39 protein-coding genes (2 of these 39 cut by a window edge) are annotated in these 57,671 nt (G+C 35.9%); 30 read left to right on the plus strand and 9 right to left on the minus strand.

The annotated features are described in order from the left end of the window. Positions 1 to 487, plus strand: the 3' portion of a protein-coding gene (locus V3Z67_RS13655; RefSeq protein WP_330443834.1) for an aminotransferase class V-fold PLP-dependent enzyme. Its footprint begins 1,010 nt before the window's first position; 487 of the gene's 1,497 nt are visible here — the last part of the coding sequence; its start codon lies beyond the left edge, outside the window; it ends in the stop codon at positions 485 to 487. Here V3Z67_RS13655 and V3Z67_RS13660 read toward each other — a convergent pair. Continuing rightward, positions 477 to 1,379: a lysophospholipid acyltransferase family protein gene (locus tag V3Z67_RS13660; RefSeq protein WP_330443835.1), complete on the minus strand. Its 903-nt coding sequence runs from the start codon at positions 1,377 to 1,379 to the stop codon at positions 477 to 479. The genes V3Z67_RS13655 and V3Z67_RS13660 overlap by 11 nt on opposite strands. A gap of 110 nt (positions 1,380 to 1,489) precedes the next feature. Between V3Z67_RS13660 and V3Z67_RS13665 the strand changes: the two genes are divergently transcribed. From V3Z67_RS13665 to V3Z67_RS13700, 8 genes are all read left to right on the plus strand, one after another. Then, positions 1,490 to 2,137 (plus strand): rhomboid family intramembrane serine protease, encoded by a 648-nt coding sequence (locus V3Z67_RS13665; protein ID WP_330443836.1) that lies wholly within the window; start codon positions 1,490 to 1,492, stop codon positions 2,135 to 2,137. Between the two features lie 55 nt (positions 2,138 to 2,192). Further along, entirely contained in the window at positions 2,193 to 2,615 is a 423-nt protein-coding gene (locus tag V3Z67_RS13670) for a hypothetical protein (protein ID WP_330443837.1), read from the plus strand. Positions 2,616 to 2,754: 139 nt separating this feature from the next. Continuing rightward, positions 2,755 to 3,444, plus strand: a complete 690-nt coding sequence (locus V3Z67_RS13675) for an SIMPL domain-containing protein (protein WP_330443838.1) — start codon at positions 2,755 to 2,757, stop codon at positions 3,442 to 3,444. A 494-nt stretch (positions 3,445 to 3,938) separates the two neighbouring features. Continuing rightward, on the plus strand, positions 3,939 to 6,293 hold the full coding sequence (locus V3Z67_RS13680) for an arylsulfatase (protein ID WP_330443839.1): 2,355 nt from the start codon (positions 3,939 to 3,941) through the stop codon (positions 6,291 to 6,293). A gap of 264 nt (positions 6,294 to 6,557) precedes the next feature. After that, positions 6,558 to 7,595, plus strand: a complete 1,038-nt coding sequence (locus V3Z67_RS13685) for an HAD family hydrolase (RefSeq protein WP_330443840.1) — start codon at positions 6,558 to 6,560, stop codon at positions 7,593 to 7,595. Between the two features lie 40 nt (positions 7,596 to 7,635). After that, positions 7,636 to 8,424: a hypothetical protein gene (locus V3Z67_RS13690; RefSeq protein ID WP_330443841.1), complete on the plus strand. Its 789-nt coding sequence runs from the start codon at positions 7,636 to 7,638 to the stop codon at positions 8,422 to 8,424. 329 nt (positions 8,425 to 8,753) lie between these two features. Further along, positions 8,754 to 11,186: an arylsulfatase gene (locus V3Z67_RS13695; RefSeq protein ID WP_330443842.1), complete on the plus strand. Its 2,433-nt coding sequence runs from the start codon at positions 8,754 to 8,756 to the stop codon at positions 11,184 to 11,186. A gap of 120 nt (positions 11,187 to 11,306) precedes the next feature. Continuing rightward, on the plus strand, positions 11,307 to 12,104 hold the full coding sequence (locus V3Z67_RS13700; RefSeq protein WP_330443843.1) for a DUF2490 domain-containing protein: 798 nt from the start codon (positions 11,307 to 11,309) through the stop codon (positions 12,102 to 12,104). On the opposite strand, the gene V3Z67_RS13705 is transcribed toward V3Z67_RS13700, so the two are convergent. Further along, positions 12,105 to 12,593, minus strand: coding sequence for a YqhA family protein (locus V3Z67_RS13705; protein WP_330443844.1), 489 nt, complete (start codon positions 12,591 to 12,593; stop codon positions 12,105 to 12,107). Positions 12,594 to 12,876: 283 nt separating this feature from the next. Between V3Z67_RS13705 and V3Z67_RS13710 the strand changes: the two genes are divergently transcribed. Continuing rightward, positions 12,877 to 13,908, plus strand: coding sequence for a CBS domain-containing protein (locus tag V3Z67_RS13710; RefSeq protein WP_330443845.1), 1,032 nt, complete (start codon positions 12,877 to 12,879; stop codon positions 13,906 to 13,908). Between the two features lie 156 nt (positions 13,909 to 14,064). Here V3Z67_RS13710 and V3Z67_RS13715 read toward each other — a convergent pair whose 3' ends face one another. The 3 genes from V3Z67_RS13715 to V3Z67_RS13725 form a co-directional block, all read right to left on the minus strand. Then, positions 14,065 to 14,241: a histone H1 gene (locus tag V3Z67_RS13715; RefSeq protein WP_035134746.1), complete on the minus strand. Its 177-nt coding sequence runs from the start codon at positions 14,239 to 14,241 to the stop codon at positions 14,065 to 14,067. Between the two features lie 106 nt (positions 14,242 to 14,347). After that, on the minus strand, positions 14,348 to 15,388 hold the full coding sequence (locus V3Z67_RS13720; protein ID WP_330443846.1) for a DUF4932 domain-containing protein: 1,041 nt from the start codon (positions 15,386 to 15,388) through the stop codon (positions 14,348 to 14,350). A gap of 211 nt (positions 15,389 to 15,599) precedes the next feature. Continuing rightward, positions 15,600 to 15,791 carry a cold-shock protein gene (locus V3Z67_RS13725; RefSeq protein ID WP_035134749.1) on the minus strand — a complete coding sequence of 64 codons (192 nt, stop codon included), beginning with the start codon at positions 15,789 to 15,791 and terminating at the stop codon, positions 15,600 to 15,602. A gap of 844 nt (positions 15,792 to 16,635) precedes the next feature. Here V3Z67_RS13725 and V3Z67_RS13730 point away from each other — a divergent pair. Further along, positions 16,636 to 17,556 carry a sterol desaturase family protein gene (locus V3Z67_RS13730; RefSeq protein WP_330443847.1) on the plus strand — a complete coding sequence of 307 codons (921 nt, stop codon included), beginning with the start codon at positions 16,636 to 16,638 and terminating at the stop codon, positions 17,554 to 17,556. A 599-nt stretch (positions 17,557 to 18,155) separates the two neighbouring features. On the opposite strand, the gene V3Z67_RS13735 is transcribed toward V3Z67_RS13730, so the two are convergent. Together V3Z67_RS13735 and V3Z67_RS13740 are read right to left on the minus strand one after the other, a co-directional pair. Then, positions 18,156 to 20,318, minus strand: a complete 2,163-nt coding sequence (locus V3Z67_RS13735) for a catalase (RefSeq protein WP_330443848.1) — start codon at positions 20,316 to 20,318, stop codon at positions 18,156 to 18,158. A 6-nt stretch (positions 20,319 to 20,324) separates the two neighbouring features. Continuing rightward, on the minus strand, positions 20,325 to 20,837 hold the full coding sequence (locus V3Z67_RS13740; RefSeq protein ID WP_330443849.1) for an ankyrin repeat domain-containing protein: 513 nt from the start codon (positions 20,835 to 20,837) through the stop codon (positions 20,325 to 20,327). Positions 20,838 to 21,308: 471 nt separating this feature from the next. On the opposite strand from V3Z67_RS13740, the gene V3Z67_RS13745 reads away from it, so the two are divergent. The 11 genes from V3Z67_RS13745 to V3Z67_RS13795 all read left to right on the plus strand — a co-directional run bounded on the left by V3Z67_RS13745 (position 21,309) and on the right by V3Z67_RS13795 (position 39,467). Beyond that, entirely contained in the window at positions 21,309 to 22,337 is a 1,029-nt protein-coding gene (locus tag V3Z67_RS13745; RefSeq protein WP_330443850.1) for a LacI family DNA-binding transcriptional regulator, read from the plus strand. A gap of 271 nt (positions 22,338 to 22,608) precedes the next feature. Further along, a complete protein-coding gene (locus V3Z67_RS13750) occupies positions 22,609 to 25,722 on the plus strand; it encodes a SusC/RagA family TonB-linked outer membrane protein (RefSeq protein WP_330443851.1) in 3,114 nt (1,037 codons plus the stop codon). Positions 25,723 to 25,732: 10 nt separating this feature from the next. Next, positions 25,733 to 27,358, plus strand: coding sequence for a RagB/SusD family nutrient uptake outer membrane protein (locus V3Z67_RS13755; RefSeq protein ID WP_330443852.1), 1,626 nt, complete (start codon positions 25,733 to 25,735; stop codon positions 27,356 to 27,358). 26 nt (positions 27,359 to 27,384) lie between these two features. Beyond that, positions 27,385 to 28,509 (plus strand): SusE domain-containing protein, encoded by a 1,125-nt coding sequence (locus V3Z67_RS13760; protein ID WP_330443853.1) that lies wholly within the window; start codon positions 27,385 to 27,387, stop codon positions 28,507 to 28,509. A gap of 51 nt (positions 28,510 to 28,560) precedes the next feature. Next, positions 28,561 to 29,742, plus strand: a complete 1,182-nt coding sequence (locus V3Z67_RS13765) for a glycoside hydrolase family 76 protein (protein ID WP_330443854.1) — start codon at positions 28,561 to 28,563, stop codon at positions 29,740 to 29,742. Between the two features lie 87 nt (positions 29,743 to 29,829). Further along, a complete protein-coding gene (locus tag V3Z67_RS13770; RefSeq protein ID WP_330443855.1) occupies positions 29,830 to 30,522 on the plus strand; it encodes an SGNH/GDSL hydrolase family protein in 693 nt (230 codons plus the stop codon). Between the two features lie 2 nt (positions 30,523 to 30,524). After that, positions 30,525 to 32,333, plus strand: coding sequence for a glycoside hydrolase family 2 protein (locus tag V3Z67_RS13775; protein ID WP_330443856.1), 1,809 nt, complete (start codon positions 30,525 to 30,527; stop codon positions 32,331 to 32,333). Between the two features lie 8 nt (positions 32,334 to 32,341). Continuing rightward, positions 32,342 to 34,645, plus strand: a complete 2,304-nt coding sequence (locus V3Z67_RS13780) for a GH92 family glycosyl hydrolase (protein ID WP_330443857.1) — start codon at positions 32,342 to 32,344, stop codon at positions 34,643 to 34,645. Positions 34,646 to 34,676: 31 nt separating this feature from the next. Further along, entirely contained in the window at positions 34,677 to 36,107 is a 1,431-nt protein-coding gene (locus tag V3Z67_RS13785) for a glycoside hydrolase family 125 protein (protein ID WP_330443858.1), read from the plus strand. A gap of 16 nt (positions 36,108 to 36,123) precedes the next feature. Beyond that, complete coding sequence (locus V3Z67_RS13790) at positions 36,124 to 38,298, plus strand: GH92 family glycosyl hydrolase (RefSeq protein ID WP_330443859.1); 2,175 nt, start codon at positions 36,124 to 36,126, stop codon at positions 38,296 to 38,298. Positions 38,299 to 38,357: 59 nt separating this feature from the next. After that, complete coding sequence (locus V3Z67_RS13795; RefSeq protein WP_330443860.1) at positions 38,358 to 39,467, plus strand: aldose epimerase family protein; 1,110 nt, start codon at positions 38,358 to 38,360, stop codon at positions 39,465 to 39,467. A 115-nt stretch (positions 39,468 to 39,582) separates the two neighbouring features. Here V3Z67_RS13795 and V3Z67_RS13800 read toward each other — a convergent pair whose 3' ends face one another. Beyond that, complete coding sequence (locus tag V3Z67_RS13800) at positions 39,583 to 40,314, minus strand: GntR family transcriptional regulator (RefSeq protein ID WP_330443861.1); 732 nt, start codon at positions 40,312 to 40,314, stop codon at positions 39,583 to 39,585. 233 nt (positions 40,315 to 40,547) lie between these two features. Between V3Z67_RS13800 and V3Z67_RS13805 the strand changes: the two genes are divergently transcribed. The 7 genes from V3Z67_RS13805 to V3Z67_RS13835 are packed head-to-tail and all read left to right on the plus strand — an operon-like array spanning position 40,548 to position 53,870. Further along, positions 40,548 to 43,229: an ROK family protein gene (locus tag V3Z67_RS13805; RefSeq protein WP_330443862.1), complete on the plus strand. Its 2,682-nt coding sequence runs from the start codon at positions 40,548 to 40,550 to the stop codon at positions 43,227 to 43,229. A 43-nt stretch (positions 43,230 to 43,272) separates the two neighbouring features. Continuing rightward, positions 43,273 to 46,335 (plus strand): SusC/RagA family TonB-linked outer membrane protein, encoded by a 3,063-nt coding sequence (locus tag V3Z67_RS13810; RefSeq protein ID WP_330443863.1) that lies wholly within the window; start codon positions 43,273 to 43,275, stop codon positions 46,333 to 46,335. Between the two features lie 11 nt (positions 46,336 to 46,346). Further along, the gene (locus V3Z67_RS13815; protein WP_330443864.1) at positions 46,347 to 47,924 is read left to right on the plus strand and encodes a RagB/SusD family nutrient uptake outer membrane protein; all 1,578 of its coding nucleotides are present in this window, start codon (positions 46,347 to 46,349) and stop codon (positions 47,922 to 47,924) included. 11 nt (positions 47,925 to 47,935) lie between these two features. Next, positions 47,936 to 49,123, plus strand: a complete 1,188-nt coding sequence (locus tag V3Z67_RS13820; protein ID WP_330443865.1) for a SusE domain-containing protein — start codon at positions 47,936 to 47,938, stop codon at positions 49,121 to 49,123. A gap of 10 nt (positions 49,124 to 49,133) precedes the next feature. Next, complete coding sequence (locus V3Z67_RS13825) at positions 49,134 to 50,324, plus strand: glycoside hydrolase family 76 protein (protein WP_330443866.1); 1,191 nt, start codon at positions 49,134 to 49,136, stop codon at positions 50,322 to 50,324. Positions 50,325 to 50,357: 33 nt separating this feature from the next. Then, positions 50,358 to 52,706, plus strand: a complete 2,349-nt coding sequence (locus V3Z67_RS13830) for a GH92 family glycosyl hydrolase (protein ID WP_330443867.1) — start codon at positions 50,358 to 50,360, stop codon at positions 52,704 to 52,706. An 18-nt stretch (positions 52,707 to 52,724) separates the two neighbouring features. Then, positions 52,725 to 53,870 carry an MFS transporter gene (locus V3Z67_RS13835; RefSeq protein WP_330443868.1) on the plus strand — a complete coding sequence of 382 codons (1,146 nt, stop codon included), beginning with the start codon at positions 52,725 to 52,727 and terminating at the stop codon, positions 53,868 to 53,870. Between the two features lie 62 nt (positions 53,871 to 53,932). On the opposite strand, the gene V3Z67_RS13840 is transcribed toward V3Z67_RS13835, so the two are convergent. Beyond that, positions 53,933 to 56,092 (minus strand): TIM-barrel domain-containing protein, encoded by a 2,160-nt coding sequence (locus V3Z67_RS13840; RefSeq protein ID WP_330443869.1) that lies wholly within the window; start codon positions 56,090 to 56,092, stop codon positions 53,933 to 53,935. Between the two features lie 576 nt (positions 56,093 to 56,668). Here V3Z67_RS13840 and V3Z67_RS13845 point away from each other — a divergent pair. Beyond that, positions 56,669 to 57,671, plus strand: partial view of a tetratricopeptide repeat protein gene (locus V3Z67_RS13845; RefSeq protein ID WP_330443870.1) — the 5' portion only. It continues 785 nt past the right edge of the window; only the first 1,003 of its 1,788 coding nucleotides appear in the window; it begins with the start codon at positions 56,669 to 56,671; its stop codon lies beyond the right edge, outside the window.

Raw genomic sequence — 57,671 nt, forward strand, 5'->3', positions numbered from 1 at the left:
GAAAAGGGAACATGAAATTATAGACTATATTTTCACTCAGTTTAATGAGGTAGAAAACATAAATATACTGGCTCCGCAACATCAGGAAAGGCTAGGGGTTATTTCGTTTTTTATAGATAACCTGCACTTTAACCTTGGTGTAAAAATACTTAACGACAGGTTTGGTATTCAAACCCGTGGCGGATGCAGTTGTGCCGGTACTTACGGTCATTACCTGCTACACGTTGACCAGGAGAAATCACATTACCTTACAAACAAGATTACCGAAGGCGACCTGATACAAAAACCGGGATGGATTAGAATGTCTATTCATCCAACTACTACCAATGCCGAGATTGAATATGTGTGTAAGAGTATTATAGAACTGGCTAAAAACCACGAAGAGTGGGGTAAAGAGTATGATTATAACAGGAGTAGCAACGAGTTTACACACGTAAAATCGCAGCCTGTGGTACAAAACATGGTGGATAATTGGTTTAAGCTTTAGGCGGATATCCCGGCGGATTGTTACGGCGGTTTTTAAATCGTTTATGCGTCCACAGGTAATAAGCAGGAGCTTTTCTAATCTGGTCTTCCAGCATACGAAGGAAAATATCAGTTAACCCGAAGTTAGGAACTTCTTTAGGGTTACCCTCATACGGAATAAACGTGGCTTTATAATGGCCGCGTTTTATTTTTTCACCCTTAACGTAAATTACGTTCATGTCCAGCTTTTTGGTAAGCAGTTCGGCACCACCGTGTACGGGTACTTCCATCCCGAAGAATTTCCCCCAGTAGGGAACGCGGTATATTTTAGGGCTTTGGTCACTAATAAAACCATAAATGCCCTGTATTCCCTGGCGGGCATTGTTTTTCATTACAGGTATACTTTCTTTGGTATCAATAAGTTCGGCACCAAGCCTTCCGCGCAGTTGTCTTACCATTTTGTCAAAATACGGGTTGGCAAGCTTTTTATAAATACCAAAACCTTTGTGGGTGGTAAAATGCCTGTTCATGGCTAGCAGCCATTCATAACTCCCGTAGTGACCTATAAATAAGGCAATGCTTTTGCCCTGTTTTTCATATTCGTTTACAAGTTCTATGTTTTCAAAAACAAAACGTTTTTCAATTTCCTTATCGCTAATGGTCATTGTTTTTGCCATTTCGAATATAGTATCACAAAAATGACGGTAAAACTCCTTTTCGGTTTTTTTACGTTGGGCTTCGGTTAGTTCCGGAAGGCACAGGGCAAGGTTAAGACGCACAGTTTTTTTACGGTACCCTACTACGTGGTATACCAGTACATAAGCGAAATCAGATAATAAATAAAGTAACCTGAAAGGTAGTATAGAAATTAGCCAGAGTATAGGATAGGCTATGATATAGGCTAAGAATTGCATTCCAAAATTTTTTACAAATATACTTTATTATGGTTTATTTAAGCTTTTCTTCTTCAAATGGTAAGAAAAGTTTCATCACTATTGGTTAAATTTACACTTTAAAATTGAATATGGATATAGAAAATATAGTTGTTTGGGTAATAATAGGTATTACCGCATTGATAAGCTTTAAGGGATTTGATAATGTTTATTTCTTTAGGAAATACGACTTTCATATAGGCAGTATAAGAGCAGGGGAACAATTTAGGATGTTTACCAGTGCGTTTTTACATGCTGATCCGATGCACCTTATTTTTAATATGTATACACTTTACATATTTGCACCAATGGTAGTTGATGAACTTGGAGTAATAAATTTCATTATTATTTACTTTGCCAGCCTTATATGTGGTAATCTGTTAACGCTTTCTATTCATAAAAACGATTTGCACTACAGGGCTATTGGGGCATCGGGGGCTGTAATGGGTGTTATATATTCGGCGGTATTGTTAGATCCTGATCAGAAAATTTACCTGTTTTTTGTTTTAAAAATGCCTCTATATATTTTTGGTTTAGGATACCTAATATATTCTATTTATGGTATGAAAGCCAAGGCCGATAACATAGGGCATACCGCTCACTTTGGCGGTGCCATAGGCGGACTCGTATTTACACTTTGTAAGAGACCTGAACTTTTCCAAACACAAACTCTTGTAATAGGCTTACTTGTAGTGCCTATTGTTGTTTTATTTTTTATGGCCCGGTCTGGGAAAATTTAGTACAAATACAAACCAAACTATTAACTATAAATAGAAATAAGTACTTCAGGGAAGTATGAAAAAATTTTTAATCCTGCTCTTAGGAATAGCTTACTTAATTTCCTCGTTGCTTTTTATTAAGTATCTAAGGGATATTTCTGTTTTAGATGAATGTGGCTTTACAGCTGCTGTAAAAAGGGTTAAGGTTTATAGTGGGGATAATCCAGATAACTATTATTTTAACTACTATTTTGTAAGTGAAAAAAATAAACTGATTTGGTTAACCCGCAATGTTGATAGCAAATCGTTATTGGCAGATAAGGTTAAGTATGAAAATAAAGAAGTGGTTTACTTTGTTAATGAACCACATATTTATATGACCGAAGATGAAATAAGGGAAAAGAAAGTGTTTTTCTATTTTATAACCCTGCCGCTTGTTTTTTTTGCAATAGGCTACATCATTAAAAGGCTTTTTATCTGGAAGACCAAAAAACACTAAAAAATTATCTTTTTCCACTCGTTTGATTATCATTTTCTTAACAGCCTGTGTGATGTGGTTTTGCTAATTTCGTAACACTTGCCCGCTTTTATGGCATGCAATTTGGAATTCATTAACCAAAACAGAAAATATAATCACTATGAAAAAATTTGCAATTGTATTAGTTATGATGATAGCAGGAGCTGCAAACGCACAACAGGCACCCATGCCACAGGTTACAGTACAGGGTGAGGGTGTAATAAAAGTAACGCCCGATATGGCTACCATTACCATTGGGGTAAATAACGAAGGTAACGATGCCAAAGAGGTAAAAAAGGAAAATGACAAAGCTACCGATGCTGTTATTAAATACCTTAAAAAAGCAGGGGTTGACGCAAACGATTATCAAACTGATCGTGTTTATCTTAACAGAAGCTATGATTACGACAAAAAGAAATACTACTACAGGGCTTCTCAAACCATATCGGTTAAGTTAAAAGATTTAAGTAAGTATGACGAACTTATTACAGGCCTTACCGATGCCGGAGTTAACAACATACAAGGAGTAAACTTTGAATCTTCTAAACAAAAAGAATATGAAGCACAGGCAAGGAGAGAAGCGATGCTTGATGCTAAGAAAAAAGCTGAAGAGTATGCATCGGCAATTGGTCAAAGTATAGGTGCTGCTATGATGATTACCGAAAATGGTTCGTCGTCTTATATGCCTTTGCGAATGAAATCAGTATCTTATGAAATGGCAGCTGATTCTGCAGGATCCAGAGAAACTATAGCTGTAGGTGAGATAGAAATAAAGGCAAATGTAACTGTTGGTTTTGCTTTAAAATTATAATAGCAGTTAGCTAACAAAAAATATTAAATAGAAATCCCCAAAGGCACTGCCTTTGGGGATTTTTTTTGTGTCAAGTATCTGTGAATGAGTTGCTAAAGTTTTGTTAAGTTATATAAGTGGTCTTTTAGTATTTGTTAATTTAAAGGTGTGAATTTAACACTTACCTTAATTGCACGTTCTGATTATAACATGAAAACCGCATCACAAATTATACGAGTTAAGAATTTAGTTGTCTACCTGAAATAGGTTGGACGTTGTTCCTGTCCCCGGGATAATGCGCCCCGGGGATTTTTTTCTGTTCTGTAAAAAAATAAGTTGATTAAATATTAGGTTAGTTATTGTGATTCCCCTGCAGTCCTCCTGCCAAAAACAGGAGGACTTTATTTAAAAGCGGTTATTTCTCTTAGTGTGTCAAGGGGATTTTTCATATGGATTAATACTACTCTTCAGGGAATACTGAAGTGTTTTTATATAGTAATTTAAACCAACCAGCAATGAAACATTTTTTTACTTTTTGTATTGTCATATCGTTTATGGCAGTATCCTGTAACAATTCTGGGAAGAAGGAGAATGATACTCAGAATGAAGATAGAGAAGGTAGTGTTTTACCACGCCCTAATCCTGAGTTTAAAGGTAAGATAGGAGAAACTTTTGAAACTTCTACGCCTGATTTTCCTCAGCCTTACAAGGCAAAAGAGGGGGCTCCAAACATAGTTATAATACTTTTGGACGATATAGGTTTTGGTCAGCCCAGCGTTAACGGAGGACTTATTAATACTCCGGTAATGGACAGTCTTAAAAATATAGGCCTTTACTATAACCGATTCCATACTACAGGTATATGTTCTCCTACAAGAGCTGCTCTTTTAACAGGTAGAAATCATCATCAAAGCGGTAATGGTACCATTACTGAGCTTAGTACGGGTTACCCGGGGTACAATAGTATGTGGGGTAAAGACCTTGCTGCAATACCAGAAGTACTAAGTCAGTATGGATATAGTACTTCGGCTTACGGAAAATGGCATAATACACCCGATTGGGAAACAAGCGCTATAGGCCCTTACGACCGTTGGCCCACAGGTATAGGGTTTGAACATTTTTACGGCTTTTTTGGTGGAGAAACCAGCCAGTGGGAACCGCAGTTAATATTAAACACTCAAGCTATAGAGCCACCATCATTGCCTGAAGAGGGTTATCATTTAGGTAAAGACATGACAGACCAGGCTATTACATGGATGAAAACCCAAAAATCAATAGCTCCTGAACAACCATTTTTCACCTATTATGCAACCGGCGCAGCACATGCTCCACATCATGCCCCTAAGGAATGGATAGATAAATACAAAGGAAAGTTTGATATGGGGTGGGACAAATACCGGGAAATAGTATATCAAAACCAGCTTGAACAGGGTATAATACCACAAGGCACCAAACTTACAGAGCGACCAAAAGAAATTCCGTCGTGGGACTCCCAATCTGCCGATGCAAAAAAATTGTTTGCCAGACAGATGGAAGTATTTGCAGGCTTTTTGGAATATACCGATTATCAGATAGGCAGGCTATTAAAAGCTATTAATGAGCTACCTGATGCTGATAATACTCTTGTATTTTTTATTGTAGGAGATAATGGATCTTCGGCAGAAGGAAGTATGTCGGGCACCAGTAACAACATGTATACCCAAAATGGTTTCCCAGATACTGTAGAAAGCCAGTTAGCTATTATGGATGAGCTTGGCGGGCCTAAACATGAAAATCATTTTGCTGTTCCGTGGAGCTGGGCAGGAGGTGCACCTTTTCAATGGATGAAACGTGTTCCGAGTCATTTTGGCGGAACCAGAAACAGTATGATAATCACATGGCCACAAGGAATTGCTGCCAATGGAGAAACACGCTCACAATTTCATCATGTTATTGATATTGCTCCTACAATTTATGATGTACTAGGCATTACATTCCCTACAAGTGTTAATGGTGTAGAGCAGGTTCCGCTAGCCGGGGTAAGCATGAAATATACTTTTGAAAATGGAAATGCAGAAGGCACAAGAAAGATACAGTATTTTGAAACAGGAGGGCATCGTGCTATTTACAATGATGGTTGGGTAGCAGCAAGTTTTCATGGTGCCCCTTGGATACTTACAGGTTCTAAAGGCTTTAAGGATAACCAATGGGAGCTATATAATATAAAAGATGACTTTTCTGAAGCGGTAGACCTGGCAGCTAAAAACCCTGAGAAACTTAAGGAGTTACAGCAGTTGTTTGATGAGGAAGCAAAAAAATATAATGTTTATCCGCTTGATGACCGCTTTGCCCAAAGGGCTCAAATACCAGACAGACCCAGTAATGTGAAAGGTAAAACTAAATTTGAATATTCGCAGGGTGTTGTAAGGATTCCTGAGGGATCTGCACCACCTATTTATGCCAGAAGTCATGATGTCACAGTAATTGGGCAAAATAAAGGTAATAATAGCGGAGTACTTGCAGCCGAGGGTGGAGGTGCCGGAGGATGGACACTTTATGTAAAAAACGGTAAAGTGTACTATGATTATAATTTCTTTGGAAAAGAAATATATTCTGTAGCTTCAAACACTACACTGCCTAAAGGTAATTTCAGCATAAAAATGGTTTATACCCAAACAGGTAAGGAATATGGCGATGGCGGTACGGCCGAGTTGTTTATAGATGGAAAACCGGTAGGTAAAGGAGATATACCAAAAGTGGTTCCGGTTAGGTTTAGCGCTACCGAAACACTTGATATAGGTACAGATTTAGGAGCCTTAGTTAGCGACTCATACGGACACAATAATTCGTTTAATGGAGTTATAGATAAAGTAATTATTGAATTGAAATAATCTGTAATTTTTGAAATTCTTCTGTTTTGACAGGACTTTATTTTACAACTTTAAACTACATACAAAATACTGCAGGCGGGAACTAGGCAGTAGTGCATATTCAGGTTAATTAATGTAATTGTAATCCCCGCAATATTTCCCCGCATGTAAATGCGGGGAAATTGATTTAGCATAGTATATCGGTTGTTTAATTATTCGATTTTAGCCCCCTCTTTTCACAAGATAAAACTTACTGATGCAATAATCAACCAAAACCACAATACAATGAATGTAAAATTAAGCGTAACAAGGCTATTTACCTTTTGTTTGCTACTTGCCTTTTTAATAGCATGTAAGCAGGAGCCTTCTAAAGAAACTGAGCTAACAACAGTACAAACTTCTGAAAACAGTGACCCACTGCCATCATGGAATGATGGGGTCAGTAAAAATGCCATTATCAGTTTTGTGAAAGATGTAACTACCGAAGGCAGTGCCAATTTTATTCCGGTAGTAGACCGTATTGCCACGTTTGATAACGATGGTACACTATGGAGCGAACAACCCGCTTATTTTCAGTTATTCTTCACTATGGATAGGGTAAAGCAGCTTTCGGCAAATCATCCTGAATGGAAAGACAAGCAACCCTATAAGGCCGCTATTGAGCACGACCTGAAAATGCTTATGCAGCAGAGTGATAAAGCTCTTTTTGACATGGTAACGGAAGTACACGGTAATGTAACTGTCGAAGAGTTTGATAAACTGGTAAAAGACTGGATTGCCACAGCAAAACATCCTACAAAAGATGTACTATTTACCGATTTGACCTATAAGCCTATGCAGGAACTTTTAGATTATTTAAAAGCGAATGATTTTAAACTATTTATTGTTTCGGGTGGGGGCATTGAGTTTATGCGTGCCTGGGCTGAAGGCGTTTATGGTATTCCGGATGACCAGATTGTAGGCAGCAGCAATAAAACAGAGTTTGACTACAATAACGGAAACCCGGTTATTAGACTATTACCTGAACTTGAATTTATGGATGATAAGGCTGGCAAACCTGTAGGTATTAATAAATTTATTGGGCGTAAACCTGTTTTTGCTGCCGGAAACTCTGATGGTGATTTACAAATGCTACAGTATACAGCATCAAACAAGTACAAAAACTTTGAGTTATATGTACATCATACCGATTCTATAAGGGAGTGGGCTTATGACAGGAAATCATCTATTGGTACTTTAAACAAAGGGCTTGACGAAGCTGACGAAAAAGGCTGGACAGTTGTTGATATGAAAAACGACTGGAAAACGGTTTATGGTAACTAACCATATCCCCATAAAATACTAACGTTAACACATATAAATTATGAAACATACTTTATTAATAACCTGTGGTTTACTGTTTTGTTTTATGGTAAACGCCCAAAGTGATGATGCCGAACTGGCAAAAAAACTTTCTAATCCTATAGCATCGCTTATTAGTGTGCCTTTTCAAAATAATAGTGATTATGGTATAGGCGAGCTTAACGGTTCGCGCAATACCATGAACATACAACCTGTAATCCCATTAAGTCTTAATGAAAACTGGAACTTAATAGGCAGGGTTATACTTCCTGTTATTACCCAGTATAACATTACAGGACCCGGTGAAAAACAAAACGGACTTAGTGATGCAGTAGTAAGCGGCTTTTTTAGTCCCAAAGCTTCTAAAAACGGTTTAACATGGGGCGTGGGACCGGTATTGCTGTTGCCCGTGGGTACAGATGATTATCTTACAACCAAAAAGTTTGGGGTAGGACCCACGGCAGTTGCACTAAAGCAAAGTAACGGATGGACCTATGGTGCACTGGTTAACCAAATTTGGAGTGTTGCCGGAGACAGTGACCGCCCTGATGTTAGCCAAATGTTCCTTCAGCCGTTTGTAACCTACAACTGGCAAAGTGGCGCCGGTCTTGGCTGTAATATGGAAATGACCCAAAACTGGCAAAGCAGCGATACCACCATTTGGCTTAATCCCACCGTTAGCGGACTAACAAGTGTTGGTGGTCAGAAAATATCGCTGGCAATAGGGCCAAGGCTTAACCTTGCTGCTCCCAATGGCAGTAAGACCGACTGGGGCTGGCGTGCCGTGGTAATATTTCTGTTCCCTAAATAAGCATATAGAATATAAATATTTTTAAAGCCCTTAATTTCAGGGTTTTTTTTATAAATAGTTATCATAAAATACTGTTAACTTATTGGTTTTAAGTGTTTTGTTTGATTAATTTTAATAGTAGATAATTTAATTTAACAACCCTAAATTATTTGGTCGTTACTATTATTAATGCCTCTTTTAATTCTCGTAAAAATCTATTTGTCAACCGTTCTTCCGGTGTGGCTTAGATCCTTCTACAATATGTATTTATTGATGGTAGTTAATTAATCACCAACCGGGCTTTACACCTTAGTACAGCTTTTTCAACCTAACCAATAAATAAGTTTATCATGAGAATTACTACGCTTAAAAAGAGCATATATTTTATGTTCTTCTTTCTTGCTATGGCAGGAACTACAAAAACTTTTTCGCAGTCTGATCCCCGTCAGGTAAGAAAAGAAAACTTTAAAGGAGTTATTGAACTTGATGTAAGGGATTCTAAACCCGACTGGGAACCTTACACACTTAAGTCGGCACCCGAAGGGGCTCCCAATGTATTGTTTGTGCTTTTTGACGATACTGGGCAGGCAGCCTGGTCGCCTTATGGCGGGGCTATTAATATGCCTACATTACAAAAACTGGCAGATAACGGACTTATTTACAGTCAGTGGCATACTACGGCCTTATGTTCTCCTACACGTTCTACGCTATTAACAGGGCGAAATCACCATTTAACCGGTAATGCATGTATTACCGAAGGAGCTAATGGTTTTCCGGGAGCACACGGACGTATCCCTAAGCAATGTGCTACTATTGCTCAGATATTACAGGATAACGGCTGGAGTACGTTTTGGATAGGTAAAAACCATAACGTGCCGGAGCAGGATGTTGCATCGGGAGGATCAAGGGCGCAATGGCCTACCCAAATGGGCTTTGATCGTTATTATGGTTTTTTAGGTGGAGAAACTAACCAATGGTATCCTGACCTTGTAGAGGATAATCATTTTACCGAACAGCCTTATGGTCCTGAAGAAGGCTACCACCTTTCTAAAGATCTTGCCGATAAGTCTATTGAATATATTAAGGACCAGAAGGCAACAAACCCATCCAAACCTTGGTATTTATGGTTTTGCCCAGGTGCTAACCATGCGCCGCACCATGCACCACAGGAGTTTATTGATAAGTACAAAGGCAAGTTTGATGCAGGTTATGATGCCTATCGTGATTGGGTAGTGCCACGTATGGTTGCAAAAGGGATTATACCAAAAGACACTAAGCTGACCGATTTTAATCCGTTACCTCCTACTATTTCAAATCCGGGAGATTATGTGCGTCCGTGGAATGAACTTAACGCCGATGAGAAACGTTTGTTCTCTAAACTTGCCGAAGTATATGCAGGCTTCTCTGAATATACCGATTATCAGGTGGGTAGGATAGTAGAGTATTTGGAAAGAACCGGTCAGCTTGAAAATACTGTTATTATTTATGCTGCAGATAATGGGGCTTCGGGAGAAGGTTCGCCTAACGGATCGGTAAATGAAAATAAATTCTTTAACGGTTATCCCGATGAACTTTCGGAAAACCTGAAATATCTGGATAAATTGGGAGGGCCAGATACTTACGAGCATTACCCTACAGGATGGGCAGCAGCATTTTCGGCTCCCTATAAAATGTTTAAACGATATAGCGAATATGCAGGGGGTACTTGTGACCCGCTTGTAATATCTTGGCCTAAAGGTATCAAAGCACGCGGGGAAGTAAGGAACCAATATCACCATAGTACTGACATAGTTCCTACCATACTTGATATTTGCGGACTTGAAATGCCGAAAACCTATAATGGAGTAGGGCAATATCCTTTATCAGGAGTTTCCATGCGTTATACTTTTGATGCAAAACCCGATGCTCCAACTCAAAAGCATGTACAGTATTATGCCATGTTAGGTAGTCGTGCTATTTGGAAAGACGGCTGGAAAGCTGTGGCATTGCACGCTCCGCTAATCGGTAAAGGAAATTTTGAGGAGGATGAATGGGAACTGTATAATGTTAATGAAGACAGAAGCGAATCGAACAATCTGGCAAAAAAATATCCGGATAAGCTAAAAGAAATGATTGACCTTTGGTTCGAGGAAGCTGATAAGAACCTGGTACTTCCGTTAGATGACCGTACAGCCGTTGAACTTTTAGGTATTGAGCGCCCCTCGCAGGAAAAACCAAGAACAAGGTATGTTTATTATCCGGGAACTGCTCCAGTGCCGGAGGGTGTTGCGGTTAGTATTCGGGGTCGTTCCTATAAAATTGTAGCCGATGTGGAGGTAAAAGATGCCAATGCTCAGGGAGTACTGTTTGCACACGGTTCACGCTTTGGCGGTCATTCGCTGTTCATTAAGGATAAAAAACTGTACTATGTATATAACTTCCTGGGTATTAAACCGGAACAGAAGTTTATATCATCGTCTAACATTACTACAGGTAAGCATACTTTTGGTGCCGAGTTTATACGTGAAAAAACAGGTGACAAAGGCGAACAGATAGGTAAGCTACTGCTATATATAGACGGTAAGAAAGTTGCCGAAGGTCCTATGAGAACACAACCGGGTAAGTTTACCCTTTCGGGTGACGGTCTGTGTGTGGGCTTTGACAGTGGTGATGCCGTTAGTGAAGAATACAAAACCCCGGGTACGTTTAAAGGCGGGACCATACTGGGGGTAGGTATAGATATTAGTGAAGAAAGCTTTGAAGACCTGGAGGCAGAAGCTGCCAGAATGATGAAGAGAGATTAATTCTCATATAAGCGATTTATTTTAGCCCCGAGCCTGAAAGAGTAAGGGGCTTTTTTTTGTATTTTTAAAACGCTTATAATTTGCTTACGGTTAGTTTTTTACTCCTTACTTTTTTATAAAATGAAAATTTTCTTTTTAAGAGATATAAAATGCAGGTTACTGTATTTAGTTTTCCTGCTAACTGTGAGTCAGTCCCTGTTTTCCCAAACCGAAGATTACGGTCAGTTTTGGAACGGGTATTCCTTTATAAGGGATATAAACCCGAAATGGGGTATTGATGTTGCCGGAGGCTTTCGTACCAGTAGCGTGCCGGGTAACAGCAGTTTTATGTCGCAGGTTACTCGTATTCATGGTAAGGCAGGGGCGAGGTGCTACATTTCTAAACGCTGGACACTGTTTGCTTCGTTTGGTTATTATCTTAACCGTCATGTACCCGAACTTTCACAAAGAAAAGCACCGGAACTCAGAACTTCCATACAGGCCAATTACCTTATGATAAAACAAAGATTCAGGCTTGGTATTAAAACGGGTTTGGAAGACCGTCATTTAAAAAATGTAGACAATTATTTTGAGTCGGTTTTCAGGTTACGGTTACAGCTTAAGGGAGTCTATCCTTTAAACGGCCCCGTAATAAAGGAAAAGGTACTGTATAGTTTCCTTTCGGATGAGGTTATGTTAAAAACCAAAAGCAGCGTAAGCGGATCTTCCGTTTTTGACAGGAATCGTTTTAATGCAGGTTTTGGCTATTCGTTTGTTAACGATTTGCAACTGGAAGTTTCTTATGTGCATGATTTATTGCCAAGGAATGACAGAACGGTATCGTACCATGTATTACAGGCCAACGTAATTTTTACTGATTTCCTTCCTAACTTCAAAAAGAAATATAAACGTGAAAAAACAGCTATAGAAGGGCAGTAGCTATTCTCCTTTTTTTAGGAAGTAAAGGCTTAGGGCCAGTATTAGTATGGCACCCGGCAATATAAGCTGTGCTGTGGAGAAAGGCTCGTTCTTAATAATTTTATGCAGTGCCAAATCGCCTATATAGGTAATAATGAAAGTAGTAAGTATGGCTTCCCAAAGTATTATTTTAAGCTCGGTTAGTGATTTTATCTGTAGCCATTTGGGAAGTTCGGTAAACAGTTTTGCTTTTTCTTCTGTTTCTTGTTTAAAGAGTAGTGTTATACCTATGGAAAAAATAAAGAATACTATGGACAGCAGTACAAAATCTACCGTTTGCAGCAGTCCTACAGCCATTTTAGCAGGCTTGTTTTCGGTTTGCTCAAAGGTAATCATTATGGTATGGATTAGGTCTACCACAGCGAGGGAAAGCATTATGAGTCCGCAAATAAATACCAGTGCCGATATTAACTTAGATATATTTCCCAGTAAATTAAAAAAGAGCCTCATAATTGGTTGGTTTTTAAAGTATTAATTTACTAATACCCTGTTAAAAACTAAAACCGATTATGTTTTCTTTAACATATTAAAAACCAATATGATGAGGTTAAAATTTCTCTGGTTCTTGGTTTTTTATTTTGATGGTAAGGTTACTTACACGTTTTAGATATAAGGGATAATTATAAGGTTTGTAAGAAAAGCGGTAGGTAAAAATACGGGGAAGTATAAAACAGGTGGTTTAGCGGGTATTATTTTAGTTGTAAAAGTATATTTTTAGTAAAATAAGTAAAATATGAGTAAAAAAAACTTTTTAGAGATATTAGAAGAAGTCAAAACTACGCGAAAACCTATTAAAACCTATCCAAGTGTGGCATTAAAACATTTGGGGGTTTCACGTAGAGGGATTAGAGTTAATGAAACAATTAATGAATTATTAGATTCTTATGAGGTTTATTCTTCACCAGATTTTGGTAATGTATGGTTCTATGATCCGATTGAAATTATCCCTAAGCCGAAAGTGAAAGCAGGTAATGAGGATTATGAAATTGATCCTGTTCCAAGGATAAGCAAATTGAAAGCGGCAAACTTAGATAGAGAGTTTGAAGAGGAAAAAGGTAAAGGTTTAATTTCTGTTACACGAGATACAACTATCCAAGAAGCAATTACTTTGATGATTTTAAATGATTTTTCTCAATTACCTATTTTTTCTCATCCTAAAGGAGAAGTTGACGGAATGATTAGTTGGAAATCTATAGGTAGAAATTTAGGGTTAGGAAAAACATGTGTTACAGTAAATGATTGTAAAGAGGATATAGCTATACTTAAATATGATACACCTCTTTTTGAAGCCGTAAAGGATGTTTTAGATAAAGAGGTTGTACTTGTAAGAAAAAAGGATAAAACAATATCCGGTATAATTACTACAACTGATATTGGAGAAGAGTTTATATCATTAGCAGAACCATTTTTATTTATTGAGCAAATTGAAAATCATTTAAGAAGACTGTTACATGAAAAATTTTCTCCAGATGAAATTCAATTTAATTCAAATTATGAGGAGAAGGTTAAAGAAATTAAAAAATTAAGTGATATGACTTTTGGTCAATATGTTAGAATATTGGAACATCCTGACCGTTTTCATAAATTGGGATTGAATATTGACAGGTCTTTATTTGTAAAACAATTAGAAGAAGTTCGATTAATCAGGAATGATATTATGCATTTTGATATAGCTAATAAAAATGACATTAGACATATTGAAGTATTAAAGCAGACTTTAAATTTCATGAATACTCTTGCAGCAGCAATAAAACAAAAAAAATAGAATGATTAAATAGCATCGTTAATTGATGGTGATAATGCACGGCTAAGTCTGTTAAAAGAGATTGACATAATCTTTTATTATCAACTTTAATTAAAAGTAACAAAAAAGCCTGCAAAATTTGCAGGCTTTTTTATGTATAACTATACAGTTATAGTCTTATTTTTTAGACTCTTCAACAGAAACTTTTCTGAAATCTTTCATTAGTTTGCTTACTTCAAGAGCTGCTTTACGGGCACGAGTACCTGCTGCTTTGTTACCTTTCTCGATGTGTTGCTCAGCTTCTGCTTTAAACGATTCAAACTGTGCGTTAATCTGGTCAAATAATTCTTTCATGTTATACTGTATAATATATTGGTTACTAATTGGTGTAAAGATAGTATTTACAGGGTATCACTCAAAATTGATAACTATTTTTTAACGCTTGGTTTCTTATGTTTCTTTATTGTTTGTAATTTTCTAAAAACTGTACTATCTCCAGGTAAAAGGTATCAATCTCCTTAAAAGAAGTCCTGTTAGATAAGTATGAATTAAAAAAATTATAAAGTGGTTTTGCCAGTTTGAAATGTTTTGCCTGATTGTTAATCTCCTCAATTCCCTTTTCGTTACCAAATTTTTGGGCTAAAATGTGTGCTGTACAAACCCTTACAAGTAGTTCATCAAGTTCGTTTTCCCATTCGGTTTCATTTAATACCTCTCCGCTACTTGTGGTGAGGAACAGGTGACGTATTTTATACAGACGCTGGCGGTATTTCGGGATAAACTCTTTAAGGAACAGGTGGCTTATTTCGTGTGTTACTACATTAATGTAGGGTGTAAACAGCACGGGAGATTCATCTGTAAGGTGTTTACTTTCATCATTTAAATATGCCAGCCTAAACATTCGGTCATTAATAAAGCCGGGATCATTGCTGTTAATAGCATTACTGCCCAAATTGTTTAGCAGGTCCAAATAAATAACAAACCTACTTTCAACAGTAGTACCGTAAAAAGATTGTATGTGGTTTATTATGCCCGAAGCTATTACAGCATCTTTAGCATTTTGACAAACTGACTCGTATAGCTTTTTGTGTTTATTGATAAAGCTATGCATATTTGTATCGGCATAAAATTTATTAAAATGGTAAAGAAATGTTTCCGGAGATGAGCTTCTTATGTAGTTAACTTCGGGATTAACAATAATAGTAAACGGATGTTTCTTTGAAAGGAAAAGCCCTAGTGAGGCCATATCATAACCGTCCCATGTGTCAAGATTTCTGTACCAGTTTAATGATTGGTGGTTTTTATAAGCCTCAAAATACAGTTTTACATCCCTGTAGTATGTTGACGGAGTAGGCTTAGTGTCTAAGGTATCTGCCGTTGCTAAGGTGTAAAAAATACTCAGGGCTTCCATCCTGTTATCTACTTTTATATCTAAATTGTACTGAGACCATAACAGGGTAGGGAGTAGTAAAAGGTAAAATTGTAAAAATTTAATAGTCATGCTAGTTGGTTTTCACCAAGCAAGGTAATTGTTTGAGGTGGTTAACTCAACTATATTTTACTTTTTTTAAAAGGAAGAATATTCTAATTTAAAGAGGCTGAACGAAATATAGAGTTTTGTTGCTTTTAGTATTATATTAAGCCTGTTAACAGTAAGGCAAAAAAAAAGCATCTGTAATTATCAGATGCTTTGTACCGGTCGTTGTAGAGTATTAAGCTACTACTACGTTTTTCGCGCTTGGGCCTCTTTGCCCTTCTTCAACGTCAAAACGAACTACATCGTTCTCACGAATGCTTTCTGTTAGACCTGAAACGTGAACAAAGATATCTTTACCTCCGTTACTTGGAGTAATGAATCCAAAACCTTTTTCTTCATTGAAGAATTTAACTGTACCTTCTTGCATTGTAAATAAATAAATTAATTTTGAGGTAAAGATAGTATTTTGAATTTAACTTATTGAAAAATAATAAATTATTTATTCAAATAAATTGTATTTAAGTTGCAATCACCTGCTTTTATGCATGTTTCGGGGTTTTATGATGTTTTTGAACATGCAGATTTCTCACCATTTTGCACAAAATTTCTATAAATTTACAGTGTAGGAAAATAAAAAAGCCTGCAAAAAAATGCAGGCTTTTAATTTTTGGTTTGGAGAGCAGGATTCGAACTTAGTCGCTCAAACCCGCGTCATTCCATTAAATGTAAATCTAGGAAATAAAATTTCCACGATTTTGCCACAGATTATATATTTGTAGTAAAAGGTTAACTTTCAGATCATAAGAACGCTAATTCTATATATGGAAAGGTATAAGACTATTCCTTTTATGGGCTGTATAAAATGTTTAACAAATAACTTTATATTTTGCATACTTTGTTAATTTCCGATGCAGAAATTAGCAAGCCTTTATACTTTTGAATTTCAGGGTCTTGAGGTGTAATACAGATACGGTTTTTATCCAAATATCGACAAATATCACAAACAAATCATTTGTTTTATATCAGAGATGTACTAGTACAAGGCCGCTGGTTAGATATCAAATATTTTTGATTGAAAAAAACAAATTTGCTAATTTTTGAAAGGATTTTAAAATCACCTATTTGCAGAGGTAAAATACTTAAAATAAGATTTAATTTTTTGTAATTTAAATCTTATTAAAGTTAAAGATATAATAAACTAAGTAATGATATTTGGCTTTCCGTTCTTATATAGGTAGTTTTAATAAATATGAATTTAATCTACTTAATTAATGAATTTTACCAATCCACTTGTGTATGGTGTACCTTTTTTTCTCGGTATAATGTTGCTTGAATTAAGCCATAGTAAAATTACGGGAAGGAAAGACCTTTATAACTGGAAAGACTTGGCCTGTAGTGTCTCTATAGGTATTGGATCAGCTGCGATAGCAGCGTTACTGAAAACAGTAACAGCTATACTATTATTTAATTTAGTTTATGATTACTTCAATCCTCTTACAGAGAATGGAATTAGGATAAATATCTTTGGGTGGGATGCATTTGGATATGCATGGTATATATGGTTACTTTGTATGCTTGCAGACGATTTCAGCTATTATTGGTTCCATCGACAAAATCATATGGTTCGTTTCTTTTGGGCCGCTCATTTTGTACATCATTCATCTGAAAAATTCAATTTAGGAACAGCGGTACGAAATGGTTGGTTTACTCTTATATACAAACCATTCTTCTATTTATGGATTCCCGCTTTGGGTTTCCCCCCTGCAATGCTTCTTGTATGTTTAGGCATTGAATCGCTCTGGCAGTTTCAGTTACATTCCACCTACATTCCCAAATTAGGTTTTCTGGAAAATATACTTAATACACACACGATGCATCAGGTGCATCACGCCCGAAATTTAGAATATATGGATAAAAATCACGGAGGTATCTTAAATGTATTTGACAGAATTTTTGGTACTTGGAAGGAACTGGATGAAAGGGTAGAAATAGAATTTGGGGTAACCAGTCCACCGGATTCCTATAATCCCGCAATCATATTGATTCACGAATACAGAAATATAATCAAGGATACCAAAAAGTCTTCTAACTGGAAGTATAAGTTTATGTATGTTTTTGGTCCGCCCGGATGGAGCCATGACGGAAGTACTAAAACGGTTAGACAAATGCGTGAAGAAAAAAAGAAAAAATAAAAAACGTTTGACAGTTAGCCGAAACATTATACGTGAACTAATCAATGAGTTTTATATATAAATTATAGTAGTGATGAATAAGTTATTTTTTGATATCTGAGATGGCTTTTTAAGAATTTTAATTATAACCATACTTTCCTATATTGTGCTGGTTGCTATGCTCAGAATATTGGAAAATAGAACTCTGATAAAATAAAGCTTTTTTACTTGGATTATTATAATAAATCCACTCCTTCAGGAGTGGATTCTTTTTTTTTATCGGTTTACGTTAATTTATTGAGCTTACGGTGCTGTGTTTTGCTTATTATTACCGTATCCGAATTTTGAGTAGGTACATCTATGTTATCACTATTGCTTTTAGGAGTGAAAGAGACTCTGGTGACCATTAATGGAGTTATCTTGAACATTTTAGGATTCATTATAATTCTCCTAACGGCACGAAATTAACGCCGGTACAGAGACAGATAGTCATCATTAAAATAAATTTTTCATAAGCTTTAAAATTTAAATATTGTTTTAGAAGTAGAGAGCTATAGCTGAAAAATATAGGCAATGTGAAAAAGTCCTGGTACAAATTTATAAGTACCATATTTGTCTAACTATTCCACTATTTGCGATTCCCGCTCCCAAATACGATGCTGTCCAAGAAGTTTTGTATACTCTTCTTTAAACTGTTTAGAAGTACTGCTGTTAATCAATACTCCCGGTACATCTTTATCTGGTGGGATACTAGTCATCTTAATGTGATTTTCCAGTTCCTTGTCAAAACCTATAACTTTACAGTGCCTGTAGGCATTATTGATAAATTCAACTACATTGTTGTTACTCATTAATGCAGTATTGTTTTTTGAAGCAGGAACGTATATCGCGTCAAAAAGTACAGAAGAGGAAGAGAAAAATGCAAAATCAGCCTTGATTTCCTTGCCGGTATCGGTTTTAACAGTGCCAGCAGTAGCTGCCACAATTTTTGCTGAAGCTCCTTTAGCTTCCAGTGCTTTTTTCAGTGCAGTGATGGATTTTTCATTTACACCTTCACCACATAAAAATGCAACCTGCCTTGTTTCAATGGTATTTGTTACTGTAGGGTTCTTTATCATGCTTAGCGCATCGCTTGGCTCATAACTTTTATCCAGTTGCTTTGGCTCATGCTTCTTTTGGTCAGAATCTGCTCCTACACCTTTATTCATAGGTTTTTCCGGTTTAGGAACAGCAAGTCCCAAACCCTGGGCCACTTTTTTTGCGAGTGTCTTATCAACCTGACTCAATAAGCCTACCATGCGCTCGCGTACGGCAGTCGTTTCCACTTTGCTTAACTCAAAACGCAGGGCATTAATAATATGGTTTTGTTCTATAGGTGTTTGGCTGTTGTAAAACAGTGCGGCCTGGCTAAAGTGATCGGAGAAACTCTCACTTCTTTCACGTACCTTATGCGCTTCAATACGCTCGTAGTAACTTACAAAACCACCTTCTGACTCTTTGGCCTGAGCGGGATAATTATCATTAAGGGAATTAGGGCTGTAGTGTGTTTTGCCAACATTTATCTCCTGACGCATGTGTCCGTCACGCTGGTTGTTATGCATGTTTGCAACAGGTCGGTTTATAGGTATTTCATGAAAGTTAGGGCTACCCAGTCTTGAAAGTTGAGTGTCGGTATAAGAAAAGAGTCTACCCTGTAATAGGGGATCATTTGTAAAATCGATTCCCGGTACCACATGCCCGGGATGGAAAGCAACCTGCTCGGTTTCGGCAAAAAAGTTGTCTGGGTTTCGGTTAAGTACCATCTTGCCTATAGGGGTTACCGGTACCATTTCTTCGGGAATAATTTTGGTTGGGTCAAGAAGGTCAAAATTGAATTTATGCTCATCTTCTTCCGGTATGAGTTGTACACCGAACTCCCATTCCGGGAAATTCCCCATTTCAATATTTTCATACAAATCACGTCTATGGAAATCGGGATCATTACCTGATATTTTCAGTGCTTCATCCCAAACAACTCCATGTGTGCCCAATTTCGGTTTAAGATGGAATTTAACAAAAGTTGATTTTCCTTTCTTGTTTACGAAACGGAACGTATGGATACCAAAACCTTCCATCATTCTTAAGCTGCGTGGTATAGCACGATCACTCATTGCCCACATAATCATATGCATGGACTCAGGCATTAGTGATATAAAGTCCCAAAAGGTATCATGGGCCGACTGAGCCTGAGGTATTTCATTATGAGGTTCGGGTTTTACCGCATGTATAAGGTCTGGAAACTTCATGGCATCCTGAATAAAAAATACCGGCATATTATTACCTACCATATCAAAGTTACCTTCCTGAGTATAAAATTTAATTGCAAAGCCACGCACATCACGAGCAAGGTCTGTTGAACCCCTAAAACCAGCCACGGTGGAGAAACGTACAAATACAGGAGTTTTTACACTTGTGTCATTAAGAAAGGCTGCTTTGGTATATTCACTAACGTTTCCGTAAGTTTCAAAGTAACCGTGTGCACCTGAGCCGCGGGCATGGACAATTCTTTCTGGTATGCGTTCGTGATCAAAATGGGTGATTTTTTCACGCATTATGAAATCTTCCAGTAAGGATGGGCCGCGTTCTCCGGCCTTCAAGGTATTATGGTCATTGTTTATCCTGACTCCCTGATTTGTAGTAATAAACTCTCCTTCACTATATTCTCTGTTACGCTCTAAATCCACCGATTTTATATCTTTTTCATCTTTGGTTTTAGCCTTTGGTTTTGTATTGTTTTTTTTCACAGCTGATTATTTATTAGTTGGTTTTAAAATTTCAGATTCTTTAGATGCTGCAAGCAGTTTTTCGGCTGCTAAGTGATTATTTTGCTGTAATGCCAAATCAAGGGCTGTAAGACCACGAACATCTTTAAGGCTTGTGTCTGCTCCTTGTTTTATTAGAAAATCAGCTACAGCATTACGTCCAAACATAACGGCGAACATCAATGCTGTTCCTCCGTTAGCATGTTGTGCATTGATATTAGCTCCATTTTTTAAGAGTATTTTTACCACTTCAATATGTCCTTTGAAACTTGCGCCCATTAAGGCTGTGTTTTCACTATTATCAGTAGTTTCAGGATTAGCTCCGGCATCGAGAAGTAATTGTACGGTTTGTGGTTGATTATTGTAAGCGGCAATAATTAGTGGTGTAAAGCCACGTTCATCCTTCATTTCTAAATTAGGTTTATAAATAAAAATTTCTTTAAGTACGGGAAGATTTCCCTGTCTCGCAGCAGCAAAAAGTGCTTGAGTAATTTTATCCATGGCATACATTTTTTATTGGTATACCAAATTACAAAAGGCTGATTTATAGAGTACTTAATATTATGCTTAAGTTATCTTAAATGTTTCTTAAGTTGTTTAGTCAAATGGTTTTACAAAATCAATAATTTATCTGAATGCAGAGATATGTCGCGCAGCTGTTATAGAGAGCTTTTTTTTAGGTACAAATTTTCGGTAGTTTCACATTGAAATTCAATCTTATGGTATGAATCCTGTTTTTAGAGCAATTATTTTTGAAACATTACTTTTAATAATTTATTTCACAGATAAATGTAATAGAATCTATCAGTCAACCTTATGGCGATTTTATTACGAATGTTTATTAGTGATTAGATTATCAATTTAACGGTAATAGTTTTTAATTTTTGAATATATTTTATCATTTTAGTTATAAATTAACGTATTATTGCATAAAATAAAATAGAACTATCGCCTTATTTACATTTGTATAACATGAAAAAGAAACAAATATCAATAAAGAGTATTGCAAAAGCCCTCAATATATCTGTTACTACAGTTTCATTTGTACTTAATGGTAAAGCTGAAGAGAAACATATCTCTAAAGAGATGACTCAGAAGGTTTTAGATTATGTGAAAAAAACAAATTACAGGCCTAATCAAATAGCTCAGAGCCTTAGGACAGGAAAATCAAAAATCTTAGTTTTTATGGTTGAAGATATCTCAAATAACTTCTTCAGCAAATTAGCCAGGATTATTGAAGATATGGCCTATGAGAAAGGCTATAAAGTTATTTTTTGCAGTAATGAAAATGACGATAATAAATCGGAAGAGCTTATCCACCTGTTTAACTTCAGAATGGTTGACGGATTTATAATTGTACCTTCTCCCGGAATGCAGGGTGTAATTGAACAGCTGATTGATGAAAATATACCGGTTGTACTTCTTGATAGATATTTCTCTGATTTAGACAGTAATATTGTTATTGTAAATAACGATGAAGCTGCTTATAATGCTACAGAGCATTTAATAAAGAATCATTACAGGAAAATAGGTTTTATTACTACTGATACTTCTCAAACACAAATGCTCGATCGTTTAAATGGTTATAAAAGAGCTATTTTTGACAACGGGCTTGTTTCAAACATTTTATATATACCTTATAATGAAACCAGCACACAATTTAGTAGGGATTTAATTTATTCTTTTGTTGCTGATAATCCTGAACTAGATTCATTATTTTTCTCTACAAACTATTTAGCTCTTAGAGGATTGGAGTCACTTAAGTCAGACTGCGATGCTTTAAAAAAGGATTTTGGAGTAGTAACATTTGACGATAATGAGTTCTTTTCTATTTGTAATCCAACTATAACTGCCGTAGCTCAACCTTTATATGAAATAGGCGAGGAGCTTATGAAGATAATGCTAAATTTACTGAAAAAAACAGACGACAAACCTCAAAAGGTTATTCTTAACACAGAATTGAAAATTAGAGAATCATCAAAGCCAAAGAAGGTATTTTAAGATTTTATTTTTTCTTAATTTTAAAATATTACCCCTTAAAATTAAGAATACATTAAATTTTATTTTGAATAAAAACATAATTTCAAAAAAAATAATTCTGTACTTCCCTGTTGTTATTGTATTATTTTTAAAAAGTCTTGTATTATTTAACATTTGATTGATAAATTAACATAATTAATTTGCTAAATAAAAAAATATTTGTTTTACTAAATCGTTTTAGTACATTTGTTTTTGAACAATAATTAATTATTTCTAGTTAACAATCAACTTAATGAAAATCAAAACTACTTTTAAAAATTTTCGGCAAAGCAGAGATTTGCTAAAAATAAGGGAGGGGTGTAATTTAAAAAGCACTTTACTTACTTTATCACTACTGCTATTATTTTTTTCTTCGGCTTTTGCCCAAAGCCAGGTTAGAGTATCAGGTACGGTAAGTGATGCTACGGGCACTACGTTACCTGGCGTTACGGTTTTAGAAAAGGGAACTGCTAATGCCATACAAACAGATTTAGACGGAAACTATTCAATTGAAGTTTCTTCATCAGAATCTGTAATTGTTTTTTCTTATATAGGAATGCAAACGATTGAGAAGAAGGCCAGCGAAGGCCCAAATATTGCAATTGTTATGCAGGATGCTGCTACACATCTTGAAGAGGTTGTGGTAATAGGGTATGGTACTCAGAAGAAAGGTAAGGTTATTGGAGCTGTTGATCAGGTAAATAACGAAGCATTTAACGGTAGAGCTGTTGTAAATACAACTCAGGCACTTCAGGGTAAATCACCAAGTTTAACTATACAGCAAACCAATTCTGAACCAGGTGCACCGCTTAATATAAATATTAGGGGTATTGGTACACTTGGTAATAACAGTCCGTTAGTTGTAATAGATGGTATTGTAGGTGGTGACATAAATGCTTTAAATCCTGCAGATATAGAGAGCGTATCAGTTCTTAAAGATGCCGGTAGTGCTGCAATTTACGGCTCAAGAGCCAGTAATGGGGTAATCCTTATAACTACACGCAAAGGGAAAAAGAATTCAAAAATGACAGTACAGTATAATACTCTTATTGGTTTTAATTCTCCTCATTACTTCACGAAACCTGTTCACGGGTATGAAAATGCCATGTTAAGAAATGAAGCTGCATATAACTCAGGAGAGTCGAGTGCTGTTTTTACTGCAGAACAAATTGCAGCTATGAAGGCAAACGGTGATACAGAGTGGTTTGCCGAAGAAATAGTTCAACCGGCATTACAGCAAAATCATAATTTCTCGGTATCAGGAGGTAATGAAAATTCAAGCTATCTTGTTTCTGCAGGTTATCTGGATCAGAGGAGTAATTTCGTAGGGCCTTCTAAAGGTATGGAGCGTTATAACTACAGGATTAATCTTGTAAATGAGTATAACAGATTTAAACTTACATCCTCAATAGCTTATGCTAAACAAAAAATAACAGATCATTCTTCAAATACCAGTACATTAATGGTAGATGCTTTTAGGGTGCCTTTATATTATACTCAAAAAGATGAAAACGGTAATTATCTTACTAATGATATTCTTCAACAGTTTAACCCATTGGGTATTTTAGAAGAAGGCGGATTCAGAAGATATGATAATGATGATATTTTTGGAACAATCAACGCTGAATTTAAATTGACAGATAACCTTAAGTTAAAAGGTGTTTTTGGTGGTAGATCATGGTCCAATACAATGTACAGCAGGGTTCAGACAGTTAATTTTGAGCCAGGAGGTATTTATGGAGCAGACAGAAATACAAATGATGAAAGCCGTAAGAGTTTAGATCTTAACACTCAGTTTATGGCAGAATATACAAATACGTTTGCAGATAAACATTATGTAGGTTTATTAGTTGGTGTTTCTAATGAAAATCATTCTGATAGAGGAACGGGTATTTATAAGCTTCATACAGATCCTGATTTAGGAACTCCTACAAGTGAAACTGTTATTAGTGAAAATTCATATAATTCAAATCAGAGTTCATCAAAAAACAGTCTTAACTCATTATTTGGACGTGTTTCTTATGATTTTGAGAATAAATATTTTACCGAATTCAGTTTTAGATATGATGGTTCATCTAAATTTAGGGATGAAATACGTTGGGGATTTTTTCCTTCTGTAACTGTTGGATACAATATTGCTCGTGAGGGCTTTATGGAAAGTTATCGTTCTAATGTAGGTAACCTAAAAATAAGATCTTCTTATGGTGTTTTGGGGAACCAAAATGTAGGTAACTATCAATATCAAACTACATACTTTACATTTCAAAATGCTTACGGTTTTAATAATACCGGTGTAAGTGGTACGGGGTATAACTTTGCTAATCCTGATATACAATGGGAAAGAGCATCTACTTTTAACCTTGGATTTGATGCCGATTTTTTTAAAGGAGCTCTTAATTTAACTTTTGATTATTTTGATAAAGTTACCAGAGATATACTTGTAGCACCTCAGGTACCAGGTGTTTACGGAACCAGTTTGCCTGATTTTAATGCCGGTAAAGTTGGTAACAGAGGATGGGAAGTAAGTGTTAATTATAGGCATTCAGGAGAAATTTTCACTCATAATCTTACGGTAAATGTTGGAGATTCTAAAAATAAGGTATTAGATTTTAACGGGCAGGAAAGATTAACTAACCTTGAAGAAATGCAGGTTATTTTACGTGAAGGACTTCCTTATAACTCTTACGTAGGATATATGAGGGATGGTTATTTCCAAAGCTGGGAAGAAATTGAAGGTGCAGCAGTTCCTGTTGGTGTAAGCGTACAACCTGGTGATAACAGATATGTAGATCTTAATAAGGATGGAAAAATTGATGATAATGATAAGTTCATTTTTGGTAATCCATTCCCGAGATATACTTATGGTGTTACTTATAATTTAGGTTACAAAAATTTTGACTTAGGAATATTTGTTCAGGGTGTTGGTAAAAGAACAATGATGATAAGAGGTGAGCTGGTAGAACCATTTCATTATAACTATGGTATGACGATGTATACACATCAATTGGACTACTGGACACCACAAAACCCGGATGCAAAATATCCTCGTTTAGCAAATAACGGTACACAGTCTAATACCAACAACTTTAGAAGAGGATCTGACATGTATCTTTATGACGGAGCATATTTAAGGCTTAAAAATGTTCAGATTGGTTACTCACTTCCTCATAGTGCCGCTAAACAAATAGGTGTTGAAAAATTCCGTATGTATGCTTCAGGCCAAAACCTTCTTACTTTATCTAAAGTTAAATTTGTAGACCCTGAACTTTCAGAGTTTAACGGTAATATGACAGCATCGGGAGCTAATAGTGGAAGGGCTTATCCTACATTGATTTATGTTGGTTTAGGTTTGGATATAACTCTATAAAAAAATGAAAATGAAAAACAGAATTTTAAATAAACTTTTTCTTGTTCCTCTTACAGTCTTAATTGTAGTAGGCTGTGAGCCGTTAGATCTTGCGCCGGAAAATCAGTTTACCGATTCAAACTACTGGACAAGTATTGAGAATGCATCGACAGTATTAAATACTGCTTATTCTCAGATGCAGAACAGTAACTATTTCTTTTACAACGAAGGTTTGTCTGACAATGCTTATAATGGTAGGGGAGATGTGGCAGGTGTTGCTTCTATAGCTGCCGGTATATACGACCCTTCATTAGCAAGGTTTAAAGATGAATGGAACAACAGATATGCCGGAATAAAAACCTGTAATATATTACTACAGAATATAGACAGGATACCAACTGGTAATGCAGAAACAATTGAAAGATTTAAGGCAGAAGCTCGTTTTTTAAGGGCTTTTCAACACTTTCAGTTAACTACATGGTTTGGGGATGTCCCATTACTGGATCACGACCCGTCACTGGAAGAGGCTACTTCAATTGCACGTACTTCACATTCTCAGGTTATTGAGTTTGTATTAAGCGAACTTAATGATGTAATAGAGATACTACCTACAAATTCACAATATGCTTCTCAGGATAGGGGTAGAGTAACCTCGGGGGCAGCACTTGCGCTAAAAGCAAGAGTACTTTTATATGAAGAAAGATGGGATGAAGTTATTGAAGCGACCGAACAGTTAATGAATGGGCAATATGGCGATTACGGTCTGTTTAACTCGTATAGTGGTATTTTTCTTCCTCAAAACGAATACAATAGTGAAGATATTTTAAGTATCCAGTATGTTCCTCAGGACAGAATGTGGGGAGAGTTTTTTGATATGGCTCCTTTATCTGTTGGAGCAAGGCTTAATGCTTTGGCTCCTACACAGGAATTGGTTGATAGTTACCTTATGCTAAACGGGTATAAGATTAATGATCAGGATTCAGGTTATGATGAGCAAAATCCTTATGTAAACAGAGATCCAAGATTAACAGCCACTGTAGTATACCATTTATATGATTGGGAAAATGAAGATGGGACATCAAGTACAATTTATATAAAACCAGGAACTTCTCCGGGAGAAGCCACAGATGAGTATGTCCCTGGATCATCAGCAAGTCCTACCGGATATTATACACGTAAATATTTTGATCCACAACATTTATCTTCTTTGCAATCCGGTCTTAATCTTATGCTTATTCGTTATGCAGATATACTTTTAATGTATGCGGAAGCTAAAAATGAACTGGGTCAGATGGATAGCGGTGTTTGGGATAGTACTATTGGGGCACTAAGACAAAGAGCCGGATTTACAGATGCATTGGCATTAAATTTTGATATTTCTTTAAATCAGGCTCAATTAAGAGATGTGATAAGAAATGAAAGACGTTCAGAATTTGCTATGGAAGGTTTAAGGATTTTTGATATCAGAAGGTGGAAAATAGCTGAAGATGTACTTAACGGATGGTCTCATGGTGCTCAATATGGAATAGAGTCTCAGGATAATGGGTATATAAGAGCAAACCTTAGAACTTTTGATCCCGGTAAGCACTATTTATGGCCTATACCTCGTGATGAGAGATTGATAAACAGTAATTTAACTCAAAACCCTGGTTGGTAAAAAATTAAAACTTAAAAACAATCAATATGAAAAATTTATATACAAAATTATTATTCCTTTTTTTAGCTGTTATGGCTACAGGATGCTCGGATGATGATACCGTAAGTCACACTAATGTTTCGGCTGTTGAGGCATTATACTTGCCTGAAGACAATAAATTCTATGATTTAAGTACACAAAGTTCTGCCTTATTTGAGTGGCAGGGAGCTTATGCTGAAGATAATGGTGTTGTACTTTATGATGTTGTTTTTGATAAAGAGAACGGCGATTTTTCTAACCCGGTTTACGTTATCCCTTCCGATGGAAACGGATTTCAAAAAACACTAAATCTTTCTTTTACAAAGCTTAATACTATTGCTGGTTTAGCAGGTATTGAGCCTGAAACTACAGGGAAGTTGAAATGGACAGTTCGTTCATCTAAAGGAATAAACTTTATGATGGCTTCTGTTTACCGTACTATTGAAGTTTTACGTCCGGGTGGTTTTTCACCTCCAGATCAGTTGTTTATTACAGGTTCAGCCTCTGAAGAAGGTGATGTGGTTGAAAACGCAATTCCTTTCAAAAAAACAGGAGTTTCAACATTTGAGATTTACACTCAATTACAGGCAGGTGAATACAGTTTTGTTACACGTACAAACGGAACACCTGAAGTATTTTATATTAATGATGGCGATTTAAAACAGGACGGATTTACTACTTACAGCGACGAAACTAAAGTTTACAGAATTAGAGTTGACTTTAGTGATGGATCTACAGAAATTACTGAAATACAAAAAATTGAATTATGGTTCCCTCCATTAGGTGAATATTTGTTTGAATATAATTATGCTGGCCACGGAACATGGGAAGCTTTAAATGAATACATTGAGTTTAAGCAGGAATCATGGGGAAGAGATGAGCGTTATAAATTTAAATTCACTGTAGTTACTGATGGAGAGACTGCTGAAGAGTGGTTTGGTAGTGTTAATGCAGATAACAGCAGGCCGGATGTGAATTCTTCAGAATCTTACTGGTATATGATTCCGGTAACCGATGATTTTTGGAATAACTGTTTCAAGTTTGCTACACCTGTAGATATGAGTAATGTTAATGCTAAAATAGATTTTGGCGCAACAATACCGGCATATACACATAGCTTTACAGTACTTTAATAATAAAAATATCCTTAGCTGTATAGCAGAGAAGGATGAAAAACATTTAATATGAAAAGTTTATTTTCGATACAAAAATATGCGGCAGTATTCGTTTTGGGTTTGGGTGCTTTAGTTACCTCATGTGATGATGACCCTATTCCGTTAAACGATCCTTCTACTGGAGGAGGACAGGAATTTGAATATACCTGGGCTAAGACTGCCGATTCATTACAGGCTGCTACGTATAATACTTTCTTAGGTTCAAACGGAACTTTTGTGCAAAATAATGCCGGTAATTCAACATTTCACTACTGGCCAAATGCCCATGTACTTGATGTATTGACAGATGGTTATTTACGTACTGGTGATGAGAATTACGTACCTAAAATGAAGGCTCTGCTTGATGGCATAAAAATCAAGAATGGCGGTACATACAACAATGTGTTTAACGACGATATGATATGGTTAGGAAATGCTTGTGTTCGTGCTTATAATGCTACTAATGATGAGGATTACAAAGATGTAGCTCTGGAATTATGGGGAATAATAAAACAGAGTTGGAGTGATGATGTTTTTGATGGCGGTATTACATGGAAGCAGGATACACCTTATCAAAAAAATGCCGTTTCTAATGCTCCGGCAGCTATATTAGCAATGCGATTATATGAAATAGACCAGAATCCTGATGACCTTATTTGGGCTCAAAAAATTTATGATTGGCAAAAGAATACGCTAGTAAACCCATCCAATGGCATTGTATGGGACAACATTTCATCTGATGGTGCTCAAGGTACTCCGGTTGTAAACTCTGATTGGGTGTTTACATATAATATGGGTACATATATTGGTGCAGGAGTATGGTTGTATAATGCAACGGGTGATCAGTCTTATTTGACTGAGGCGGTTAAATCTGCAAATACATTAATAACCAGCCCTCAGCTAACATCAGAAGGTATTCTTAGGGACGAAGGTCAGGGAGATGGCGGATTATTTAAAGGTATTTTAGTGAGATATTTTACAGAACTTATAGAAGTATCTTCTTTAAACTCTACTAATCGTAGCAGTTATGTAAATTTCTTGAGATTTAATGCAACTACATTTTATAATGATGGCTTATTAAGGCCTTCAATGATGTGTGGACCAAACTGGAAAAACACGCCAACAGGAACTACTGATTTAACAACCCAATTAAGTGGTGTTATGCTTATTGAAGCAGCAGCAAAACTTCATGAAGAACAATTATTAGATTAAATATATAACCGCCGGCAGAGTTTATTCTAACGGCGGTTAATCTTTTTTATTAAACCAGCTAAAAAATATACGCATATAAAAAAATACATGAAAAAAGTAATTTTCCTGATGGCTCTTTTTACTGTGTTTGGATTTCAGAATACAAATGCACAGGACTGGGCTAACTTAAAAAAATATGAAAAAGAAAATATAAGATTGGGAAAACCTGAGGCGATGGAAAAGAGGGTGGTATTTATGGGTAATTCCATTACTGAAGGATGGCTAAGAACAAACCCTTCATTTTTTGAAGATAAATCATATATAAATAGAGGGATAAGCGGGCAAACCACGCCACAAATGCTTTTAAGGTTTAGGCAGGATGTAATTGACTTACAACCGAAAGCTGTAGTGATTTTGGCAGGTATCAATGATATTGCCGAAAATACAGGGCCAATATCTTTAGAACAAACAGCAGGTAATATCTTTTCTATGGCAGAGTTGGCAAAGGCTAATGGTATAAAAGTAATACTGTGTTCAGTACTTCCGGCTTCTGATTTTCCGTGGAGTCCGGGAAAAAATCCGGGGCCTAAAGTAGTTATACTTAACGCAATGCTTAAAAGTTATGCTATAAATAATAATATTCCTTATGTAGATTATTATTCAGTTATGGTAAATAGCGAACTTGGATTAAAAAAAGAACTTGGTGAAGATGGTGTACATCCTAATAGAGAAGGTTATGCCATAATGGAACCTATAGTTGAAAAAGCGATTGCAAAAGTTATTAATGCGAAAGTAAAATAATAATGAAAAAATATATTATTGCAATAATTACCCTTGTTGCTACCCATGTTGTTAATGCACAACAATGGCAACCGCAGGGAAATAAAATAAAAACCACATGGGCAGAGCAGGTAGACCCAAATAAAGCACTACCGGAATACCCGCGCCCTATAATGGAACGTGAGAAATGGAAAAATCTTAACGGGCTTTGGGATTATGCAATTCAACCGGTAGGAAAAACAGCTCCTTCAAAATATGACGGAAAAATACTTGTTCCTTTTGCTGTAGAATCAAGTCTGTCAGGTGTTATGAAAGAGGTTGGTTCGGCAAACGAACTTTGGTATGAAACAACATTTTCTGTAGATAGTAACTGGAAAAGTAAAGATATCTTATTACACTTTGGAGCAGTGGACTGGAAAGCCGAAGTATGGATTAACGATATTAAAGTAGGTATTCATAAAGGAGGCTTTAGTCCTTTTTCCTTTAATATTACACCATTTTTAAACGGGAAATCAAATAAATTAAAAGTTAAAGTTTGGGATCCGTCAAACGACGGACCACAACCCAGAGGAAAGCAGGTTAAAAATCCGGAAGGAATTTGGTATACACCAGTAACAGGTATATGGCAAACCGTATGGTTAGAGCCTGTAAGTAAAAAGCATATTGAAAACCTAAAATCAACTCCTGATATTGATACTAACACCATAACTATTTTAAGTGAAGTTGAAGGTGCGGATAAGGGGGATATCATTGAAGTGACTGTATATGACGGAAGTACCATTGTTGCTTCCTCAAAAAGTGTTGTGGGACAATCAGTTGATATAATTTTAAACAATCCAAAACTATGGTCTCCGGATTCCCCGTTTCTTTATGATACTAAAGTTAAGCTTATAAGCGGGGGTAAAGTACAGGATGAAGTAAAGAGCTATTTTGCTATGCGTAAAATTTCATCTAAGCGAGATGATAACGGTATAGTAAGAATGCAGCTTAATAATAAGGATTGTTTTCAGTTTGGCCCTTTAGATCAGGGTTGGTGGCCAGATGGTTTATATACAGCACCAACAGATGAGGCTTTAAAGTATGACATAGTAAGAACTAAAGAGCTAGGGTTTAATATGATTCGTAAACACGTTAAAGTTGAGCCGCAAAGATGGTATACACACTGCGACAGGTTAGGAATTTTAGTTTGGCAGGATATGCCAAGCGGAGATGACGGACCTATATGGCAAATGCATAATTATTTTGAAGGTACGGAACTGAAGAGAACTGCGCAATCTGAAGAATACTACAAAAAAGAATGGAAAGAGATTATGGATAACTTATACTCTTATCCAAGTATTGTAGTATGGGTTCCGTTTAATGAAGCTTGGGGACAGTTTAAAACTGTAGAAATTACAGAGTGGACAAAAAAATATGATCCAAGTAGGTTGGTAAATTCAGCTAGCGGAGGTAATCATTTTCAAACAGGAGATATTCTGGATATACATCATTATCCGCAACCTAATTTATTGTTGTATGATGCAAGAAGGGTAACTGTATTAGGAGAGTATGGGGGTATAGGCCTTCCTGTTCAAGGACATTTATGGCAAACAGATAAGAACTGGGGGTATACACAATTTAAAAATAAAAACGAGACTACCGCTAAATACATTGAATATACAGATTTGTTAAAAAAGCTTGCAAAATCAGGATTTTCGGGAGCCGTATATACCCAAACAACAGACGTTGAAGGAGAGGTTAATGGTTTTATGACTTATGACAGAAAGGTTGATAAAATGAATTTTTCAGAAGTAAGAGCAGCAAATCAGGAAGTAATCAATTCAATAAATTAATTGATAATTTGAAAAGATTAAGCGTACAAAATATTTTGTTAGGGTTAGTAATAGTAGCCGCATCTGTTACTAGTAGTGGTCAGACTGTACCTGTTAGCGATAGTAGAACATCCGTAGAATGGGTGAGTCCGTTAATGGGTACAGACTCTGATTATCATGTTTCAAACGGAAATGTATATCCGGCTATAGCCATGCCTTGGGGTATGAATTTTTGGACTCCCCAAACAGGTGGTATGGGAGATGGCTGGGCGTACACCTATAACGCAACAAAAATTAAAGGCTTTAAACAAACCCATCAGCCTTCTCCGTGGATGAATGATTACGGACAGTTTTCTATTATGCCAATAACAGGAAAAATGAGATTTAAAGAGGATGAAAGGCAAAGTTGGTTTTCTCATAAAGCAGAAACGGTAACACCATATTATTATAGTGTTTACCTTGCAGATCATAATGTAACAACCGAAATAACTCCTACAGAAAGGGCTGCACGTTTTAGGTTTACTTTTCCTAAAACAGATGAAGCCTATATTGTGATAGATGCATTTGATAACGGATCTTATATAAAAATAATACCTGAGGAAAATAAAATTATTGGTTATACCACAAAGAATAGTGGAGGAGTACCTCAAAATTTTAAAAACTACTTTGTAATTATTTTTGATAAGAGCTTTACAACTTCTTCAGCTTTTAACGGAGATGCTTTGGTAAAAGAAATTGAGCTTAAAGCTAATCATACCGGGGCTATAATTGGTTTTAAAACAAAACAGGGAGAACAGGTTAATGCTAAAGTGGCATCATCATTCATCAGTTTTGAACAGGCAGAGCTAAACCTTAAAGAAATAGGAGATGATTCTTTCGACGAGCTGAAACAAAAAGGGAAGGTTGTTTGGAATGAAAATTTGGGTAGGATAGTACCGGAGGGTGGAACTGCAGCCCAAACTACTACTTTTTATTCCTGTTTATACCGTTCCATGCTTTTCCCTCGTAAATTCTATGAGTATGATGCTAACGGAAATGTAATACATTATAGTCCTTATAACGGAAATGTTTTGCCCGGGTATATGTACACAGATACCGGTTTTTGGGATACGTTTCGTTCTTTATTTCCTTTTCTTAATCTAGTCTTTCCTGAACAGAATTCAGAAATTCAGGCTGGTTTAGCAAATGCTTATAAAGAAAGTGGCTGGTTGCCGGAATGGGCGAGTCCCGGATTAAGGGATATCATGGTAGGTAACAACTCTGCCTCAGTAGTTGCCGATGCGTATCTTAAAATAGGTTCTGAAAATAAATATGATATTAATACGCTTTATGAAGCGGTAATACATGGGGCTAATAATGCAGGACCTTTAAAGGCAGTAGGGCGTGCCGGTGCAGAGCAATATATACAATTAGGTTATGTTCCTTATGATGTGGTAAATGAAAGTGCCGCTAGAACTTTAGAATATGCTTATGACGATTTTGCTATCTATCAATTAGCTAAAGCATTAAAAAGACCTAAAAAGGAAATTGCCTTATATAGAAAAAGAAGTCAGAATTATAAAAACCTGTTTGATCCGTCGCATAATCTTATGCGTGGAAAAATGCAAAACGGAGAGTTTATGAAACCTTTTGATCCTATTCGTTGGGGAGAAGGTTTTACAGAAGGAAACAGTTGGCATTATAGCTGGTCTGTATTTCATGATATTCAGGGACTCATAGACCTTATGGGAAGTAAAGAGACTTTTGTAAAGCAACTGGACAGTATTTTTGCAATGCCTCCGGTATTTAATAACAGTTTTAACGGAGGATTTATTCATGAAATGCGTGAAATGCAGGTGGCAAACATGGGTCAGTATGCTCACGGAAACCAGCCAATACAACATATGATATATCTTTATAATCATGGTAGTGAGCCATGGAAAGCTCAATACTGGGTAAGGGAAACCATGAACAGGCTATATACCCCTAATCCTGACGGTTATTGTGGTGATGAGGATAATGGGCAAACATCAGCCTGGTATGTATTTTCAGCTATGGGTTTTTATCCTGTAACACCAGCTACAGACCAATATGTGCTTGGAGCACCGCTTTTCAAAAAAATTACCATTAATCTGGAAAACAATAAGCAGATAATAATAAATGCTCCAAAAAACAGTGCTGCAAACAGGTATATAAAATCATTAAGACTTAACGGAAAAGAATATACTAAAAACTGGCTTAGCCATACAGAACTCATAAAAGGGGTCATTCTTGATTTTGAAATGGATGATACTCCAAACAAGAAACGCGGAATTAATAAAAAAGATTTACCATACTCATTAACAAACGATTAATCAGGCATAGCCTTATATAAAAATTACAAGAATGCAAAGAAGAAAATTTATTCAGAATACTGCACTTTTCGGCGGTTTGACTTTAATTGATCCTATGGAAATTATTGCAGGGATTAACAGCGGAAATAATTTTCCGATAGTAAGAGTAGCTAAAGACAAAAGAAATTTTGAAAGTGAAGTAATAGAAAAAACTATAACAGAGTTTCAAAAAAACGTAAAAGACAAAGAGCTTGCCTGGCTATTTAATAACTGTTTTCCAAATACACTGGATACAACAGTAACCTATGCACAAAAAAACGGACGACCTGATACATATGTAATTACAGGTGATATAGATGCTATGTGGTTAAGAGACAGTTCTGCTCAGGTATGGCCATATATGGCCTTTGCAGGAAAAGATACTAAGCTTAAAAACCTTATTGCCGGAGTTATTAACAGGCAAACAGAATATATTTTGAAAGATCCATATGCGAATGCATTTTATAGAGACCCCAACAAAAGAGGGGAGTGGACAAGTGATCATACTGACATGAAACCGGGTGTACATGAAAGAAAATATGAAATAGATTCTTTATGTTACCCTATACGCCTTGCTTATAATTACTGGAAAACTACTGGAGATACATCTCCGTTTGATGAAAATTGGGTAAATGCAATAAAAACAACACTTAAAGTTTTTAGGGACCAACAGGAAAAGGACGGAAAAAATCCATACTCATTCCAACGTACTACACAGTTTGCTACAGATACAAGGGCACTTAAGGGATATGGTTATCCTGTTAAACCGGTTGGACTAGTGTGCTCTGCCTTTAGGCCAAGTGATGATGCTACAGTGTTCTCTTTTCTAATACCTTCAAATTTCTTTCTTGTTGTTAGTATGAAACAGGCAGCAGAAATGATGAGAGAAATTAAAAAAGACAATGCTACGGCAAAAGAGCTTGAAGCACTAGGAGCAGAAGTGGATAAGGCATTAAAAGAGCATGCAATTGTAAATCATCCTAAATATGGAAAAATTTATGCATTTGAAGTAGACGGATTTGGAAATAGTTTATTGATGGACGATGCCAATGTGCCAAGTTTACTGGGTTTACCTTACCTTGACGCTGTTGATGTAAATGACCCGATTTATCAAAACACAAGAAACTTTGTTCTTTCCACAGATAATCCTTTCTTCTTTAAAGGTACTGCAGCCGAAGGTATTGGGGGGCCTCACGTAGGCATGGATATGATATGGCCTATGGCAATTACTATGAGAGCTCTTACAAGTACAGATGGAAATGAAATAAAAGAGTGCATAAAAATACTGAAAGCTACACATGGTGATACAGGATTTATGCATGAGTCCTTCCATAAGGATGATCCTAAAAACTTTACAAGACACTGGTTTGCGTGGGCAAATACTCTGTTTGGAGAATTACTATGGGATACGTATAAAAAGCGTCCTAAACTTTTAGAACTATAAAAGCCGAATTTAAATTATGAAAAAATATAAAAGTAATTTTGCATTTGCTTTTCTGGTCGCAACCTTATGTTTAGGAGAGGTGTCGGCACAGTTAAATACAAGTGTTGCAAAAACAAAATATACTTCTCAGGTTAATCCTTTTATAGGTACAGCTCCCTTATTAGATACAAAAATTATAGGGTACACGCCTCCGGCAGATATGCGTGTATGGGCAGGGCTTGTATTTCCGGGTTCTTCTGTGCCTAACGCGATGGTGCAATTAAGCCCTATGACAAAATACAGGTCTGGGGCAGGTTATGAATATGAAGATACTTCAATTTTAGGTTTTACCCATACTAATAAAGGACACTGGAATTTGTGTCATATTCCTATACTTCCTGTATCGGGGAGTGCGTCAGCACCATACCAGTCTGCTTTTAGCCATGATAAGGAAAAAGCAAGTCCGGCATATTATGAAGTCTATCTGGATAACTATGATGTTTTGGTAAAGCTTACTTCTACATTACGTTGTGGTGTGCATGAGTATACTTATAAGAATAATTCAGGCAGAAAGATATTATTTGATTTAGGTAAAGCAAACAATCATGTGGATGACTGGACTATTCGACAGGAAGGAACAAATGTAATTACAGGATACCAGAGAACCGGAGGAGAGAAAATTTATTTTTATGCTACAGTAGATACTGATATTCTAAACACAGATATAAAAGATATTACAAAAAGTAATGGATATGCATTATTATCTCTAAAAGACGGTAATGCCCCAGTAACTCTTAAAATAGCTTTATCTTTTGTAAGTGTTGAAAATGCGGCTGAGAACCTAAACAGTGAGGTAGGTAATAAAACTTTTTCACAAGTTTACCAGGAAGGTAATACAACATGGGAAAGCCTGCTTTCTAAAATTGAAGTACAGGGCGGTACAACCCACCAAAATATGTTGTTTTACAGCATGCTTTACAGATCGTTTCTTTGGCCAGCTCTTAGAAGTGACGTAAATGGACAGTTTACTGATGAGGCGGGTAAGGTGAGAAAAGAGAAGTATCGTTATTATACCCTGCCATCTTTATGGGATGATTACAGAAATAAGCTTGTACTCCTTAGTATTTGTTCTCCGGATGTAACAAACGATATTATAAACTCTATGATTAATAAAGGAGATATAAAAGGTTTTATGCCTACATTTTTTCATGGTGACCACGCTGCATCTTTCATTGCAGGTTCTTATCTAAGAGGCATTAGGGATTATGATGTAAATAAGGCTTATGAATTACTGTTAAATAACGCCTATAAAGAAGGAGGAACAAGACCTTATGTTTCTGAATATATTGCTAAAGGTTTTATTTCAGATCCAGATGTTAAGAATCCACATGTGGAGACAAAAGCAAAAGCTGGTGTTACAAAAACACTTGAATATGCTTATGATGACCATGCTTTATCACTTCTTGCTAAAAACTTGGGAGATACTGAGCATTATAAGGATTTAAAGAAACGTTCTAAAAACTATATTAATGTATTTGATAAGCAAACCAACTTTATGAGAGGAAGGCTTGAAAACGGTGATTGGATTACTCCTTTTAATCCTGAATATCCGTATTATGAATACATGTATCGTGAAGCAAATGCCTGGAATGTCTCGTTTTATGTACCTCATGATATGGAAAGTTTGGTTAAACTTTACGGTGGTAAAAAAGCTTTTGAAAAAAAACTTGATACATTTTTCACAAAGCCATGGAATCCTGAATACATAGCATGGAATATATCGGGTTTTATAGGTCAGTACTGTCATGGTAATCAACCGGCTCACGAAGCTCCTTTTTCTTACTATTTTGTAAATAAGCCTGAAAAATCGCAAAAGATTATTGATGAAGTTTTAGCTACTATGTATGATATTGGACCCGAAGGTCTTGCTATGTGCGGTATGGACGACGCAGGGGAAATGTCATCATGGTATGTATGGACAGCTTTAGGATTGTATCCTTTATCTCCGGCTGATCCTGAATATATTGTAACAGTACCGATTTTTGATAAAGTTGAATGGACAATGCCATCGGGTAAAAAGCTTATAATAAGTAATCCTAACGGTAAAAGAGATTTAAAATCAATAAAAGTGAATGGTGCAGATATAAAGGGATATTTTATACCACATGATTTGTTTAAAGATGGCGGTAGTATTGAGGTAAATACAAAATAACAGAATATAATGCATATATGAATTTTAAAAGTATCATTATTATTTTAATAATCTGTGTTTTGCTGGGATGTAAAGAAGAAGCCAAAAATGAAATACATTCCGTAGCAGAGGCTAAATCTTCTGTTACACAGTCTGTATACGCTGTAACTTCTGAAGGAGAAGAAGTCTATAAGTATAGCTTAATTAATACAAAAGGTATGCAAATGGAAGTTATTACAATGGGCGGAGCTATTATATCATTAACAGCACCTGATAGGGACGGAAAATATGAAGATGTAGTATTAGGATATACAACACCTGATTTATACCTAAATGGTAATCCGTCATATTTTGGAGCAATTATAGGCCGTTATGGTAATCGTATAGCTAAGGGTAAATTTACATTAGAGGATATTGATTATCAGCTTCCTGTTAATGACGAAGTTAATCATTTACATGGGGGTAAAGGATTTGATCAGAAGATTTGGAAAGCAAAAATAATTTCAGAAGATGAGCCTTCATTAAAACTGTCATACACATCTATAGATGGGGAAGAAGGTTATCCCGGCAATCTTAATGTGACTGTAATTTATACTCTTACTAATAAAAATGCTCTTGAGATTTCTTATGAAGCTGATACTGATAAAACAACTATAATAAATCTTACTCAGCATTCATATTTTAATTTATCAGGTAATTTTAAAACTATACTGGATCACAATTTAGAGCTTAAAGCCGATAGATTTTTGACTGTTGATAGTACTCTTATCCCTACCGGTGAGTTAAGGTATGTTGCCGGAACGCCATTTGATTTTACAACAGCAAAAAATATTGGGAAAGATATTAATGCAGATAACGATCAGCTTGTAATAGGAAAAGGATATGACCATTGCTGGATATTTAATAATACCGTTAAACACATGAAAGAAGTTGCTGGTTTGTACCATAAAGAATCAGGCAGATACATGACAGTTTATACAGATCAACCTGCAATTCAGTTTTATAGCGGAAATTTTTTAGACGGAACTTTAAAAAGCAAAAAACAAGGTAACTATGAGAAACGGAGTGGCCTTTGCCTGGAAACACAACATTATCCTGACTCGCCTAACCAAAAAGAATTTCCATCGGTTGTATTAAAAGCAGGAGAGCTATATAAAACAAAAACAATCTATGAGTTTAGTGTTAAGTAATTATAAATAGCTAAACAAATAGTTATAAATACTTTTTTGAATGTTAGTAGTTTAAAATTAAAGCCAATTCACAGTTTTATGAATTGGCTTTTTAATTATAATGATTAAATAGTCTTTAAACTTCTCGATCAAATTCCAGCGTATATGTAAAGCTATCAGCACGGTAATAACCATCGTTCCATTCTAAAGGCCTGTTTCCGGGATCAAAAACAAAACGTTTTCTTCTAAGAATGGGATCTCCTTCATTTATCTCCAGTTTTTGAGCGAAAAAAGCATCAGCTTTAACAGCACTTATCTCTTCTTTCGATAGCTTAGCGATAGAGTTATAATGAGCCAGAATATCATAAAGAGGTTTAGAAAAGTCCTCGTTTCCGGTTAATCCTATACGAGGGTTAAAGTAGGATACAAAATATACAAACGGAATATCTGTATTTCCTCTTAAACGCTCAAGCTTTAGTATTCTTGAATTTTCTTCTAAATTAAAAAACAGGCTAAGTTCTTTATTAGCTTTAACCCAACTAACATGCAGCTCATAATTTTTCGGTATTATTCCTAAAGCTTTCATTTCCTGAGAAAAACTTAACCAGTTTTGTGCTTTCGAACTTATTGCAGCTTTTTTGACAAAAGTACCTACGCCTTTTTTACGAGTTAGTAATCCTTCATAAACTAATTTATTAATTGATTGCCTCAATGTACTTCTTGATATGCCTAATTGTTTAGACAAACTAACTTCGTTTGGCATTTTAGCGCCGTTTTGATATTCATCAGCTTTTATAGCCTCTCTAATTTGCTCTTCAATTTGAATATGTAATGGTATAGGACTATTGTAATCTAATGATATTTTCATTTATTATGTTAATTATTTGATAATTAATTATTTTTTAAATTATCATTACTATAAGCTTTAAACTATATAAATAGAAACTTTAAGTTAATTTTTTTGTTTTTTATATAGACAAATGTAATTAATTTTTAGCAAAAATTAAGTTATTATTTTGTTATCATAAATGCTTTTCTTTAATTTGCTACAACGTTATTGTACATACATATGTACATATTAGTATTTTTAAAATAAGTTATATGTCACTTTATTATTTAGGTATCGATGTTGGTGGTTCTCATATCTCCGGAGCGTTGGTAAATGCAAAAACAGGAGAATTAATAAAAGAATCCTATCATAAAGCTGTTCATGATTCTAACAGCGCAAGTTCAGAATTTTTTAAATGCTGCAAAGAACTCTTTTCAATTGTAATGAGTAACTGTAATGTTGGCAGCTTTGAAAATATAGTAGGAGTGGGCGTGGCCATGCCGGGTCCCTTCGATTATGAAAATGGTATTTCTAAGATTTATGGTGTTCAAAAGTATGATTCTTTGTTTGGGCTTAATGTTAAACAGGAATTACAAAAAATTGCTGACGGAACTCCGGTTTATTTCATTAATGATGCCGAGAGTTTTGCAATAGGTGAATATGTAAGTGGTGCAGCTATTAACAGCTCAAAGAGTATAATCATGACCCTTGGGACAGGTTTTGGTAGTACATTTCTTGTAGAAGGCGCTATGCAGGATGGGATGGGAGAAGGTATTCCTACAAATGGATATCTGTATAATATTCCTTTTAAAGATGGTATTGCTGACGACTTTTTTTCAACACGATGGTTTGTTCAACAGTGGAATGAGATAAATAATGAAAATATTGCCAGTGTAGAGGCTATTGCCAAACTGGCAAATGAAAATGATATAAAAGCACTTGGCTTATTTGATTTATTTGCTGAGAATTTTGCAGATTTCATGAAACCTTGGGTAGATTCATTTAAACCTGAAAGAATAGTTTTAGGAGGTGGTATAGCTAAGGCAGCACCATTATTTATGGATAAGTTTTTAGGTAAACTGAATTTAGAGAATAATTTAGATGTAAAAATTTCTGAGCTATGGGATAAGGCAGCAATAATTGGGGCTGTAGCATACGTTAAAAATAAGCAGGAAAAAGAAGTATCAAAAAATAAAATATCAAGAAAAACAGAACAGTTTCTAATACCTGAAAAAAAAGAAGAAAGCAGTAAAATAGCTTACGATGCCTATCCGGCTTTTAATATCGGAAAAGGTAAAATTAAACCAGGCTATGATAATCTTGCTCAATTAATATCAAAATTTTCAAGTGTTATAATAGACGGTTATCAGGGCATATTTTGGGAAGATTTTATAAAATTTATAGATAGAGAACTTACTCAATTAGGTAAAAGAGCAAGATGGTTTCATATTGATGCTGCTATGAAACCGGCTGATGAGATTAATGTAATGTTAGAGCCTTATTTGGGGGGAGATGACCCTCTGTTTGGTAAGATTACCGATAAAACATTATCAGACTGGTTTGATAAAGACAGACTATCTAAGATAGTTCAGGATCCATCTGTAGATATCAATATTGTTGTTGGACCCGGTGCTGTATTATCAGGTTGGAATGCTCCCATATTATATGTAGATCTTCCTAAAAATGAACTCCAATTCAGAGCCAGAGCAGGAAGGGCAGGTAACTTAGGTACTGAAGAACTTACCGATAATAAAAGTACTTATAAACGATTCTTTTTTATTGATTGGGTAGTCCTTAATAAGCATAAAGAACAGTTGCTTCCTAATATAGATGTTATTATAGACGGACAAAGGCCGGATAATATTCTTTTTATGGGAGGAGATGACCTAAGAGATGGACTTACCGCCATGGCATCTAATGTTTTTAGGCCAAGACCATGGTTTGAACCGGGTGCCTGGGGTGGCAGTTGGATGAAAGACCATCTTGAAGGCATTAATGGTAATGTTGAAAATCTTGCATGGTCTTTTGAACTTATGGTTCTTGAGAACGGACTATTACTTGAAAGTGATGGTTTTCTTCTGGAGGTTTCTTTTGATACTCTAATGTTTAATAATTACAAAAACATTCTTGGAGATTGTGCAGAAACCTTTAAACATGACTTCCCTATACGGTTTGACTTCCTGGATACTTTTGACGGGGGAAACCTCTCTATACAATGCCATCCATCTCCGCAATATATAAAACAGGAATTTGGTATGCCGTTTACTCAGGATGAAACTTATTATATACTGGATTGTAAAAGCGATGCTGAAGTTTATTTAGGATTTCAAGATGGTGTTGAGCCTATGGATTTTGAAAAGGCATTAAAACACAGTCAGGAAAAATCAGTAGAGTTGGATGTAAACAGATATATTCAAAAATTTGAAGCAAACAGGCACGACCTTTTTTTAATTCCACATGGCACTATACATGCTTCGGGCAGCAATAATATGGTACTTGAAATAAGTAGCGCACCCTATATTTTCACTTTTAAGATGTATGACTGGCTTCGTCTTGATTTAGATGGTAAACCACGTCCTATAAATATTGATAGGGGAATGGCAAATGTAAACTTTAACAGAAGTGGTAATACAGTTGAAAAAGAACTGATATCCAAACCATATGTTATACAACAATATGATAGTTATACAATAGAGCATTTACCTACACATAAGGATCATTTTTATGATGTTTACCGCTATAATATAAAAGATGAGGTCACAATAAAAACCAACAACAAATGTCATGTATGGATGTTAGTGGAAGGCTCAAAAATAGAGATTACTACACAAAACGGTCTTTCACAGATTTTTAATTATGCCGAAACATTTGTTGTACCTGCAGCAACTGAGAGTTACACCATTAAAAATTTAAGCCATATACCCGTACTGCTGGTAAAAGCTTTTGTAAAATAATCATACCCTTACCAATAAACAACTAACACATAAGTATGAAATTATGAGAAAACATGAAAAAAGCAGACTGTTTTCCCGGATCGAAAAGCGAGCCGGATTAAAACTTGCCATACTCATTGCCTTAATTTTTAATACAGGGATGTATGCGCAAACCACCATTACCGGTGTTATATCAGATTCCACAACTAGCGAAACTATTATCGGAGCAACAGTGGCTGTAAAAGGTACTACTAATACTGTGGTGAGTGATTTAAACGGGGTTTATACTATAAAAGCGCCGGTTGATGCAATACTTGTAGTATCTTTTATAGGTTATGCTACTCAGGAACAGCATATAAATGGAAGAGATACAATAGATTTTGTACTTAAGGAAGAAATAAACTCTTTGCAGGAAGTTGTTATTGTGGGATATGCTACCCAAAAAAGAAATAGTGTAACATCGGCCATCAGTACAGTAGATTCAGATGCTTTTGAGAACCGTCCCATAACAAGTGCCGCACAGGCATTACAGGGTACAACCCCTGGGCTTGTAATCCAACAGGGCAGTAGTGAGCCGGGTCAGGGGTCAGTAATTAACATTCGTGGCATAGGTACTTTTCAGTCAAATACATATCCCTTGGTACTTATTGATGGACTTATAGGAAGTATAGATAATATTAACCCTAATGATATAGAGACAGTATCAGTACTTAAGGATGCCTCATCTACAGCCATATATGGTTCAAGGGCTGCAAATGGAGTTATATTAATTACAACTAAAAAAGGCAAGGCAGGTAAAACAAGTATTTCCTACGATTACTTGTATGGTTTTCAGGAAGCAACTAATATGCCAAAATATGCTCAGGCTTGGGAGTATGCCGAATTGCGAAATGAAGCACTGGTTAATTCAGGACTACCAGCTCGATATTCTCCTCAGGAGATAAATGATTTCAGAGCATTAGGTAAAGGAACTATATGGCTGGAAGAACTATACAGGAAGTCAGCACCTCAGGAATCTCACAATCTTGCGGTACAGGGTGGAGGAAATAATACTACTTATCATTTATCTGTAGGACACTTAAACCAAAGGAGCCTTTTTGAAGGTAATGATGATTATGGATTAAAACGAAATAACGCAAGGTTAAATATAAGTTCAAAACTGTTTGATAATCTAAACATTGTAGCGACAGGATTTTATAATGGTTCTACTGTAAATGAGCATGCCTACTGGACAAATTGGCTAATAGAACAGGCTACAAGAATGCCTGTAATTTATAACATAAGAGATGAAGAAGGTAACTTTACCTTACCCAGCGGGAGTAATTCTAACTCGCTTGCAAGACTTACTAACGGCGGTATGAGAACTTATGAAATCGATAATTTTTCAGGAAGTCTTAGTGCTGAGTGGAGTATTATAAACGATCTTAAACTTAAAGGTTTTTTTGGGGCAAATGTTTCAGATAATAATACCCATGAATTTAGAAAATCTATAGATTATGCGCCTTATTTGGGAGGTGGAGATTTAGAAAGTTCTGTTATGGATCGTTTTGACAAAACGGTATTACTTAATTCAACAGTAACACTAAATTATACAAAAAACATTGGTGAAAACCATTCTTTTATCGGGTTATTAGGACTATCACAGGAAAGTAGCGAGAGAAGATGGTTCCAGGCAAGAAAAATCGGAATTCCCGGCAATGAATTTGGGGTTTTATCAAATGGTACATATACTGATGAGGGTAATACTTATGGTAGCGCTGAAGAATGGAGTATTCAATCTTATTTTGCGAGGCTTAACTATTCTTATAAGGATAAATACCTTTTTGAAGGTAACTTGCGTGCCGATGGTTCTTCACGCTTTGCTTCGGATAATCGTTGGGGAGTATTCCCTTCGTTCTCTGCCGGATGGCGTATATCTCAGGAAAACTTTATGCAGTCTACAGCAGGATTTCTTAGTAACCTTAAATTAAGGGCATCGTGGGGGCAGGTAGGTAATCAGGATATTGGGCTTTACCAGTATTTAAGTACCATTACAGTAAATACTCAAGCCTATTCATTTAATGATAATTTAGCTAACGGAGCCTATTTTAGTGTAGCTAACCGCGACATTAGCTGGGAAACGAGTGAAACGCTTGATTTTGGTATTGAAGCCGGATTTTTTAATAACAGACTGAACTTTACTTTTGACGTATATAGTAAAGACTCTAAAAATGTGTTGGTTAGTAATTTACCGGTTCCGGGAATTTACGGTGCGGGTTCTCCTGTACAAAATGTTGGGTCAATCAATAACTCAGGTTACGAGATTGCTGTAAATTATCGCTTTAATACAGGAAAAGTAAGTCATTCCATTACAGCAAACCTTGCCGATAATGTGAATGAGGTTACTGATGATGGCGGAAGGACGCTTATAGGCGGTACTGATGTAGTAACAATACTTAGGGAAGGATTTCCTATAAATTCATACTATGGCTTAATGACTGACGGTATTTATCAAAATGCTGAAGAGGTGGCAAATGGCCCCCAACAAAACTTTAACGCAGCGGGTGCCAAGCCAGGAGATTTACGATATGTAGACAGGAATGGCGACGGAGTGATAAGAGAGGAAGACGACCGTTTTATTTTAGGAAACCCTTTTCCAAGGTATAACTATGGTTTTACTTATAGTGCTCAATGGAAAGGACTTGACTTTAGCTTCTTTATACAGGGTGTAGGAAAGAGAAGCATGTGGATACGCGGAGAAGGTGTAGAAGCATTTCATAATAATAACGAAGGTCCGGTGATGGATTATCACATTGATCGATGGACACCGGCAAACCCGGATGCTTCATATCCACGACTTACTGTAGGTGCAGAATCTGCAAATAATGCTGCCAGATCTGATTTTTGGATACAAAATGCTGCTTATGCAAGGCTTAAGAATTTACAGTTAGGTTTTTCAATTCCAAAAGAAATCACACAACAAATAGGAATAACCAGGCTTAGGGCTTACATAACCGGTCAAAATCTGCTAACGCTTACTAAACTAAAAGCCGGTTACGATCCTGAAATTAATTCGGGCGATGCCAGTAACGGGAGGGTGTATCCGGTAACCAAGGTATGGGCAGTAGGACTAAATGTTAACTTTTAAAAAATTTACAAATGAGAAATTATCTGGTCATAGCCTTATTTATCATGATGATAACAGGTTGCGAAAGTTTAGATACCCCGCTTGTAGACAGGGAATCGGATATCACTTTTTGGGATAAGCCCGAAGATGCATTGGCAGCCCTTAATAGTTGCTACCCCGATCTTTATGGAGCCGAACAGTTTATTTTTAATGAATCGCTATCAGACAATTCATATACAAGAAGCAATAACGGATCGTTAGTAAGAGATATTGCAAATGGTAGTTATGATGCATCGGCTCCCCTGGTAAGAGAAGTATGGAATGCACGATTTGCAGGTATCAGACGCTGTAATATACTTCTTGATAATATTGAAAATGTAGCAGGTCTAAGTAATGAGCTTAAAGAACGTTACAGGGCTGAAGCTAGGGTGATAAGAGCCTTTCATTACTTTATACTGATGAATAACTTTGGAGATGTGCCACTCGTTACGCAACAGATTAGCATAGAGGAATCTATGACTATATCGAGATCACCAAAACAGCAAATACTTCAGTTTATACTAAATGAGCTTGATCAGTCGATGGGTTTACCAACATCTTATCCTGATACTGACAAAGGTCGTATAACAAAAGGTGCTGCTATGGGGCTTAAAGCACGAGTACTGCTTTGTGAATCACGTTGGGATGAAGTAAGTGCTGTTTGTGAAGATATAATAAACGGCGAAGCAGGCAGCATAGATTTATTTAATAGCTATTCCGGCTTGTTTAAACCAGAGAATAAGGATAATATAGAAGTGTTGCTTAATGTAGAGTTTATGCCTCTTAACAGGGAGCATAACATACAATATTTTCTTATACCTCCATCTTTAGGTGGTTTTGCAGCAATATCTCCAACTCAGGAACTTGTAGACGATTACATAATGCTTAACGGAAATACCATTGAAGATCCATCTTACAATGAACTTAATCCTTATAGCAATAGAGATCCGAGACTGGATGCAACAATTATAAGGCATGAATCACAGCTTGAAAATCCTGACGGAACTTTCACCACCATTCAAACTGCTTTAGGCACAGGCCCCGATGCAATTCATTATGCTTCAAACTCAACACCAACTGGTTATTATGTTGCTAAATTTTATGATAAGACAGCCCGTAACTTAGTTAATTCAGGGTCTAACTTAATTCTTATACGCTATGCAGACATCCTACTTATGTATGCAGAAGCTAAAGCAGAATTAGGACAGTTTGGCCAGAATGAGTGGGATATGACCATAAGAAAATTACGTGTACGTGCCGGTTTTACAAATGATAATGCTCTTAATTACCCTGCCGTATCAGGATCAGCCCTTATTGATATTATAAGGCGAGAGCGCAGGTCTGAACTAGCTATGGAAGGATTAAGGCTTATGGATCTTAGACGTTGGGGTAATGCTGAAGAAAAACTTAACGGCTGGGTACATGGTATGAAAACAGATGAAGATGCTGTTGATGATGGCTATGTAAGAGTGGAAAACAGGATATTTGATCCTGCAAAACACTATTTATGGCCCGTGCCACAGGCCGAACGCGATTTAAATTCTAATATTTCACAAAATCCTAATTGGTAAAATCTAAAATTATGAGAAATATTTATTATAGTTTACTTAGTCTTGTAGCGATGCTCCTTTTTGTATCGTGTAATGATGATGATTATGCATTGCAGGTTGGGTTTGAAGCTCCTGAAGAACTTATTACACCAGTAGACAATCACTATATTGCTATTAACCTTGAAAATACGGCACCAACTGTTTTTGAATGGACAGCTTCTGAATCTAAGTATGGAGGTGTAGTACTTTATGAAGTGGTTTTTGATATCCCTTCCGGAGATTTTTCAAATCCTTTTTTCAGTATTCGATCTGCTGGAGGAGGAAGTAAAAATTACCTTTCCCTAACCTCAGGTCAACTTGTTTCGATTGCCCGCGATGCTGGTATAGGAGTAGACTCTGAAGGTGAGGTTAAATGGACAGTAATTGCTTCTCAGGGAGGTGAAAGTAAGGTAACTGAGCAGGTAAATGTATTAAGACTTAAGCGCCCTGCGGGAATTAGCGATATACCGGCAACATTATTTATATATGGAGATGGTTTTGAAGCTGATAGTTTTGATACAGCCATGCAATGTAAAATGATTTCTGACGGCAAATTTGAAATAATAGCATCACTTAATGGCGGAAATATTAAGCTTTGTAATTCATTAGATGAAGACAGGACTTATTATCAACTAGCTGATAATAACAAACTTATTGAAGCAGATGGCGAGGCTGATATACCGGTTACAGGTACCGGGAATCCATATAGAATAGTAATTGACTTTAACCTGTTAACTATTTCGTATACCGAAATCCAAAATATTCAAATGATAAGAACGTGGCAATATAATCTGGGAGATTTAGTTTATGAAGGGAATCATAAATTCTCTGTTTCTGGTATTGCATTACCTTATTTTCATGACTGGGGTTATCCGGAGGAACGCTACCGTTTTTGGGTAACTACAGATAGTGGGTTGGAAATATGGGGCAGTTATCATAATGATGCTATGAACGGATCTAATATTTCTGGTCTTACAGCCTTTGGCGTGCAGCCGGATGGCACATCTGAACCCGAAGAATATTACAATGTGTATAATCTTGCAGATATACCTAGCCCGGGTCAGAATCAGGACTGGACAGGTATGTATAAGCTACCTTTAGGTTCTGAAGACAAAACTGCAGACGTAATTATTGATATGTCGCCATCACAAAATTATAAACACTCTATTACAGTATACTAAAATTATAATTATGAAATATCTATATATAACCTGCTTTATTTTTTTTGCCTCTTTTCATATATCGTGTCAGGAAAATGAAGATACAGGCCTTACTAACGGTGGGAATACTGAACCGGAAGAGATAATAACCTACACCGAAAAAGCTAAGCAGACATTCGATCTTATCCAGCAATATTACAAGATAAACAGTACCGGCTATTATCGTGAGAACTTTCCTGTACAACAAGGAGACAGAGAGTGTTCATATCTATGGTCTTTAGATGGTCTTTTGTCGGGAGTAAATCAGCTTGTAGCATTAGGCTTTGATGATCCTGAGCTTAATCATTCTTATGTAGCTCTTGAAGGGTATTATGATACCCAGCGTACACCATCAGCTTATGCTGCCTTTCCTGTACAGTACAGCCAGGATGACCGCTTTTATGATGATAACGCTATTATTGCCATTGATTTGATTGAGAACTATGAGATTACAAATAATGCGGCATATCTTAACCGTGCGAAGGAAATCGCACAATTCAGTCTTACCGGAGAAGATAATAGTACAGGAGGAGGATTATATTGGAGTGAACAAAACAGGAATAACCCAGAGAGTGAATTATGCATGAAAGCTGTAAGTTCTACAGCATTTTCGGTAACGTATCTGTTAAGACTTTACGAGCATACTGATGAGGAACAATACCTTCAGTTTGCAATGAGGTTGTATAACTGGCTTAATGAATATATTCAGGATCCGGTTGACAATCTTTTTTGGAATGATATAAGAGTTAGCAATAATTTTGTGAATACAACAAAATGGACCTATAATAGCGGTGCTATGATTACCAACAATGTTCTTTTGTATGAAATAACAGGGGAAGAGGTTTATCTTGACAGAGCAAGAACTATAGCAGCGTCTACTTATTCTTATTTTACAAGAACTGTAAATTCAAAGCTATTTTTCCCGGCTAATGATTCTTGGTTTAATGTGTGCCTGTTTAGAGGTTATTTAGACCTTCTTCAATATGACCAAACAGCACAAACTTATGTAAATGTATTTATACAGAATGCAGACTATGCATGGAGTAATGCACGTAACGAGTATGATCTTTTTTATGAAGATTGGGCCGGACAAAACCCGGGGAGAGATAAATGGTTGCTTCAACAGGCAGGTTTAGTAGAGATGTATGGAAGGATTGCCATCCTTAAAGGAGAGCAACAATAATTTAAAAATCTGTATTATATTAATATCTTAATTATGATAAATAAAACTTTAAGTATATCTATAGCTTTAATCAGTTTTATAACAGTACTTGGTCAGGAAAAAAAGCAAAAACTTTCTGATTATGTAGACCCTAATATAGGCACGGCACATAGTCGCTGGTTTTTTTATACTCCGGCTTCAGCTCCTTTTGGCATGGCAAAACTTGGCCCTTCTACCAATGCACATTTAGGTAATGCTCAGGGATGGGAAGCGACTGGTTATGATGACAGGGATACATCTATAGAAGGATTTGCCTGCTTTCATGAGTTTCAGATAGGTGGTATTGTTGTAGCACCATCTGTAGGGCAGCTTCAAACCATACCGGGGCCGTTAGAAAATCCTGACGCGGGTTATCGCTCCCGATTTGACAGGAAGGAAGAATATGCCACTTCAGGTTATTATTCGGTACTCTTAAAAGATTTTGGTGTAAAAGCAGAATTAACAGCTACAAAACGCGTAGGTTTTCAGCGATATACTTTTCCAAAATCAGGACAGTCTAATATTATTTTTGATGTAGGTAACAGGCAGGGCGAAAGTGGCGCAGTTAAAGATGCTAAGGCAACATTGACAGCCGATGGCAGAATTGAGGGCTATGTTATTACAACACCTGAATATGTGAAAAAGTATCAGGCAGGAGCTGATGTGCGCATGTATTTCAGTGCCGTAGTAGATAAGAAGTTTAAAGATTTTGGTGTGTTTAATCATAATGATATTAAACCGGGAGTAAAAACTACAAGCGGTGAAGGTGCGGGAGTATACCTTGTGTTTGATACACAGGAGAATGAAACTGTAACCGTGAAAATAGGTTTGTCTCTTACCTCAATTGATAACGCCCGAAAAAATCTGGAGTCGGAAGCAAAAAAACTTGGTTTTGATAAGGCCAAAAAAGAAAACCTTAAAGTATGGAATGAACAGCTGGGTAGGATTACCGTAGAAGGTAAAAATGAGGATGACAAAATTAAGTTTTATACAGGGCTTTACCATGCTTTATTAGGCAGGGGAGTAGGGAGTGATGTAAACGGGGCTTATCCTATGAATAATGGACAAGTAGGGCAAATACCACTTGATGCTAAAGGAAAACCCCTTTATAATTATTACAATACCGATGCTATATGGGGTGGTTTTTGGAACCTTACACAGCTTTGGGCACTTGCTTATCCTGAATATTATGCCGATTGGGTACAGGGGCAGTTGTTAGTATATAAAGATGCAGGATGGCTGGGTGATGGTATTGCAAGCAGTAAATACGTATCGGGAGTTGGTACGAATTTTACAGGTTTGGCAATAGCATCCGCTTATAACTCGGGAATAAGAAATTTTGATATTGAAACTGCCTATGCAGCAGCACTTAAAAATGAGCTTGGATGGCAAAACCGTATTGAAGGAGCCGGCAAAATGGATGTGAAACAGTTTATAGAGTTAGGTTATGTTCCGCAGTTAGATGATGTCGGCTTCAACACTTATGCAAATGGTTCGGGTTTTTCGGCATCACATACACTTGAGTATTCTTACAGTGCCTATGCAGTAGCCCAGCTAGCCAAGGCTTTGGGTAAAAACGACGATTATGATAAACTAATAGGTTTATCTAAGGGCTGGAGACTTTTATATGATAATGAAACTAAATTTATAAGACCTAAAAATGCTGAGGGAAAATATGTTGATAATTTTGATCCTTTACAGCCATGGAGAGGTTTTCAGGAAGGGAATGCATGGCAATATACTTTTTATGTGCCTCATGCAGTACAAGAGCTTGTACAGATGTTAGGAAAAGATACTTTTAACGAAAGGCTTAATAACATTTTTGAATCATCACAAAAAAATATTTTTGGAGGAGGAACTACAATAGATGCTTTTGCAGGACTTTCTGCATTATATAATCACGGTAACCAGCCTAACCTTCATATTTCATGGCTATTTAATTTTTCCGGCAAACCGTATTTAACCCAAAAATGGGTTCATGCTATATGTGATGAGTTTTATGGAACAGAAGGTGTACATGGTTATGGTTACGGACAGGATGAAGATCAAGGACAATTAGGTGCCTGGTATGTAATGTCATCCATAGGTCTTTTTGACGTAAAAGGCCTTACCGATATAAATCCGTCATTCCAGATAGGAAGTCCTTTGTTTGATAAAGTGACTATAAACTTGCCAAAAAAATTAAATAGGGGCAAATTTGTTATTGATGTTGCAAATAATTCTAAAGAAAATATATATCTGCAGCAAGCTAACCTAAACGGTAAGCCTTTAAATGAACTTTCTTTACCGTTACAACAAATAGTAAATGGAGGAACCTTAAAGTTAAAAGTAGGAAAGTCACCTTCTGAAAAATGGTCACAATAATTTCATAATAATTTTTTGATGCAAAAAGAGTTATCATCACTTAAACTTTTTCCAATATTATTTGGATTCTTTATAATGGGATTTTGTGATTTGGTAGGTATTTCGGTTACTTATGCCCAATCACAGTTTCAATGGAGCGAGTCTCAGGCAGGTTTTTTACCATCATTGGTTTTTTTATGGTTTTTTATACTCTCAATACCTGCTGCTACTGCAATGGATAAGCATGGGCAGAAAAAAATTGTTTTAATCGGACTTATAATAACCTTTGTAGCTACAGTAATTCCTCTAATTCAGTTTAATGAGATCAACTGTTACATAACGTTTGTATTATTAGGGATAGGTAATACTTTTTTACAGGTTTCACTTAATCCTTTGCTGGCAAATGTTGTAAACCCAAATAAATTAGGTAGTTATGTAACTTTAGGTCAGTTTATAAAAGCTATTTCCTCTTTTTTAGGTCCTATTATTGTAGGTTATTTTTCATTGAAGTATGCCTCTTGGGAAAAAAGTTTTTATATATATAGTGCAATTACATTAATGGTAATGTTGTGGTTATTCTTTACAAGAATTAAAGAGGGTCGCAGTGAAAATAAGGTTTCAGGCCTTATTGATACACTTTCATTATTAAAAGATACCAGGATCATGCTCGCTTTTATAGGTATTTTATGCATTGTAGGTCTTGATGTAGGGATGAACATTGTAACCCCAAAGTTATTAATGGAGCGAATAGGATTAATGAAAGAAGAAGCCTCTTATGGTTCAAGTTGGTATTTTGCAGCTAGGACAATAGGAACATTTTGTGGTGTTTTACTATTAACTAAATTACCTGAAAAAACATTTTTTAAGTTTAACATGGCTTTAGTGCTATTAGCACTAATAAGTCTCTTTATTGTAAATAGTCAGTCTTTTATACTATTATTTGTTTGTATTATTGCTTTTGGCTCTTCCAGTATTTTTGCGGTAATTTATACTATTGCAATAAAAATCAAGCCAAATAAGACTAATGAAATATCAGGTCTTATGATAACCGGTGTTGCAGGAGGTGCTGTAATACCACCACTTATGGGAACTGCCGTACAGTTTTCCGGCTCACAACAAGGGGCTTTGCTTATACTCTTAGTTTGCGTTGTATATTTAAGTTTTTGTTCTTTTAAGCTTAACTAAAACCTAATAAAAGGTTCTGTTGTATCTGTTCATAAATCAGGCAACAGAACCTTTATCTCTTATTATAATTTTACTTTTATCGTATTTTGTAGGGTACCATTACCCGTATAAACTTTTTTATTTAGTATAACTTGTACATGTACATTTTCTAAAATAGTATAAGGATCCATATTTCCTTCTTTATTATGTATTTTTACAAATACCTTGTTTCCCTTTTTTTGAGCAGTAAACTCGATTAAACTAAATTCTCCTTTTTCAAAATTCCAATTATCACCTTCATCAATATAAAGTTTGCCAAAAGCCTTACCATTCTCGTCAAGACAAACTATAAGGGTGAGCGGATCAAAAGAGTTTTCGGTAGTATTCTGAATAATTTTACCTATTGGCAGTATACTTCCTCCTCTAATTTTTATTTTAGCCTGATAAGTATCTTTTAAGTCACCATCAACCAAACTAAATTCTTCCCAAATACCAGAAGGCAATGCCGGATCTTTTGCAAATGAAGGAATTACTAATAAGTCTTTACCTAATAAAAACACTTGTTCTTCAGCCCTAAGTTCTAGGTCTTTACTGTCTGCAAAAAAAACAGGAGCCATTACAGGTAGTCCAGTTTTATGAGAACTATAGAATAAAGTATATAAGTAAGGTATTAAACGATATCGTCTCTCTAATGCAATTCTTGAAGATTTTTCAATATCTTCTCCGTAGGCCCAAGGCTCTTTATTATTTGTTCCTGCACAGGCATGTCCTCTTGCAAAGGGCATAAATGCACCAAATCCAATCCAGTTAGCCCATAAATCACCACTTGTATTTCCTAAAAAGCCACCAATGTCCGGACCATTAAAAGGTTGTCCCGAAAGTCCCAAAGTTAAAGACATTGGCACAGATAGTTTTAAGTGTTCCCAGCTGGCATAATTATCTCCTGTCCATGTTGCAGCATAACGTTGTCCTCCTAAAAGATTAGCCCGGGTAAGTAAAAAAGGTCTTTTTTCGGGATTTGTATTTATAATACCGTTATATGAAGCCTCAACCATTAACCTTCCGTAGGCATTATGATACAATAAATGTGAGCCTGAGGGCAAATAATCACCTCCTCTGTGGGGAGTATCATAAGGCATAGTTCCCAAGCGTAAATTTTCAGGTAACTCATTGTCATTAACTGCAGGTTCATTCATATCGTTCCATACACCATCTATGCCTGTATTTAGAAAATCTTTATAAAGATCTGCCCACCATAATCTTGTTTTTGGCATCGTAAAGTCGGGAAATGTACAATCACCAGGCCATACTTTTCCATGGTATTCTGTACCATCCGGGTTTTTAACCCATATATCATTTTTAGTGCCCGACTGGTAAATATGGTAATTCTCATCTACCTTTACTCCGGGATCAATCATGTATACAGCTTTGAAACCTTTTTGGTGTAATTTATCATTAAGACTTTTAGGATCAGGGAATCTTTTTTTGTCGAAGGTAAAAACTCGGTATCCATCCATGTAATCAATATCCATCCAAATAACATCACATGGAATTTTTTTTAACCTGAATGTGTCTGCTATCTGAAGTACACGCTCTTCTGAGTCATAAGAAAATCTGCATTGATGATATCCCAATGTCCATCGGGCAGGCATTTTAATAGTACCAATAAGTTCAGCAAGGCCTTCCATTACAGCTTGTGGAGAATCACGATCTATTACATAAACCCTAAACAATGCACCTTCTGAATTGTATATTATTTTGTCAGAATTTGTAATAAGTTCAGCTTTCCACGTGCTATCAAATAATATTCCGAAAGCTGTTCCATCGGCCCGAACCCCCATAACCCAAGGGTGTGTTTGATAGAGCCTTTTGCCATTTTCAACACTATATGCTCCGGTATCCGTATTCCAGAGTTTAATTGATTGGTTATTTCGTAACAAAGGACCAGTAACTTCTCCGCCACCATATAAACTAACATCTCCTTCCAATGAAAGTGTTGCACTAGCTTTATTCGCTATTAAAGTAAATTCAGGTATCAATTTCCAACTTTCAGGAAGACTACCCATGTTTACAGGTTCACTCTGCAATATCAGTGAGGGTGTTTTTTCTTTGTCATAACCTTGTGGTATGAATTCGGCAATGCGATTACCAATTAAAGATTTTTTGTAAATAGGAATACTTTGAGAAAATGATATGATACTATAAAACAGGAAAAAAAAGCAATAATATTTATTTCTAATCATTTTGATTAATTTTTAATGTAAAATCAAATATAGACAAATAGAAGTAATTACTAAAACGATTTACTAAATTGAAAATAACTTAACTGTTAGAAGATATAAAGAGGTTTGTTTTTTAATGGATATGTAGTTGGCTTAGATATTACAGTCCTAATTTACAATTTGAAGTTTCAACTATCTCAAAGTCTTCAATATTTATGATACGAGCCAAAAGCGATCTAAGCTTTTCTTCGTCGTTTATAGTAAGTATTTTGTTCATTGCAAATAGCTATATAAATTCTGATGAAGTGCAAGAAAAACAAAAAAAAACTGCAAATCGCTGGATTTACAGGGTTTTACGGGTTTTTGTAAAATTTGGAAAAGCTTGTTTTTCCAAATTTTAACCCTTTTCGAGGGGAGAGATGTACTAGTACAAGGCTGCTGGTTAAATATCAGATATAAAATATTTTTGATTGAAAAAGATCAAATTTGCTAATTTTTGAATGATTGTAATATAAGTTTAGTAAGTAATTGTTTTTTTGATTAATTGGGCTTTAACAATGAGAATTTGTTTACTTTGCTTTTCGGAAAGAATTATTTATGAAATTACACTTCTTTTTAACCTTTTTTCTGTTTACTTTATTTTTTAGCTGTAAAAAGGATGTTTCCCTGCGTAAGGAATCTGATTTATATAATCAGATAAAATCATTTGATTCAATAGCAGCTACTGATAGAGCGAAGGCTAATTTTATTTCTGATAAAGCTTTTGATGAAATAAAAAGAGATACAAGTAACATTTTATTATTAAAAGCATATTACTATAAAACCCGTATTGAAATCATTGAAGGTAATATTGAACAAACAGGGACGTATGCCCAACAAGCACTTGATATTGCTAAAAAGCTTAATGAGGAACAACTAATTAATCAGTTGTATATAGTACTGGGAAACTATTATGTGCAAAAAAATGAATATTCAAAGGCAGCTACTGTTTATTTAAAAGCCCAAAACTATTTTGAACAAAAAAATGATATTGAAAATCTCAGTGCTCTTTATAATGCAATGGGGATTTTTTATTTTGAAACCGGAGACTTACAAAACTCCCGTAATTACTTTGATAAAACCTATTCTATATATAATCAAATAGGAAATGTAAGAGGTAAAGGGCTTTATTATGCCAATGTGGGTAACATATATATGATAACCGAAGATTACTCAAAAGCTTTGGAATATCAGGAACGTGCTTTAAAGAATTTTGAAGAAATTAAAGATTCTGTCAGCATGGCAAGTTGTATGATTAATATCAGTAATATTGAAACAAACCAAAAAAACTATGAGGAAGCTTTAGTAGTACTTAATAAAGCGTTGGATATAGCTGAAAAAGGTGATAACAGCAGATTAAAGGAGAGGATTTTACTGAATTATTCAATTATTTATACTTCAAAGGGAGATTTAGTAAAAGCATCTGATTATGTTAACAGTCATATAGTTTATGCAAAAGAATCGGACTATCCCAGGGGTATTATGGATGGCTATAGACAATTAGCGTTAATTTTAGATAAAAAAGAAGACTTTAAAAACTCAGCTACTTACCTAAAACGTT

The sequence above is a fragment of the Flavobacterium sp. C4GT6 genome (assembly GCF_036347315.1).
Classification (GTDB): Bacteria; Bacteroidota; Bacteroidia; order Flavobacteriales; family Flavobacteriaceae; genus Flavobacterium.

Coding starts and splice junctions, on each gene's coding strand:
- V3Z67_RS13790 (WP_330443859.1), top strand. CDS start 36,124: ATGAAAAAATATAAAAGTAATTTTGCATTTGCTTTTCTGGTCGCAACC.
- V3Z67_RS13815 (WP_330443864.1), top strand. CDS start 46,347: ATGAGAAATTATCTGGTCATAGCCTTATTTATCATGATGATAACAGGT.
- V3Z67_RS13825 (WP_330443866.1), top strand. CDS start 49,134: ATGAAATATCTATATATAACCTGCTTTATTTTTTTTGCCTCTTTTCAT.
- V3Z67_RS13810 (WP_330443863.1), top strand. CDS start 43,273: ATGAGAAAACATGAAAAAAGCAGACTGTTTTCCCGGATCGAAAAGCGA.
- V3Z67_RS13670 (WP_330443837.1), top strand. CDS start 2,193: ATGAAAAAATTTTTAATCCTGCTCTTAGGAATAGCTTACTTAATTTCC.
- V3Z67_RS13680 (WP_330443839.1), top strand. CDS start 3,939: ATGAAACATTTTTTTACTTTTTGTATTGTCATATCGTTTATGGCAGTA.
- V3Z67_RS13800 (WP_330443861.1), bottom strand. CDS start 40,314: ATGAAAATATCATTAGATTACAATAGTCCTATACCATTACATATTCAA.
- V3Z67_RS13775 (WP_330443856.1), top strand. CDS start 30,525: ATGAAAAAATATATTATTGCAATAATTACCCTTGTTGCTACCCATGTT.
- V3Z67_RS13700 (WP_330443843.1), top strand. CDS start 11,307: ATGAAAATTTTCTTTTTAAGAGATATAAAATGCAGGTTACTGTATTTA.
- V3Z67_RS13750 (WP_330443851.1), top strand. CDS start 22,609: ATGAAAATCAAAACTACTTTTAAAAATTTTCGGCAAAGCAGAGATTTG.
- V3Z67_RS13725 (WP_035134749.1), bottom strand. CDS start 15,791: ATGCAAGAAGGTACAGTTAAATTCTTCAATGAAGAAAAAGGTTTTGGA.
- V3Z67_RS13705 (WP_330443844.1), bottom strand. CDS start 12,593: ATGAGGCTCTTTTTTAATTTACTGGGAAATATATCTAAGTTAATATCG.
- V3Z67_RS13830 (WP_330443867.1), top strand. CDS start 50,358: ATGATAAATAAAACTTTAAGTATATCTATAGCTTTAATCAGTTTTATA.
- V3Z67_RS13665 (WP_330443836.1), top strand. CDS start 1,490: ATGGATATAGAAAATATAGTTGTTTGGGTAATAATAGGTATTACCGCA.
- V3Z67_RS13835 (WP_330443868.1), top strand. CDS start 52,725: ATGCAAAAAGAGTTATCATCACTTAAACTTTTTCCAATATTATTTGGA.
- V3Z67_RS13710 (WP_330443845.1), top strand. CDS start 12,877: ATGAGTAAAAAAAACTTTTTAGAGATATTAGAAGAAGTCAAAACTACG.
- V3Z67_RS13695 (WP_330443842.1), top strand. CDS start 8,754: ATGAGAATTACTACGCTTAAAAAGAGCATATATTTTATGTTCTTCTTT.
- V3Z67_RS13840 (WP_330443869.1), bottom strand. CDS start 56,092: ATGATTAGAAATAAATATTATTGCTTTTTTTTCCTGTTTTATAGTATC.
- V3Z67_RS13745 (WP_330443850.1), top strand. CDS start 21,309: ATGAAAAAGAAACAAATATCAATAAAGAGTATTGCAAAAGCCCTCAAT.
- V3Z67_RS13765 (WP_330443854.1), top strand. CDS start 28,561: ATGAAAAGTTTATTTTCGATACAAAAATATGCGGCAGTATTCGTTTTG.
- V3Z67_RS13760 (WP_330443853.1), top strand. CDS start 27,385: ATGAAAAATTTATATACAAAATTATTATTCCTTTTTTTAGCTGTTATG.
- V3Z67_RS13740 (WP_330443849.1), bottom strand. CDS start 20,837: ATGGATAAAATTACTCAAGCACTTTTTGCTGCTGCGAGACAGGGAAAT.
- V3Z67_RS13785 (WP_330443858.1), top strand. CDS start 34,677: ATGCAAAGAAGAAAATTTATTCAGAATACTGCACTTTTCGGCGGTTTG.
- V3Z67_RS13720 (WP_330443846.1), bottom strand. CDS start 15,388: ATGACTATTAAATTTTTACAATTTTACCTTTTACTACTCCCTACCCTG.
- V3Z67_RS13690 (WP_330443841.1), top strand. CDS start 7,636: ATGAAACATACTTTATTAATAACCTGTGGTTTACTGTTTTGTTTTATG.
- V3Z67_RS13755 (WP_330443852.1), top strand. CDS start 25,733: ATGAAAAACAGAATTTTAAATAAACTTTTTCTTGTTCCTCTTACAGTC.
- V3Z67_RS13675 (WP_330443838.1), top strand. CDS start 2,755: ATGAAAAAATTTGCAATTGTATTAGTTATGATGATAGCAGGAGCTGCA.
- V3Z67_RS13685 (WP_330443840.1), top strand. CDS start 6,558: ATGAATGTAAAATTAAGCGTAACAAGGCTATTTACCTTTTGTTTGCTA.
- V3Z67_RS13715 (WP_035134746.1), bottom strand. CDS start 14,241: ATGAAAGAATTATTTGACCAGATTAACGCACAGTTTGAATCGTTTAAA.
- V3Z67_RS13730 (WP_330443847.1), top strand. CDS start 16,636: ATGAATTTTACCAATCCACTTGTGTATGGTGTACCTTTTTTTCTCGGT.
- V3Z67_RS13770 (WP_330443855.1), top strand. CDS start 29,830: ATGAAAAAAGTAATTTTCCTGATGGCTCTTTTTACTGTGTTTGGATTT.
- V3Z67_RS13805 (WP_330443862.1), top strand. CDS start 40,548: ATGTCACTTTATTATTTAGGTATCGATGTTGGTGGTTCTCATATCTCC.
- V3Z67_RS13820 (WP_330443865.1), top strand. CDS start 47,936: ATGAGAAATATTTATTATAGTTTACTTAGTCTTGTAGCGATGCTCCTT.
- V3Z67_RS13660 (WP_330443835.1), bottom strand. CDS start 1,379: ATGCAATTCTTAGCCTATATCATAGCCTATCCTATACTCTGGCTAATT.